The following is a 57,671-nucleotide window of genomic DNA, read 5'->3' as shown; positions in this document are numbered from 1 at the left end:
TTTATTTAGCTAAACAGCAATTAGAATGGCAACTACAAAAATTGCAAGAATCTCAGGAGGGACGTCGGGAACAGTTAGTGACTTTGCGGACTCAGTTAGAAGAACAAAAGGCAGAGTTACCGGAGCAAGTGCCAGAAGTGCCGGAAAATATTAAAATAGGAGAATTAGATAAGGAGGTGCGATCGCTACAGAAACAACTTCAGGCCTTAGAACCTGTAAATATGTTGGCCTTGGAAGAATATGACCAAACCCAAAAACGTTTGGAAGAGCTAACTCAAAAATTAGCCACTCTGGAAGGAGAGCGGACGGAGTTGTTGTTAAGAATAGAAAACTTTACTACTTTGAGACAACGTTCATTTTTTGAGGCTTTCAATGCTGTGAATCAAAATTTTCAGACCATTTTTGCCCAACTTTCTGAAGGAGATGGTTATCTACAGTTAGATGATACAGAAGACCCATTCAACAGTGGGTTAAATTTAGTAGCCCACCCCAAAGGAAAACCAGTCCAGAGATTGGCCTCTATGTCTGGGGGAGAAAAATCTTTGACAGCTTTAAGCTTTATATTTGCCTTACAGCGTTACCGCCCATCTCCTTTTTACGCCTTTGATGAAGTGGATATGTTTCTGGATGGGGCAAATGTGGAGCGATTAGCTAAAATGATAAAACAACAGGCACAACAAGCTCAATTTATTGTTGTCAGTCTACGGAGGCCAATGATGGAATCATCCCAGCATACTATCGGTGTGACTCAAGCTAGGGGCGCTCATACCCAAGTTTTAGGGATTAAAATGACTAGAGATTAAATCTATTTGGAGAAGGAGACAGAAGTCAGAATAAAGGAGTCAGGAGTGAGAATAAGCTTCTGTGGATTCAAGACCGATAAATTACAATATAGAGATATAGAGATTAGTAATTTATTTTAACTTTTGACTTATTATAATACTGCCTCAGTCTGACTAAATTCTTTATTGATAAATTACAATGTAAAAATTATTAATTTCTCTTAACTTTTAACTTTTAAATTTTGACTTTTGACTTGTTATTTGACTTTTGACTTTTAAATTTTGACTTATTATAAGAATCAGGATTAAACAATAATGACATTTGAACAAATTTGGCAACGCTCCGATCTGTTAGGAACTCAAATAATCACTCGTGATAAAGGTAAGCGCTTAGGAGTAGTAAGCCAGTTATGGGTAGACGTCGATCGGCGGGAGGTAGTAGCTATTGGACTACGAGACAATATATTAGCCGTAGCTGGAATACCTAAGTTTATGTTTCTCAATAATATCTGCGAAATAGGTGATGTCATCTTAGTAGATAACGAAGAAGTAGTAGAAGAAGATATTGATGCTGAAGCCTATAGTAGCCTAATAAATAGTGAAGTCCTGACAGAAAATGGTGAACTTTTAGGTAGAGTTAGAGGTTTCAAGTTTGATACTACAGATGGCAAAGTTTTGTCATTGATTATTGCTTCTATTGGTATACCCCAAATTCCAGATCAAGTTATTAGTACTTATGAACTCTCAATTGATGAAATTGTTAGCAGTGGGCCAAATCGCCTGATTGTGTTTGAAGGATCTGAAGAAAAACTCAAACAGTTAACAGTAGGAGTATTAGAACGTTTAGGTTTAGGAGAAGCACCTTGGCAAAAAGAGGAAGATGGATTATATTATCCTCCCACTGTGAAACCTGATAATCAATTAAGTCCAGGGCAACCAGCTACTCGGGAACCCATTCGCAGAGAAACACCCTCAACTCAAGAAGCATGGGATGAAGACTGGGCAGAGCCAGAACCTAGAAGACCTAGAGTAGTTGAACCTGAACCTATTTATGATGACTACTATGAACAAGAAGTTGCTCCCCCTCCACGGCAGCTAGAGCGAGAAGCAGTTTATGAAGACTATTATGAAACAGAAGCAGTTGTTGCACCACCAGTCGCCCGTCAGGTAAGACAAAATCCTACTTATGATGAGTATGAAGAAGATAATTGGGGAGAGTCAGGCGGATATGAGTATGAAGATGAGAAATATGAAGAGAAAAAATATAAACCTGCTACAGAATATGAATATGACGAAGACATAGAAAAAGATGCCTGGGCTGATGATGAGGTTCCAAAACCCTATCAAGCACCTCGTGTAAATATTCCTCAGAAAACTAAGATGCCAGAATATGAAGAAGAACCTGGTGGTTATTGACATACTCCCGACGTTGTGCTTATGCGACAACGCGGGATTATTCAGCCTGGAAATGCCGGGTTGCTGTTTCGTTTGAGGTGATGTCCTCCCCCTGTGTTGATAATAATCCTATCCTGTTGATATAGCAGAAGTAATAACTCTATTAGCTGAAGATACTGAAAGGTCTAGGTATTCTATATGCTCACAATTAGTACAAGATGGTGTATGGGTTGAAATTGAAAGGCGTGAAAAGTATTATGATTATAAAGAGAGGGTTGATAAGTTCAAAATAAAAAGCAAAAAATAACTCTTGAGAACTAGAACTTTCCAAGAAACATTTTTACTGTCTAGTGTGGTGGTAGACAGTTCACTAGACAGTAATTTTCTGGACTATTGACCAAGTAAATGCGACAATGATAGTAATCAAGTTGATAAAGAATGCCAAAATCAATTATATCATGTCCGGTTGAATAATTAGACTTTGGTGGAAGGAAGGCAGAAGGCAGCTATGCTGGAGGCAGAAGGTTTTCTCCTATTATCACCTTAATTTTATACACGCTCCAATGCTACCGGACATGATATTATATCAAATCCGTTTAATTGGACATAAAAAAAATCTTCAATCGCCATAACTACGTTTATCTTTGTAATTCTTTCTCCTCCTGACTCGGTCCTCCTGACTTCCCCTCCACGGTCGGGGGAGGGGCGAGGGGTGGGTTGACTCCTCCTAACTTAACCATTCTATGGCTGTTTAACCGGATTCGATATTATGAGTCACTGCTTCGTTCAATTACTGAATGCTTTGCCATACGATAATCAAAACCGTTTAATTAGATCGTAATGAACTGGAAATTATTTTGGCGTAAAGTTTTGGGTTTGCCACAGACCTATTTTCTAATTGTAGGGACAGGATTAGGATATGTGAGCTTGATTATCTGGTTGGGAAATCGCCCCCTTACCTTAATTGTCGGGGGAGCAATTGCCCTTGTCATGGTGGCAGTTTGGTTTGGGAAACTCAGACAATTCTATGGGTGCAGTAGCCCTAATCTACTCGATGCAGCAATATTTCTCAATGAATTGGCAAGTATTGAAGGGAAACTTGAAGGACGTAAAGATGCCGATTGGGAACAAACCCTCATTTTGGTCAAACAAATCCAAATTTTTGCCCAACGCATAGCTAACCGAGAATCAAGTTTAATGCCGGAATTATTGGAGACTCTCTACACGGTTTTATCTCTTTGTGAGCAAGTAGCATTTGCCTTACTAACCTTGGACAAAATGCAAACTGAAACCTACAGAAGTCTGACCCGACAGCATTTAGAAACTACTTGTGAGCGAGTGCAAGAAACTCATCGTTTGCTACAAGAGTTACAAGATCGGGTGCTTTTGTCTTCTTTAGAAGCATCTACTGAACAAGCCAGTTTACCCCGCAGTCTCCGAGTAATCATTGCTGAAAATCAAACTGTCTTAGATAAGATCGGAACAAAATCATCGTCAATCCATGGAGGTTAGTTATGCTCAAAAAAGGACGTTTCTGGTTTCTCATCGGAGTTTGCCTTGCTTTATTCTGGGGATGTGTAGTCGAGCAAAAGGTAGATTCCTTTGCCAGTGCAGAGAGATATCTTCAGGAAAAGTTACTTCCTAAGATTTCCGTTGCCACATCCCTAATTCCCGATCGAGTAGCTTCGCGCTACACTATCGATGGGATTCAAGAACCTCTTCCTCCTATTGAACAGTTTCCTCTTTATGCTGCTCAACCCTCTACAAACCCCAAGGTAGTTTATCTCGAAATATTCAGTTCTTCAGAAAAAGCCAATATCAAAAAGCAAAATGAAGGTTGGTTGGTAGAAGTTGCTCAAGCTTTTAACCGAGAAAGAAAAACCATTAGTTCCGGTCAAGTTATTCAGGTCGGGGTGAGAAAAATTCCTTCGGGAACTGCCGCCAAGTTATTGGCTGCTGGCAAAGTGACACCGACAGGGTATTCTCCCTCTAATGATTTGTGGGTGGCAATGCTGTCAAGTCAAGGAATTAAAACCATCTCTATCCTTCCCCGTTTAGTGCCGAACGTTGGCGGTTTTGTCCTTCAAGATTCTGTTTATCGGGAATTAGCTGCAAATGGCGAAGTGAATTTTGACAAGTTGCTGAATGCCATCGCCTCTGGTAAACTTTCTGTTGGCTATCCCAATCCCTACAGTAGTTCTACAGCTCTGAATCTGCTCTACTCGATCTTTTGGCGAGCAGCAGGACACCAACAAGATGGAGAACCCCTAACAATTGCTGACTTAGAATCTCCTCAAGTCAAGTCAGTATTTCAAAGCTTTCAGAAACAGGTATTGATTACCACAACCACGACTCTAGACTTGCAAGAAATTTTTATCCGCGACAAGGAGAAGTTACAAGCATTTCCCTTGGAATATCAAAATTATCAGCAACTCAAAAAAGTACCTGGATTTGAGAAAACCGTTTTTATCCCCTTTGGCATTCCTCATAATAATCCTCTGGTCGGATTTTCCTGGAATACAGCTAAACAACAAGAAGCCTTGCAAAAATTTGCATCATTTGCTGCTTCTGATGCCATGAAAAAACTAGCCGAGCAACAAGGGTTTGTCGAGACAGATTATCTTTTAGCTCCCAATCTTCCCCCCATTCCAGAAGGAGAAGTTTTAACCACTGCTCAATCATTTTGGAAGCGTCAGAAAGATGCAGGACGTACAGTTTATTTAATGACGGTAATCGATACCAGTGGTTCGATGGAAGGACAACCTCTAGGGATGGTAAAAGAGGGTCTGCGCATTGCTACTCAAGAAATTAATCCAGGTAATTATGTAGGTTTAATTAGTTATAACGAAGGCCCAAGGGAAATGGTGGAATTAGCCCCTTTTGATGAAATGCAGCACAAACGGTTTCTAGCTGCTATTGATAATTTGCGTGCCGATGGCGGAACGGCAATGTATGATGCAATGATGGTGGCGTTAGGGAAATTGCTCGAACAAAAGAAAGTTAATCCTAATGGTCTTTTTTATATATTAGTCTTAACTGATGGTCAAACCAATGAAGGTTTTGTCTTCGGAAAAGTCAAAGAGGTTCTCCAATACAGTGGGGTGCGGGTTTATCCTATTGCTTATGGGGATGTGAATCAACAAGAATTAGAAGCGATCGCTGCTCTACGGGAATCTACCGTTAAAACTGGTACTCCAGAAACCGTCAAAGAACTCCTAAAAGGTTTATTCCAGACTAATTTATAGGGCTAACTACTGAAGTAAAAAAATTGGACAAAGTTTGACAAATATTAAGAAATATTGAAAATAAATTGATGTTCTGCTGATGTTCTGCTACTATTAATTTTGAAGATGACAGAGACTTGTTTGCGAAGCATTCCGCAGGAAACGCTGCGGTCAATTTGGAAAACTATGTGCATCAGTAGGTGGAGTTCCCGCCAATTTTAAGCCTGTGGAGAAGATAAGTTGCAGACTGCGGTCAGTGGTCTTCAGTGTTTGCGCAGCATTCCGTAGGAAAACAGAAAGCTAGCTCCAGAGATGCATGCAGTCATGCATGGGTAAGTTTGGGTAAGTTTAGTAGAACGGAAATGAAACAACTAAATCGTTACCTGTTAACCATTCTTGGACTCGGTTGGTTGAGCTTTATGGTCGCAGGTTTGGTGCTCAATCAGGTTTTGCCTGTGCCTAATTTTGTTCTTCTCATAGAGCGGAGTTATTGTCCGCCCCAACAATGGCAACAAGTAGTAGAAGAATATATCGATTTATATCGGCAACATCAACAACATCTTGTCAAGATTGAATCTGTAGTTTTGTTTAACGATCTAGGAGAAGAAGTTTTGACGACTGTCCCGACTCCAGAAGAATTACGAGGTCAAGGCACCTACGGACGCTCTAGTCCCCAACGTGAGGCTGAATTAAGGAAAGCTTATGACCAAGTCAAGGTTATTCGCTGCTTGTGAAGAATTCAGAGGTCGTATCCCACATTCCGCACCACAAAATGTAGTATAGAACAAGGAGACAGGAGACAGGAGACAACTCACCCCTAACCCCTCCCAGGATGGGAATACAGGAGACAACCCACCCCTCGCCCCTCCCCCTCCCAGGAGGGGAGAAATGGGAATGAGCGAGGAGGTAGAAGTCAGAATTGTCCCTCAAGTTTTCTGCCATAATCATCCCAAAATACTAGCTTTTTGAGCTTTTTCCACCAAAAAGCTGGTACTTTTTCCAGACCTAAAATTGCTCAAACCAATATCAGTCAAGACTTTCAGATTTAATCAGCAAACCCTAGTTATATCATGTTCCCCTCCGGGGGAGCTACGAATTGCGGATAATCAGTTATAAAAAACCTTCTGCCTTCTAACCTTGCTCTTTCCCTTCTGCCTTCTGCCTTTTTTCCTCCAAAGTGTAACTATTCAACCGGACATGATATTATTTGCTCTTACTTGCATCAATTTATTGAAATTCTCTGCTGAAATTCAAGAAAATTTCTTCACTTGAAGAAGGAGACAGGAGACAGGAGACAGGAGACAGGAGACAGGAGGAAAATTACTTGGGGTTAGAATCCCCATGTAATTTTGAACACCCCCGTTGACGGTGGGGTATTAAACCCACAAAGAAAATGATAAAATGGCCGAAACCTTTGCCTGTTTTCCCCATCTCCGCGTCTCCGTGTCTCCGTGTCCCCGTGTCTTACCCCCACCAACCAATTTTTTCAGCAAACCCTAATTACTTCAATATCCCCCACTCCTCTACTCCCTCACTCCCTTAAGAAAATAAGTAGTCATATCTCCTTTCCCTTTGATTGAAACTTTACCCCGCTGTTCAAATACAAATTTTTTCTGGAGTCGCTGATATACAAGACTGGTAACTTGAATTTTACGAGAAATACCAGTAGACTCCATCCGAGACGCAATATTGACAGTATCGCCTCATAAATCATAGATAAATTTAGTTTGACCAATAACTCCAGCAATCACAGGTCTCACATGGATACCAACTCGCAAATTCAAAGGTTTTTCTAACCGATCACATAGATTGGCAAAACTAACCTGCATATCTAGTCCCATATTAGCGATCGCCTCCAAATGCTTATCTAGCTGAATTAGCAAACCCCCAACTACCATATAAGCATCCCCAATAGTTTTGATTTTCTCTAAATGATGTTTTTGAGTCAGTTGGTCAAACTTAGAAAAAATCAAATTCAGAAAATTTACAAGTTCAATGGGAGAAACATTGGAGCAAAACTCAGTAAACCCCACCAAGTCAGCAAATAACACACTCACATCATCAAAACTATCAGCGATCGCCCTTTGTTCTTCTTGTAGACGTTGAGCAATTTGAACTGGCAAAATGTTTAGCAGCAACTGTTCCATTTGTTTTCGCTGAAACTTTAAAGCTTCCTGCACCATTTTCCGCTCAGTAATATCAGAAACAGTACCCTCGTAATACAACAATTTGCCCTGAGAGTCATGTACAGCACGAGCATTTTCAGAAACCCAAATTGTCTGACCATCTTTGCGATATGCTAAGGACTCAAAATTATATACAGCATTATCTACTCTCATTGCTGCTACAAATTTTTGCCTGCGGTTAGGATCGTAATCAAGCTGTCGAGAAATATCTTTAATATTTTTGAGTAACTCTTCTGGTGAATGATAACCATAAATTCTTGCTAGTGCCATATTTGCACTAATAATATCAAATTTCATATAAGCATGATGAAGTGTTATACGATTTTTAAAAGCAATGATGAAGTGTTATACGATTTTTAAAAGAGAATACAGCAAATTTCAGGATAGTGAGGTACAGTTGAAAATTAATCTATAATTTTGATTCATTCCTTGTCCTCAGATACCGTGTTCCCTAAAAGCATAAAATTTTGTACCTGATCAACTTGAAAACTGCTGTATTACAAACTGTGTAGGTAAGGAAGAAGGAAAGACTGACGTTGGATAAAGTAAGAAAAAAAAGCAATAAAATGATATGTTTTATTGCTTAATTATATCGATAAGTTTTGACAGCAATATATAAATTATTATCAATAATCTCTATGATAACATGATATACATGATATAATAATTGCTGATCAATAAAATTATACCAAATTCAAAAAAGGTAGTTACACGATTAATCTCTATATTTCCACCAACAGACCAAACTACTGTAGCAATATTTTATGAAACTGGTATTATACTAATTGACACTACGAAAAAAAACACGCTCATTATATATTCTCTCTCCTCTCCTCATCTCTATTATTTTTAGCAAACATTTATCAAACTGGTATTATATTCTTTGGAGTACAATAGAGTACAACTAGTAAATAAAGTGTCACAAAAAAAAGACGATAATGAAATTATCGCCATGATTAAAAATGAAAGTAGAGAAAAAAATGTCTTCAACGAGTGGTTTTATCCCTTTGTTGACGTCTACGATCGCGCCACTCAGCCGCCGTTAAATATATCACACCTCCAGTAACAATTAACATTAGTCCTGATGCTACTATCGCCATAATATTTACGACTGTTAATTCCACAACTCCTCCTCAAATTTTAGATTTTTTCTTTTAGATTTTATCAAAAAAAAATGCTTTAGAGTAACTAAACTATATTTAGGCGTTGGTGAATCAAGCTATGAAAGCTAAATTTATAAAGTATAAAATGCTTTTTAATTAGTATTTAGGCGATCACCATTTAAAAAAATCATAGCCAAAATCACCAACGCCTATATTTACATAAAAACATTCTCCAAAATAATTATTTCCATATACAGAATGTAATAAATAATTGTTCTTTCTCTTCTTCCTTATTCCCTCTCATATCATGTCCGGATAATTAGTGATCAAAACACTTTCTGCTTTTCCTCTTTTTTCTTCCCTCCTGACTCGGTCTTCCTGACTACTCGATCATTATTTATAAGTATTCAAACGGACATGATATTACTTCTTCCTTCTGCAACTACAACCCAGGTCGCTCTTCTAAAATTGTAAACCTAACATGATTAATTGCCAAATTACCAATTGAAATTTTTTCCTTATTAACAGGTATCCCCTTACTTTTCAGAGTTTCAAACTTAATTCCTTTACCAATTTCCACATGATACCAAGCTAAACCCATAAAAAACCTTAACGGATAAGGGCCTCCTTCTTGTAAATCATCAGGGTTTGATTCCATAGGAACCCAACCAAAACCAGGTAGATAAAATTCTAACCAAACATGATTAAATTCTGGCTCTAAAGGCACACTTTTTCTATCAGCAAAAGCTGGACATTTATAGCGACCCACTGTACGACAAGCAATATTATTTAATCGTGCCAAAGCTAACAATAACCCTACATATTCTCCACAAGAACCAACACCTCTTTCTAATACAATATCTGGAGTATCAATCTTAGTTGTTACTCCATAAGAAAGTCGATCGTAGACATAATTCCGAATATTGAGAAGTTGACGCAATAGATTTTTTTCTTGTAAAATAGCATCTTTTGCTGCCTGGATAACTATCTCTTTATCCATCGCCAAATTATCATTATCTACCAGATATTTTTCCTGAAAACCTTCTGGCAATTCCGGAATATTTTCTACATTAAAAGGTTGAATTTGGTACTTAATTGCCCTGACTTCTAATAACGCCTTCCAACCAAATATACGCCTTTCACTTTGACGCAATGGTTTAAACCGAAAAACAGCAACTTTTTCACCATTTTGAATTTCTTCAGTAAAAGGTATTCCTATAGGAGAAATTTCCCTAACTTTTTGGCGATGAGTTTCTGATGGTAAAGCAATACGCCATTCTAAATCTTCTAAAAAAACTTCATCTAATGGTTCTAATTCCTCAACATAAGACATCTCTATTAAAAAAACATTAGAAACAGCATACTTTTCCTGTTCATTGTAATAAAAATAAAGAGGATGTATAAAAGAGCGATCGCGCTTACTCAGTTCATACTGTTTTTCTGAGTTTGGATCATCCCTAATATAAAGTTCGTCTCCAGCATAAGCGACATAAAGCTGTCTTTCCCCGGTATTTATATCCAGATAAAATGCTAACCCCGTAGGACTTTCAAAAGGAGTCAGTACGCTAAACTTAACTTTACCCGTTGCTCTTTCTAAACAATAAACCGTTTGCTCCTCGCGGTCGCAAAGCCACAATTCTTCATCTTGTACTGTAATATTTTCAAACCCTATTCCTGGAGCATAAAACCCAGTAATTTGTTGTCTAGTATTTTTATCTAATACAAAAATCTTACCTAGTTTTTGACAAGTGACATAAACTGTTGATTCCCAAACAGCAATTCCATCAGCAGGATAAGGTAAAGTGAAAAAATGTTGCCATTTTCGGCGTCCCTCTGATGAATTACCAATTGCATTGAGACAGAAATAAACTTCATTTTCCCTTGTCAACCAAAGAGTATCTTTCCAAAGCGCGAGACCTGTAACATCAATAAATTCATTAGTTTGAAAGGGATTTATAACTGTTGTATTATCTGTTTTTGGGTCAATTTCTAGCAGAAAACCACGGTTTTTGTCAATGGCATAGAGAATCTCTCTAGAAAAAGCAATACTATGTAGTGAGGCAACTCCAATTGGTCTAATAGTGCGTGGTCCAGAATATTGTTTTTGCATACTTTTAGGTGATTCAAAATTCGTGTTAAATTCAGAATAAATATTTTCGCAGTAGGTTTTGAGTATTCGTTTACTAAGCTACTTAGTATTGAAACTATATAATTTATTTGTCAAAAGTCACCCTGAATAGAGAAAATAAAATCTAAATGCGTCTGATGTTTACTATACAATTATTGACAAAATTCAATTGTTTATGCTAATGCTTCACAAAAAACTTATATTTTATAGAATAAATACCCTATTAAAGAAATATAGCAAAACTTAATACCAATACTTTCTTCGGCAATTAGGCGCATTTTATCTCTCAATAAATAATTATTTTTTAGCTGTTATTAGGTAAGCATTCAGCTATTATAAATCTCCAGAAAAGAGAGAACAGGGAACAGGGGAAAATAATTGATAATTTATGAATAATAATTGATTTTATTTTTGATTTTCGCCAGATTTCTATTAGCAGTCAGCTAGCTAATAGCTAACAACTGTTTGCGCAGCATTCCGCAGGAAATGCTGACGTTATTAGATCAATATAGGAACCAGAATGCACCTTTTTTTTTGGTAAGTCAAATTACACCTAGAGCATAACTATTGCAATGTTTCAATTTATCACATTAATTCCTACTACATTTATAATTATTTGCCTATTAGCTAATCAAGCTGTATCCAAAACTGCAGATGTGGATAAATTATGGGATAAAACTTCAGTGAAAACCAAAAAAGGGCATTGTTTGTCATGCAAAAACTTTAAACTAATATCAAAATCAACTCCAAAACTAATTTATAAATATCAACATAAAAACCTGAAACGAAAAATTTTAAGCTCTAAATTACTAAAAAATCAAGGATTAAAATTAATAGCCAACTCCAAAACTTCTCCTCAACAAAAAAACATTATACAAATACAAACTCAAATTCAAAACCTATCCAATACTCAGCAAAGACTCACTCACCCTCAAATTATTGATACCTTAACTCCAAAACAACCAAGTTATGCCCAAAATACTCCAACAAATCAAGACATACGACAAAATTTACCAGATAACCCCCGACCAGATCCAAATCGCGATCGCTTTCTCCAACCCCTTCCCCAACCAACTCAACCAGAAGAGCCAAAAGAAGAAGAACTCAAAAAATCACCACCACCTCAACCTCTGCCAGATGAGCCTACTCAAAAAATTCCCGTGCAGAGAATTTTAGTATTAGGAAGTACAATCTTAACCCCAGAAGAAATTAATTCCCTCATTGGGCCATTAGAAGGACGTTTAGTTACCCTATTAGAACTTCGGCAAATAGCAGATAAAATTACCGAAATTTATCTAGAACGTGGCTATATCACCTCAAGAGCAATTTTACCACCCCAAACTATTACCGAGGACACAGTTAGGATTCAAGTTGTAGAAGGAATTTTGGGAGAAGTCCAAATAGAAGGTACAAAAAGATTGCAAAAATCTTATATTGAAAATCGGATACGACTTGGAGCAGGTCAGCCATTGGACACTGCTCAACTAGAAAATCAACTACGATTACTTCGGGGTAATCCTTTATTTGAAAATATTGAAGCTAGTTTGCGAGCTAGCGAAAATCCAGGAGAGAGTATTCTGATTGTTCGTGTCACAGAAGCAAACCCTCTTGAGTTTAGTATAAATACTGATAATTACTCACCTCCCACAGTCGGCTCTGAAAGAATAGGTTCGACTTTACTACATCGCAACTTGACAGGGCGGGGTGATTTTTTTGTGGCATCCTACAACACCACCAGACTTTTTAGCGATGAATCAGATGTTTTTGACTTTATCTACAATTTGCCCATCAACTCTATGAATGGCACTTTACAGTTTAGAGCAGCACCCAACAGTAATAGAATTGGTCAAGATTTTGAAGGTATAGAGATTAGTGGCACAACGGATGTATATGAGTTTAGTTACCGTCAGCCTTTTCTACAAACTCCTAGAGAAGAGTTAGCTTTTTCTGTAGGCTTGAGTTATCAGCGTACAGAGACTTTTTTGGACGATCAACTTTTTGATGACCCTCAAACTCCAGAAGAAGATGGTGTTAACAGTACTACTGTGATTAGGTTGGGACAAGACTACATTCGCCGAGACTCTCAAGGAGCTTGGGCTTTGCGATCGCAATTTAATATTGGCACTAATTTATTTGACGCGACAGAGAGGGAAGATCCTCAACCCGATGGACATTTCTTCAGTTGGCTAGGCCAAGTGCAAAGGGTACAAAGATTAAGTGCTAATCATTTATTGATTGTCCAGGGAGATTTGCAGTTATCCTCAATTCCTCTATTGCCATACCAACAATTTATTATTGGCGGTGGTTTGTCGTTACGGGGCTATCGCCAGAATATACGTTCCGGGGATAATGGTTTTCGGTTTTCTATAGAAGACCGGATTACCGTCTATCGGGATGAGTCTGGTTTACCATCAATACAACTTACTCCTTTTATAGATATTGGAGCTGTTTGGAATGATGGTAGTAACCCTAATAATGAATTTTTACCAGACCAAAGATTTTTAGCAGGGGCAGGCATAGGCTTGATTTGGCAACCACTGCCACAGTTTGATTTGCGTTTAGACTATGGCATCCCTTTAGTAGACCTGGACGATCGTGGCAATAATGCTCAAGACTCTGGATTTTATTTCAGCGTAATTTTCCGGCCATTCTAGCTGTTAGAAATCAAATGGTGCACCCATTGCTGATTTGCTTTTACCTACCTCTGTGCGGAATGATTTATGCCAGGTTTGTCTTTACTTCCCTACCTTCGCCCTCTCCCTGCTCTTCCCTATCCTGCACTTGAATTCAATAGATATGGGTAAAGCATAGCCTTAAAGACGGGGTTTAAATTGAAGTGCTACCTAAATTAAGCATTAATGCATAGTAATTGGTATTATGCAATGCTTGAAAAAAGAATGTTACGAATAATAAGACACCTACAGGAGATGTTCCTGTGACAAAAAAGAGAATTTCCGACCTAAAAATTGGTATTGAAGCCATTAATTCTGACCAATAGGTTTAGTATCTATCTTCTGTCCTTTGCTTTCTGCCCAATTTCCTATAGAAATCTATTTGGACTAATCAAATTTTTTGTTATAAAAATTAACCTTGGGCAATTGTCTTCCTAAATAATTGAATTTACTATTGGGCAATGGTCTCATTATCAGAGCAAACCAGAGAACCCTTCTTATATCAAAGTCTGCGATCGCCTTGATTTGAGCCATCAAATTTGTCTTAAAATTCTTCAAGGTCTAATTTTTTTAATATTGTTACTTTTTATAATAAATAAATTACACAAATAATTTATAAGATGATTAAATTAGATTAAAAGCGATTAATTAAAATAAAAAATCAAATTTATAAAATACTAAATCTCAATAATTCTTTTTACAGCATCTAATAAATCTTGCCCCTCTTTTTTTTGTAGTGAAGTTAGACAATAATTCTTTTCAGAAGCCCAAAAAAATAGGTTGACAAACCTTTAATAAATCTGGACTTTATCTCCATAACCAGCAGTTTGCGTATCAAATAAGTACATTGGCCAGTTTTTCATTCTCCCCACAAGAGAAACAAAAAAGCTGACAGCTCACTGCAATCAAACACAAGCTGAAAAATAGACAAAATTTGAGCTTAGTATTAAAAATTCTTCAGCCTCATCTAAATTAAAAAATTATCAAGGAGAAAAAAAAGTGAAACTCTCAGTATATGGAAAAGGCGGCATCGGTAAATCTACAACAAGCTGCAATATCTCAGTTGCCTTAGCCAAACGTGGTAAAAAAGTCCTACAAATCGGTTGCGACCCAAAACACGACAGCACATTTACCCTTACAGGATTTCTCATCCCCACAATTATTGACACATTACAAGCAAAAGACTATCATTACGAAGATATCTGGCCAGAAGATGTCATTTATAAAGGTTACGGTGGTGTAGACTGTGTAGAAGCAGGTGGACCACCAGCTGGAGCAGGTTGTGGTGGCTACGTTGTCGGCGAAACAGTCAAACTACTCAAAGAATTAAATGCCTTTGACGAATACGACGTCATTCTATTCGATGTACTCGGTGACGTAGTTTGTGGTGGTTTTGCAGCTCCACTAAACTATTCAGACTACTGCATGATTGTCACAGATAATGGCTTCGATGCCCTCTTTGCAGCTAATCGCATTGCCGCCTCTGTCCGTGAAAAAGCTCGCACCCATCCTCTACGTTTGGCAGGCCTAATAGGCAATCGTACATCCAAGCGCGATCTAATTAATAAATATATAGAAGCCGTACCAATGCCAGTGTTAGAAGTCCTACCACTAATTGAAGATATTCGAGTTTCTCGTGTCAAAGGCAAAACATTGTTCGAGATGGCCGAAAACGATCCTTCACTCCAATACGTTTGTAACTATTACCTGAACATTGCCGACCAAATTTTGGCATTGCCAGAAGGAGTAGTGCCCAACGAATCTCAAGACCGCGATTTATTCTCCTTACTCTCTGATTTCTACTTAAATCCCAGTAAACCTGAAGTTGTATCAGAGGATGAAAAGCTTGACCTGATGATGGTTTAATAGACTTAGCTCTTCTCAGGATAAGGAATATATAAGTCATGGTTTTCTTTGAACAATTATCAACGTCCCTCAAACAAAAATGGCTGCAGTACTACCAAAAAAATCGCTCATGGTTGGTACTGCACATGACAGATGAAAATACGGTCCAGACTCCTGATGGAGGAAGGAGACCTGTGTCATACCTTATCTTGGGAATTCTTAATGCCCTGGAACCAGAGTTAGAGGCATTAATGTTGCCTTTCTCTAAACTCAAGGCAGATGCAGATAGTTTAATAGAAGTTTTAGGGTTAAATTTTGACCCAGACATTGCCATAGGTAAAAAACAAGATTCTTCCATAGACAAATCAACATCAATATTGTCTGACGATCCTCAACAGTCACCAGGATCTTATTCCCCAATTATGCCAGACCAGAATGAAGATTCTAATAATTGGGGTACTGCTGCAGTAGTAGGTGGAGCTGCCGCTGTTGGTGGAGCTGCTATTATGGCTTCAGGATTGGATCTGGAATCTGATGCTGATGATCTGCTTGATGATGACCAGAGTGAGTTAGACCTGGAGTCACAAGTGGATGAGTTAGATATGGATATGGATTCTGACTCGGAAGTGGATGATGATTTGGACTTGGGAATAGAATCAGAAGTGGATGAGTTGGATATGGATATGGATTCTGACTCGGAAGTGGATGATGATTTGGACTTGGGAATAGAATCAGAAGTGGATGAGTTAGATATGGGACTGGATTCTGACTCGGAAGTGGATGATGATTTGGACTTGGGAATAGAATCAGAAGTGGATGAGTTAGATATGGGACTGGATTCTGACTCGGAAGTGGATGATGATTTGGACTTGGGAATAGAATCAGAAGTGGATGAGTTAGATATGGGACTGGATTCTGACTCGGAAGTGGATGATGATTTGGACTTGGGAATGGAGTCCGCAGCAGAAGCAGCAGATGACTTGGTTAGCCTTGACCTCAGCGATCTAGATGGAGATGGTTCTGACGATCTAAATCTTGGAGAAGATAGCTCCGACTTTGTGGCAGAAGATATTCCCGATCCATTTGAAGATACATCGGCAAAGTTGGATGAGTCTGGACTGGATGAGCTGGGTGATATGGATCTTAGCGATTTGGGAGATGATAATCAATTTGATGATTTGTCTTCTGATGATTTGGGAGATTTGGACCTCGATCTCGATGGAGATGAACTAGATTTGGATGAGGCCGATCTAGATTCTTTAGCAGGTGATAAAAAGTCTTCTAATGATGACGATCTTGAAGGGTTGTTGGGATAAACGTAAGCATTTCCTTCGGAATGCTGCGCAAACAGCCCTCAGCTCTCAGTTCTCAGCTCTCACCTTTCCTAGCTTATTGGATTTGGAGGAGGAATTAGGATTGAGCTTGAGCAAGAATTAAAAGTCTGGGAAAAACCAAAGGCATCAGCTAAGTTGAGCTATTTAGGTTCATTTTCATTGCTGTTTGCGTAGTATCCCGTAGGGAAGCGCTGACCGCTAATAGCTGAATGCTTACGGTTAAACAATAGGAAAATTGATATTGACTGGTTTGTTTTATTTGCGATGTTTTGATTTTTAGCAGATATAAAAGTTACATTAACTATTGATTTATATGGCTGTGCTGGTTGAAATAGTATTAGCATCAAGGATGATTTCTTTTACTCAAAAAAAACACAGTTCAAAAAAATGTAATTTATCAATGCTATGGTAGGAAATAGGCAACAGGCAACAGTGGGAAAAGTATTTCTCTGTCTTACGGTTCATCATTAATTTATGTCAAACACCAACTCGTTCCTTGCTATATTTCAATAGACATCTCCAGAAAATAAACTTGCCCTTTATTTGCTATAAACTAGAGTTTAATAACTCAAAAAATCATTTTCCGTGTTTTTTTGCTAAAAACATCTTCCCTATTCCCTACTTTTACAAAAAGTCTATATCTTTTTCACGCCTATGTCTAATACATAGCGATGAGAAATCAGTTATCTACTTAACTCAAAACTATTACCTATTACCTGTCAACTTATAGATTTTTCAACGATCCTCACACTTTTTTGTCGTGCTATAAAAGTAAGCATTCAGCTATTAGCTGTCAGCTCTCAGCAATTAATAATGAATAATTATTTCTAAGGTTGGGCAAAGAGAGTTTGGCAATAATTTTTTATTATTTTTCAATTTATCGATTACTATGATCTTTCCCAAGATTAATAGCTGATAGCTAATAACTGACGGCTGTTTGCGTAGGATTCTGTAGAAAATGCTTACATAAAAGTAGACTTTTTACTAGCATTAGCATTGATTTTTCCCCAAAAAAATTATTGATAAATAGGAGTATTTTTTTATGACTAATACTGTTGCACCTGAAGCTTTAACTTTTGAATGTGAAACTGGTAATTATCATACTTTTTGTCCGATTAGTTGTGTATCTTGGCTTTATCAAAAAATTGAAGATAGTTTCTTCTTAGTAATTGGTACTAAGACTTGTGGTTATTTCTTACAAAATGCCATGGGAGTAATGATTTTTGCTGAACCTCGTTACGCCATGGCTGAGTTAGAAGAAGGCGATATTTCAGCTAAGTTAAATGATTATGATGAATTGAAACGTTTATGTTTACAAATTAAGCGTGATAGGAACCCCAGTGTGATAGTTTGGATTGGTACTTGTACCACTGAAATTATCAAAATGGATTTGGAAGGTTTGGCTCCTAAATTAGAGTCAGAAATTGGTATTCCAATTGTGGTTGCTCGTGCTAATGGTTTGGATTATGCCTTTACTCAAGGGGAAGATACTGTCTTAGCAGCTATGGCAGCTCGTTGTCCTAATCAAGCTCCTGAAGCGGAAAAAGAAGAACGAAGTGGCATACAAAAACTCTTAAGTTTTGGTAAGAAAAAAGAGGAGGTTGCTGCGGAAGAATCTGAGTATGTTGAGCATCCACCTTTAGTTTTATTTGGCTCTTTACCAGACCCAGTTGTAACTCAATTAACTTTGGAATTGAAGAAGCAAGGGATTAAAGTTTCTGGTTGGTTGCCTGCTAAACGTTACACAGAATTACCAGTAATTGAAGAGGGATATTATGTGGCAGGTTTAAATCCTTTCTTGAGTCGGACTGCTACTACTTTAATGCGTCGTCGGAAGTGTAAATTAATTGGTGCGCCATTCCCTATCGGACCGGATGGAAGTAGGGCTTGGATTGAGAAGATTTGTTCTGTTTTTGGCATTGAACCTCAAGGATTAGCAGAACGAGAAAAGCAAATTTGGGAAAATTTGGAAGACTATATTCAGTTAATTCGTGGTAAATCTGTCTTCTTTATGGGTGATAATTTGCTGGAGATTTCTTTGGCTCGTTTTTTGATTCGTTGTGGTATGACTTGTTCAGAAATTGGTATTCCTTATATGGATAAAAGATATCAAAAAGCTGAGTTGGAAATGTTGGAAAAAACTTGTAACGAAATGGGTACGCTTTTGCCTAAGATTATTGAGAAACCTGATAATTATAATCAGATTCAAAGGATTTATGAATTGAAGCCAGATTTGGTAATTACTGGTATGGCTCATGCTAATCCTTTGGAAGCGAGAGGAATTAATACTAAGTGGTCTGTTGAGTTTACTTTTGCTCAAATTCATGGGTTTACAAATGCTCGTGATATTTTGGAATTAGTAACTCGTCCGTTGCGTCGAAATCATGCTTTGAAGGATTTAGGTTGGGATAAGTTGGTTAAGGAAGAAGCTAAGGTTTAATCGACAGATTTTTCGGCAATAAAAATTCCTAAATTGTAGACTTTAGTTGTAGAAATAGTAGGGTAAGTTTGACTCGCTCTACTAATTTTTTCTGACAAGAGGGAGTCAGAGAAAATTCTGATTTCATTCACAAATTTTGTCACAGAAAAAATCCCGATAACTTTGGCAAAATTTACCGACTCCTCAGAAAAATATTTGCAGATAGTTTGATGAATTTACTAATTTTCTGAGACTGGCAACTCAGGAGATAATTTGGCAACTCCAGTAATTTTGATTGAGGGGAGAAATAGAAGATAATTCTGATTTCATTCACAAATTTTGTCACAGAAAAAATCCCGATAACTTTGGCAAAATTTACCGACTCCTCAGAAAAATATTTGCAGATAGTTTGATGAATTTACTAATTTTCTGAGACTGGCAACTCAGGAGATAATTTGGCAACTCCAGTAATTTTGATTGAGGGGAGAAATAGAAGATAATTCTCATTTCATCCACAAATTTTGTCAGAGAAATAATTCCGAAAACTTTGCCAAAATTTACCGACTCCTCAGAAAAATATTTGCAGATAGTTTGATGAATTTACTAATTTTCTGAGACTGGCAACTCAGGAGATAATTTTACAACTCCAGTAATTTTAGTTGAAGGAATAAATAGGAGGTAATTCTCATTTAATCCACAAATTTTGTCAGAGAAATAATTCCGATCCAGTAATTTTAGTTGAAGGAATAAATAGGAGGTAATTCTCATTTAATCCACAAATTTTGCCAGAGAAATAATTCCGAAAACTTTGCCAAAATTTACCGACTCCTCAGAAAAATATTTGCAGATAGTTTGATGAATTTACTAATTTTCTGAGACTGGCAACTCAGGAGATAATTTGGCAACTCCAGTAATTTTAGTTGAAGGAATAAATAGGAGGTAATTCTCATTTAATCCACAAATTTTGCCAGAGAAATAATTCCGAAAACTTTGCCAAAATTTACCGACTCCTCAGAAAAATATTTGCAGATAGTTTGATGAATTTACTAATTTTCTGAGACTGGCAACTCAGGAGATAATTTGGCAACTCCAGTAATTTTGATTGAGGGGAGAAATAGAAGATAATTCTCATTTCATCCACAAATTTTGTCAGAGAAATAATTCCGAAAACTTTGCCAAAATTTACCGACTCCTCAGAAAAATATTTGCGGATAGTTTGGTGAATTTACTAATTTTCTGAGACTGGGAACTCAGGAGATAATTTGGCAACTCAGGAGAAATTTGGCAACTCCAGTAATTTTGATTGAGGGGAGAAATAGAAGATAATTCTCATTTCATCCACAAATTTTGTCACAGATAATTTGGGCAAAATTTACTACATCATAAAAATAATTGCTGATAGTTTAGTGAATTTACTAATTTTCTGAGACTGGCAGCTAAGGAGATAATTTGGCAACTCCAGTAATTTTGGTTGAGGGAAGAAATAGGAAGTAATTCTCATTTTATCGAGAAATTTTGCCAGAAAAAAATGCCGATAATTTTGACAAAATTGATTACTTCCTTGGGTATAATATATCTCGGTAAATCTTTGAGTTATTAATTATTAAAAGGAAAAGTTATGGAAGGATTGAGAAGAATTGTTACAGGACATAATGCTGATGGTAAATCAATCATAATGATTGACGGACCCCCAGCAAAATCGATAGGCGAGGAAGTTGGAGGACTATTTGAAATATGGAACACTGATGGAAATCAAATAGATACTTTTGATGAAATTGATAGAGCTGATACTGATATACTTTTGTCTCCTTCAAAAGGAGGAAGCAAATTTAGGTATTTTGCGATAAATCCTATTCCAGAAGGAGTGCCAAAGGAAAAGCTTGAGGAGTTAGTAGCTGAAGGTTTTGCCAAAATAGGTGCATCTCAAGACAGAGTTGATACAACTCGACATCCTACAATGCATAAAACAAAAACAATAGATTATATTATTTTACTAAAAGGAGATGTGACTCTATTACTAGATGATGATGAAGTTCGGTTAAAACCATTTGATGTTGTTGTTCAACGAGGCACTAATCACGCATGGATAAATAATGGTAAAGAACCTGCACTCTTTATTGCAGTTCTCATTGATAGTGATTTAAAAGATTAACTTATTTAATAGTCTTTTTCTCTTGTCAAAATTTACCACTGACTGACAAAAATCCTCTGTGGAGGTTTTCTGAATTTACCGATTTTATTTGACTTAGATATGAGGTAATAATTTTCTATAGTCACTAATTCTTGCTGATGACTTAAGTCAGAGACAATTTTCATCTCATTCACAGATTTTAAACTAGAAAAAATATGGAAAAATGTCAAAGAAGAAATTGAAACTACTAGGGATGGATATTTGATTTTTGACGATACAGTAATGAATAAAAAACATTTCCATGCTAGATATTGTAGCGTTAGCGGAGCTTTGCGTCAGCAATCGCATAGATTAGCATATGCTACATATAGTGTATTTGCGTAAGTCCTGACAATCTATCAATTTTTTCTTACTTTAAGCGATCGCAAACTACCTTTAAATCAAAACTTGAGGCCAAGAGAATATAGATAACTTTTACTAATCTAAATAAGCTTTAAGATTGTTTGTGCAAATCAAAAAAATCCCTTTTTTTCTCAATTATTACAAAATATTTCACGAGCTTGCGTTGTTTCAGGGATTTGTATCATACTCTGAACATTAAGGTATGATGCTAATTTTATATCTAAAACAAAAATAACCTCCTTTCAACAAAGCTACAACCCAGTATTTACGTTAAAAATATCCTAGATATTGCGATTTGCAGCAAGCTAAAATAAGCTCAAAAAAACAAATTTTGCATAAGTAAAAGTACCTAAGTAATTATAGACATTGACAAAACGCCACAAATAGTATCAAAATTTGCTCTATCCAAAATATAATTATTCCCATCTCAGTTTCCTATTTCTGATTTTCTCAAAGCTAAAACCTAGATGATTGATGAAACTGAATAATTCCTAACTTTAACAGAGATAAAAGCTTTTACTTCTCTAGCCTTAAGTCTACCTTTTAATAAATCATAAATTTCTACTCCTAAATATTATGGTTGCTGTGCTTGTAGCTCTATGTATGGCTGGATTGACGGGAAAAGCTGCTCATCTTCAATTACAGAAATAATATAATCAGTACTTGAGAAAAAAATTCTTTTTAATTGTTTCAATATTTTCCAGAGGATAACTTGTTTGAAATTCTTTGGTTTGAAAAATCCTGAAAAATTCAGGTTGAGTTTCATCTCTTGAACTAGAAAGTCTGAAAGTTATCAGAGGTATTTTGTACTCTAAATCAAAATTTATGGCTACTTTAGCGAAAAATCCAGTAACTATAAACTCATGCCATCTGCGTTTTGAATTATTCAGCGCTCCAGTAGTTAATTGGGCTATTTTAGTATTATGTTGTCTTTGATAATTTTCATAAGCAACTACTACCGTATTCACCATCCACTCTAATACTTGAACTACTGAAATATCTAGTTATAGTCTTTGTTTAATTTCTAAATACAAACTTTGATAAATCTCTGTACTATTAATTTGGATTTTATTTTTACCTTGTCTGTTAACTGTCAAAAACCAAGAATCATTCATTACACAAATTAATTTACTATAGTGATCTGCACAAATTTGAAATGATGAATATATTTTTGTAATTTTAGATTTTGGGTAATGCTTTTTTTGATTTGCTAGTACTCACAACTATCTTGACAGACCACTAGATCATAATTACTCAAAAGATGAGATATATAACTTTTCCAAGCTCTTAGTTGTCTGATAGCTTTTTCAGACAGATATCTCCTGATTTTGGATTCTTGAATTTTTTCCGACTCAGCATAATCAAATACTGTAGATTAATCTTAATTACTGAAAAGATTAGATACAGTAGTCTGCAACTTTCCAGAAGTACAAAATTATGGACAATTAGGTAACATATCCAGAAGAAAACAGAGAAAAGAGAATATATTTTAATGTAAAGTAAAAATGTATCTCACCTCCTCACCAAAACTGCTGTATACAACTCAAGCTCTTAGTTGCCTCATAGCTTTTCCAGAAAGATATCTAAATATAACAATCAGGAATGATTTATGAGATATTTAAGAACAATTAAGATCGATCAAATAAGATCGGTCAAAATCCTTTTATATTCTGACTTCTGAGGACTGACTCCTAATTACCACTAAAATCTTACAAGTGAAATATGATTGCTATAAATTATTTGATTTTTTCCCCTCAACCACGATCAAATACTGTAGATTATTAGTAGGCATCAAAATTTTACGGTCGAAGACTATGCTTAACACTTATTTGTAAAGACTTTCATCAACTATTGTACTTTTTTTATTTTCTCCTCGCCTTGTATTCCAACTGTTGAAAATCAGGAATTATTCATCACACTCTAGAGCGTAATTACTCAATCATACTAGACTGATAAATCTTCAAAATCTTGTTGCCGGATAGCTTTTTCAGACAGGTATCTCATCTCAAATTATTTAACTTTATTCCTCCTAAACATAATCAAATCTGCAAACTTTCTCCCTAAATACAAAGTTTCTTTTTCAAGAGAACCATAATTTATATTTATATGAATCCAAATTCCTATCTATAAAACTCACAATCTAAGTAACTTAATAAGTGTGAATTTTCACCTAACTCCTATATCCCTAAGCAAGAGTAGAAAACATACTGTTTGAAATCTTACGGTAAACTATTTAAATAAAGGATAACTATGTGTTGAAAAATCTATAGGACTCAAACAAACTATGACATCTTATGCTACTGCCACTGCCAGAGCCGAAATGAGTGAAATTAGGCGTCTAAAAGGCTTACTACCACCAGAATTACAAAGTTGGGTCATGGTAGAAAAGTCCATTGAAGTTAATCCTCCACTCATTCGCAGCGAAGAAATAGGCAAAGACCAAATAGAAATATCCATCGACCTAACACTTTGGGAGCAATTAGCATTAGACCAACGTAACCTGTTATTCTGGCATGAAGTGGCCAGAATTCAAAACGATACAATTCCCAGGGATGGTTGGGAAATGGCTGCCCTTGCTATTGGTTTAGGGGGTGCTGTGGGTGAGCTATGGGTACAGGATGGTCTACTTTTAGTTCTAGCTTTAGCTTTGTGTGGTGTATCTGGGTATAGACTCTATCAGAAGAATAATGGAGAACGTAATCTCAAAGAGGCAATAGAAGCAGACGATAAGGCGATCGCCTTAGCAACTCGTTTTGGTTACTCTCTTCCCAATGCTTATAAAAGTCTGGGCAGCGCTCTGAAAACTTTAATTGAACAAACTCCCAAAAAACGACAAAGGGCAAAATATGAAGCACGGCTTCAAGCTCTCAAACGCGGTGCAGCTAAAGCGAAGGCCAGGGTTAAAGGAAGTCGTGAAACTTCACGCTCTGAAAATATCTATAACTAGACAGGAAGTCTTGGGTGGGTAGTAGTAAAATAGTCAAAACTAGACTCGCCCCTGAGTAAAAACCCACTCAAATTGCTCCTAGTTATTTTGGTGTTATGATGGCGATATAACTAGATTAACAGATTAACGGAAAAAGCAGTTTGGTTTCTGCTGATACCATCTGAATATTTTCTATTCTTGAAGGTAGTTGACAGAGATTAATATACTTAAGTTCATACATTAGTATTGAACAATTGCTAATCATTAATCTAGAGGGTGGTCAACCATTAAGGTGATTTCTATATGATCGTTTGAGCATAATTCTTAAACTGATTATGCCAAGAAAACCTCAGAAAAAACTCTTGTAGAAGCAAAACTATAATCATAAAAAATAGGAACCAAGATTTCATGGTCAGCCAAACCTCAGAAACAGATATTCAAGTCACTTTTAGGGATAAAACTCCTGTCATTCATTTGCCTCTTCGTTTTACTGTCTCAGAGGCAGAATTATTTAAATCAACTTGCCAAAAACTTTTCCAATCAGAAAATACTATAGGCAAAATTATTATTGATTTTAGTCACACTAATTTTATCGATAGTTGTGGAATTGGTTCTCTAGTAACAAATTTAAAAATAGCAAGGGAAAAAAATATAGAGTTTCTGTTATCTGGTGTTAATTCTCTAGTTATGGGGGTATTTTATTTAACTGGACTAGACAAAATTTTAATCATCGAACAATGCCCAGATTCAGAATTTAAAAGCAAAAGCAATAGTAAATTAGAAGAAAATCAACTTCCTGTTACTCATCCTTCTATCAAATCTTGGGTAAAACGTCTGATTGATATTGTCGGTGCTTTAGTAGGATTATTTATTACAGGTATTTTGTTTATTCCCATCGCTATTTTTATTAAGCTTGATAGTCCTGGTCCGATATTTTTTGGTCAAATACGATGTGGTTGGATGGGAAAAAATTTCCGAATGTGGAAATTTCGCTCTATGTGTGTAAATGCAGAACAACTTAAGAGTAAAATCAAAAATCAAGCTCAAGGTGCAATTTTTAAGAATGAAAATGATCCACGAATTACTAAAGTTGGTAGCTTTTTGAGGCGAAAGAGTTTGGATGAGTTACCTCAGTTTTGGAATGTACTGAAGGGAGATATGAGTTTAGTTGGAACTAGACCCCCAACTCCTGATGAAGTGGAACGTTATGAAGTACCTCAATGGCAGCGTTTAGATGTTAAACCTGGTATGACAGGAGAATGGCAAGTTAATGGTCGTTCTCAAGTGAAAAATTTTGAAGATATTATTAGGTTGGACTTAAAGTATCAACAAAATTGGAGTTTAATGTACGATATAAAGTTAATTATTAAGACTGTGGGAATCTTATTTGACAAAAGTGGTGGAGCTTATTAGAAGAATTAAAATACTATACTTTTTCCTGATCCTTCTTAACCTATAACTTTTTTCCACTAATATATATATTAGCTTTAAATCTCAATATGTTTAAATGATTATAGATTTAAGTTTTATCTGTATTACCCTTAAATATTCTGAAAATAGTTATAATGTTGAGTCATCTCTTGATAAATCTGATGATTCTAACTTTAATCATAAACTCAACTAGCCTCAAGTATATTTATCATTTTCTTTGTGGGTTTAATACCCCACCGTCTACACGGTGTTCAAAATTACTTGGGGGAGGGAATCCCCATGTAATTTTCCTCCTGTCTCCTGTCTCCTGTCTCTTGTCTCCTGTCTCCTTCTTCAATATCAATAAACAGAGAGAATTAACTATTAGTTAGATTAGATATTTTTGCTTTTATCGACAACAGGAGCTTAACACCTACTTATCCTAAATAAGTTTTGTTAAATACCTAAAGACGAGAAAATAAAGAAACTAAAAATCAAGTTTTTTGATTGAAACATATACAAACCTATCCCACTATTTTTAACAGCCTTATTTGTTTAAGTAAAATATGTTTGAAAAACTTAATTTTTAGTTTTTAACTCTCAAAATATTTAGAGTTTTTAGTGAAAATCTTATGACTGAGATAGGTTCACAGTCAACCTCTTTTGATATAGTTAATTATCAAATATAGTAGAAGGAAGAAGAAAGATTTTGATATAGTTAATTCCCAAATATAGTCAGAAGGAAGAAGGCTTTAGTTATCTAGGAGAGAAGAAAGAAAGAAAAATCTTGCGTTGTCTGAGTTTTAAGCTTTTAATATGTTCTCACCTTTCCTTCGACTGCTATAGCAATTCATCAGGCTTTTATCTTCCATTAGTTATACTCGAAATGTTAACTTAATTAGTTAAACTATGCGTATTCTTATTTATTCCTATAATTATTACCCAGAACCAATTGGTATTGCTCCCTTAATGACGGAACTGGCAGAAGGTTTTGTGAAACGTGGTCATCAAGTTCGTGTGGTGACTGGTATGCCAAATTATCCTGAACGTAAAATTTATGATGAATACAAAGGTAAGTTTTTTTTAACTGAGGAACTAAATGGTGTGACAGTCCAACGTAGTTATATCCATATTAAAGGTTCTAAACCAGGGGTTTTAGATCGATTATTGCTAGATGGTAGTTTTATTGTTTCTAGTCTTTGGCAAGCTTTTAATGGTTGGAAACCTGATGTGATTTTTGCAACGACTCCTCCTATACTAATTTCTTTACCAGTTAGTTTTTACGGATTATTTTCTAATTCTTCTGTGGTCTTAAATATTCAGGATATTGTTTCTGAAGCTGCTGTAAGAGTTGGGTTAGTTAAAAAAGATAGTTGGATAATACGTATAGCTCAAGCTGTAGAAAAATTAGCTTATCTAAAAGCTGCTAAAATTAGCGTTATTGCTGAAGATTTTGTCACTAACTTAGTTGAACAAGGGGTTTCTCAAGACCGACTTGTTTGTATTCCTAATTGGGTAGACCTGAATTTTATTAAACCTCTAAATAAAAATAATCAATTTAGAGAGGAACATAATCTTCAAGATAAATTTGTCGTTGTTTATTCTGGGAATATTGCTCTAACTCAAGGATTAGAAACTGTAGTTAAAGCTGCTGTTAGTCTCAAGGAAAAATCGGAAATTTGTTTCGTAATTTTGGGGGAAGAAAAAGCGCGTCAACAATTACAAGAGTGTTGTGATAAATATCAAGCAGATAATGTACTTTTGCTCCCTTTAGTACCACGAGAAAAATTACCAGAAATGTTATCTGCTGCTGATGTTGGGTTAGTAATACAGAAAAAGACTGTTACTGCTTTTAATTTACCTTCAAAAATTCCTGTTATTCTTGCTAGTGGTCGTCCAATAGTAGCTTCTGTTCCAGATACAGGTACGGCAATCAGAGTTGTTAATGAAAGTGGTGGTGGAATAGTAGTTACTCCAGAAGATTCTCAAGCTTTGGCACAAGCAATTGTAGAGTTATATGAAAATCCAGAAAAACTTCAGCAACTTGGTCAGCAAGGAAGAAAATATGCAGAAGAAAATTTTGGGTCTAAAAATGCTTTGAATAGTTATGAAGCTTTATTTTCTGAAATTTTAGAGTCGAGGGAGTAGGGAGTAGGGAGTAGGGAGTAGGGAGTAGGGGAAAATAATTGATGATTTATATTCGATAATTGATTTTACTTTTTATTATTGGATATATCTAATAGTTTTTTGTTTTAGTTATTAGGGAGTAGGGAATAGGGAATAGGGAAGATGGATCGAAGGATGGCAACAAGCAAAAAAAATATTTACTTCATCAGTTTTAAAGATGCTTTCCATACAAAAAAAGTTTTTGTTTATTCACATTCCTAAAACAGCAGGTAATTCAATTCAGAGTGTTCTAAAGCATTACTCTGAAGACGAAATTCTGTGCCTTAACCCTTTGCAAGATGGTGTAGAGAGATTTGAAGTAAGAAATAAAAATTTTCCTAACATACATAAACACTCGTCTTTACTTGACTACTATCAAGTTTTGTCACCTGATTTTTTTCATTCTCGTTATAAGTTTGCCGTTATAAGAAACCCTTGGGAAAGAATGATTTCTTTCTTTTTTTCGCCACATCGTCAAACTCAAAAGTGGAATAGAGATTAGTTTATTAGTAAGCATTCAGCTATTAGCGGTCAGCTATCAACTTTTTAATAGACATCTCCAGAAAAGAGGAAGTAGGGGTAGGGATTAAGGGGAAATAATTGATAACTGCTGTACGATAATTGATTTTATTTTTGATGATTGGAGATGTCTAATGAATAATAAAGCAAGCATTAATTTAATTTATACTACATTCTCAACCAGAGATTCGTACTCTAAAGCTTTGATAAAATTGCTTTTTTATCCTTTAAAGGTAATAAAGCTGATAGCTGATAGCTGACTGCTGAATGCTTACGTTTATTGATTTATTGCGAAAAGTCCCAACAATGTTTTACTATCTAAATACTCATGGTTTACAGTCAAGCAAGCCTGAAGTTAATTTTGTTATGGGTTTTGAATCTCTTGAGAACGACTTTAGAAAAGTATCCCAAATATTAGAATTAGAAAACTTTCAGCTCCCTGTCCGTAATAAATCAAATCGAGAAGATTATTGGAAATATTATGATTCTGAATTAGTTGATATGGTGGCACATAAGTATGCAGCAGAGATTGAGTATGCTGGGTATTCTTTGTTGTAAACCAACAAATAAATTTATTTGACTACTCTAGAAAATTTAGAAAAATTGAAATAGAACTAACTAATTTTTAGTAAACTCAAATTTATGATTTTAATACCTTGTAGCAGAACGCACTTGTGCTGAGGACAGAAGGTTTTTCTATTTTTATAGCACTATGTTAATTAGTTAGGATATTGGTAAATCCTGTTTGTGGAGCATTGACCTAGAAAAAACTCACTCATATCGTGTCCTTGCAGAGCGTGTAAACAAGAGCATTAATGTCTATAGGAAATTTAAGCCTTCTCTCATAGATAACTAAAGCCTTCTTTTTTTCCTACTTCTTCCTTCTTACTTCTTCCTTCTTCCTTTGCCATAAGTTCAGGATTTTTAAAAAGTTAACAGGTCTTTTTAAAAAATAGAGGTAGGTTTTCATTTGAGTAAAATCTCTAGAAAACCTACCGCTAAATTTTCTGTAATTCCAAAAAATACTGGAATAAATATTATTTGCTTGCCGCTTTAACGAATTTTTCTACTAATGGCATTACATGCTCAACATCTTTCCAACCAAGTATTTCTGTCACCTTTTTTTGTAAATTTTTGTAGGTTCTAAAAAATTCTGCTATTTCTTCTAATCGATGAGGTGCTACATCTTGGAGAGATTTAACCTCAGTGTAGCGTGGGTCTTTGTCTGGTACACAGAGGATTTTTTCATCTCTGTCCCCTCCATCAATCATCTCTAACATTCCGATGGGTCTTGCTGCAATAACGCATCCTGGAAATGTTGGCTCATCCATAATTACCATTCCATCAAGGGGGTCTCCATCATCTGCTAGGGTGTTAGGGACAAAACCATAATCGTAAGGATATTGTACGGAAGAATAAAGTACTCGGTCAAGGGCAAAGGCTTGTAAATCTTTATCAAACTCGTATTTATTTTTACTTCCTGCGGGAATTTCTATCAGGACATTTATTAGTCCTGGTTCTGGTTGGGCTGGAATTAGCGATAAATCCACGACATTTCTCCATCTTAACTAAAAAAGAGTATATCAAGAGTCTTAACCAAAAGGAAGTAGGAAAGTCAAGCTATCGCCTTAGCTGATCGAAGTTTTAATTTAGATAGAGTCCAGAGGTTCTGCTTCTAAGGCACAAGGCACTTATTCTCAGGGAGACTTTCCCTCTTTATTTATTTCCAAATTAAATGAAATACAAATTTGGTCACTATCTTCAGTAAATGGAATAGTAGAGTGCCAGAAATAACAAGGAAAAATTACTGATTATCCTACTTCTAGTCTGCACTGATATTTCTGTTGATTTTTCATGTCTTACTCTCAGGAAAAAGAAGTAGGAAAATTTCAGTAACCTACTCCAGAATTATGTTGTTAGAGAGGATAAGGAAAAATTGATTTCTTAAACTCGCCCCTACTTAATAGATGATTAGTATTTTGCCAAATATTGAGATTTTTCCATCTCAAGGAATTCAACTAAATGAAATATAAATTCGGTCTCTATCTCTAGTAAATGGAATAGTAGAGCGCCAAAAATAACCAGGAAAAATTACTAATAATCCTGCTTCTGACTGAATCAGATATTTCTGTTGATTTTTCATGTCTTACTCTGAGGGAAAGGAAGTAGGAAAATTTCAATAACCAGACCCATAATTATTTTATTTGAGACATGAGGAAAATTGATTTATATTTAAACTCGCCTCTACCTAAAAGATGAAGTGTTTTCCCAAACCTCATATTTTTCTTGATCTACCTATCTAGAGGAATCAAATTAAATGAAATACAAATTCGTTCCCTATCTCCAGTAAATGGAATAGTAGAGTGCCAAAAATAACAAGGAAAAATTACTAATAATCCTGCTTCTGCTTGAATCGTATATTTCTCTTTTTTTGCCATATCCAATTCTCAGGGAAAAGAAGTACCAAAATTTAAGTAACCAGAGCCATGATGATTTTCTTTTATACTATTCGGAACTTGAATATAATAAACGCCACTACAATAACTTTCAGGATGAATATGAGAGTTTTGAAATCCTTCTGACTCTAAAATAACCGCCCAATCACTGAGCTTCCAGTCTGAGGGTAAATTATGGAAAAATTGATCATTAGAGTTAGCAGTGAAACGACTAAAATAATTAAAGAGGTAATGATTAATTTTTTGCTTCAGTTCTGCCATTACGGAAGTATTATCTGTAAAAATTTCGTAAGTTTGACTACCTCTATTTATTGGTTTACCTGGTCGGTCTTTTAAAAGAGTAGGATGTCGAACAATGTAATTTTTCAAGTCACTATTATAAGCTGCAAAATTCTCCCATCCTTCTACATTGGCAAACTGGTATTTAGCTACTAATTCTGAGCAGTCAAAAATAGACTCAGCTTCAGACTTTTTACCTACATCTTGCAAAGCTAAACCCAGATGAGCATAAGCTTCAATATGTCTATGATTAATATTTATAGCTTTTTGAAATTGAGCGATCGCTTCTTCAGATTTACCTATTTCTCGTAAAGCTATTCCTAGTTGCGCATAAGTATCAGCAGAATTAGAATTATGTTTAAGAATTTTCTGATATAGCTTTATTGCTGCTTCCCACTCAGATTTTTTCCCTAAAATTTATGCTAAACCTGCCATAGCATTAACAGAATTTTTATCCTGCTTTAATGCAGCGTTATAACATTCAATTACTTCCTCATGTTTTTCCTGTTGACTTAACAGAAAACCCAAATTTATATCAGGATCAGCAGAAGTAGGAATTAAATCAACAACAGCTTGATAACAAGCTTCAGCTACATCGACTTTTCCCTGCTCATAAAAAATAGCAGCAATATTAGTCAAATTTCTGTAGTCTACTTTTGTGAAAACTGCTATAAATAGAATAATTAATTTTACTGCTTCCGCACAACTTATTGAAAAAAGACAGAGCTAATTAATTGTTGCCAGATACTATATTATAACCCTATACTTTTTGTTAACTAACTTTAGCAATATGGATAAGATTTCTGATGATACAACTTTTATCATTTTCTTTGTGGGTTTAATACCCCACCGTCTACACGGTGTTCAAAATTACTTGGGGTGAGAATCCCCATGTAATTTTCCTCCTGTCTCCTGTCTCCTGTCTCCTGTCTCCTTCTTCAACTAGTGATAATCAAATCAACACTTCCCCATAAAAGGGAGAATATCTGTAGTAAATCTTCTAGTAAATATTCCGGTATTAGGAATTACCAATTATTTATCATCCCATAAATATCAAATGCCAGTTATTTGTTCATTTTTTCCTTAATTACCTCAGCTTGATAAGCACGAGTTTCAAAAGTATCAGCTAATTCCCAAATAGAAGGATAGACTTGACTCATAATAATACCAATCATTTCTTTTTCTGGATCGGCAAAATAATTAGTCCCAAATAAACCTCCCCCTCTAAAACTACCGACAGAACTAAGTGTAGTAGAAAGTTCAGGGTTATCCTTAACTTCAAACCCATTAGTATATTTATAACCCACACTTATAGGACGATCTTTAAATCGATCTGCAGGACGAATAGAGAGAAATGTTTCAATGGTTTCTTGATTAGCTATTTTTACCATTTGCTGCCCATCTTTACTCTTTAAATTTCCCCCATTAAGTAGCATTTGCAAAAAACGAGCAAAGTCATTAGGAGTAGAAACTAAACCAGCACCTCCTGAAAAATAAGTATCTCCTGTAAGATAAGGATAAGCTTCATCAATAAATAAACCAGGTTTTAATTCTCTAGTTTTCTCACCTATAGACTCTAAATTTCCATTGGCATTTGGAGTATAAGTAACTGCCAAACGATTTAATTTATTTTTAGTCACAAAAAACCCAGTATCATCCATTTCTAAAGGAGTAAAAATTCGCTCTGCCAAAAACTGATCAAAAGGTTTTTGGGAAACAACTTCTATTAGATAACCCAAAACATCTGAGTTAAGACCATAAAGATAATCTGTACCTGGTTCAAAAGCTAGAGGAACTTTGCTTAAACGATTTACCATTTCGCCAATAGTTCCTGAAGTGGTTGAAAGACCATCAGAAATATTAGCAGCTTGTAATAAGGGAAATAAAATTGGTTGATTCTGGAAATTATAGGATATTCCCGAAGTATGATTGAGTAATTGCTCAATGGTAATCTGATTTTTTGCAGGGGTGGTAGTATAATCATTTCCACTTCCCGAATTACCTCGTACTAGAACTTCCATATTAGCGAAAGAGGGAATATATTTAGAAACCGGATCAGTTAATTTTATAGACCCATCTTCAGCCAATAAATAAGTAGCAAAACCAGTGACAATTTTAGTTTGAGAAGCCATCCGAAAAATATTATTTTCTACCATTGGAATTTTTTTTTCCAGATTGCTAAACCCAAAAGTTTGACGATAAGCTATCTTGCCATCTTTGACAATTAAACCTACTGCACCAGCAATTTTTCCAGTGTCTACAAAGTTTTGAATATCTTCTGTTAAAGCATTGAGTTTGACTGCAGAAAGTCCTACTAACTCTGGGTTATCTACTGTAGTAAAACCCTGAACTTTTACTACCAGCGGCAGATTAATCAAAGCTGATATTATTACGATTAATAAGAATATTTTGAGCTTGTTCATATTTTAAAGGAAGAAAAATACGTTCCTGTCAAGTAAGCATTTCCTGAGGAATGCTGCGCAAACAGCCGTCAACTATGAGTTATTAACTCGTTATCTTGGAAGGAGGAATTACTATCCAAGCAGAATTAAAACTTATAAAAAAAAGGTGTCAGCTAACCTTACAGGAAAAGCTGAATGCTGAATGCTAATAGCTGAATACTTACCCTGTAAAAACTGAGAAAATATTTTCTATATACTACTACAATTAATAATTATATCTTCATCTCAGCATTAAGCTATAAATATGATCTAAATATCCCATGATTTGATATTTTAAATAACATTAACAATAAGAGTAAAGCAAAATTACCTAATCTGTTGAATATTAAAAAAAGACAAAGAGATAGGGAAAGCCCCCCAAAAAAACTTATCTTAAACAAAACTAATTAAAAACAGTCCTGATCATGGCAAAAATTACTCACAAAGAAGTATTCGACCTCCTAATCAAAGAAGTTCTTGAAGCTTACCCACATGTGGAAAATAAGTTGGATTTTGTATCTAAAGATATTTTAGAGCATCTTCTCTCTAATAGCGATGGAGTGAGAGAAAGATTGCGTAAAGGTTCTTTTACAAAAGATGATGGTGAAATTAATGAAACCGAAGCTTTTTTACTCACCTGGGTGGATGAAATATGGGATGTAGAAAATGGTAACCAAGGGTTATATGAAAAATTTATCTCTGAATTAAATGGAACACCACAGGAGTTTGATTTATATGACAAAGAGGTACCTCAATAAGGTGATTTAAGTTGTGGCTAAACAAACAAATCTAGAAAGCATTTAGTCGTCAGCTATCAGCTATAGAAATCCTAAATGATTTGTGCAAAAAAATGGTCTCCAAATCCAAGGGAAAATCGGATTTGGAGAGCAAACCGCTACGATAAAATGTTACAACCTATTCAGGATTGCTATATCAAACAAAGGAATTTATTGTTCAAGAATATTCGAGTGGAAATATTGTCTGGGTTTAACAAAAACTTAATTTTACCAATAAGAACAATATCTAAATAAGTATTAAAATAGAGCGATAATTACTAGATATTTTAAAGTGTAGGAATATGACAAATAATTCTTTTTTTTGATGAATCTAGAGAAACATCTTTAGTTAAAGCTGAAATTGTAGCTAAATATTTTTGGGCTTGGGCAAAAGTCATAATACCACAAGCTAAAAAATGGGGCAAAGATATTGCATATATCGATCTATTTTCTGGGCCTGGTCGTTATCAAGATGGTTCTAAATCTACACCATTACTAATTTTAGAACGTGCTATTGCTGATGAAGATATGCGAGAGAGATTAATTACTATTTTTAACGATAAAAACTCTGATAATACAGATTCACTTCAGCAAGCAATAAACTCTCTCGAAAATATAGAAACATTAAAATATCAACCACGAATTTTCAATACGGAAGTAGGAGAAGAAGTTGTTCAAGCATTTCAACAAATTAGTTTAGTACCTACACTATTTTTTATCGATCCGTGGGGTTATAAAGGTATATCTCGTGAACTAATAGGTTCAGTAATTAAAGATTGGGGTTGTGATTGTATATTCTTCTTTAATTACAACAGAATAAATATGGGATTAGGAAATCAGGCAGTAGAAAAACACATGAAAGCCTTGTTTAGTGAACAGAGATTTAATCAGCTTAAAAAAGAACTTAAAGAAATGCAGCCATACGAAAGAGAATTAAATATCATTGAAAATATATCTCAAGAACTGAAAAATATTGGTAGCGGATATGTCTTACCTTTTTGCTTTAAAAATGTTGAAGGAACTAGAACTAGCCATCATCTTATTTTCATATCAAAGCATATTCGAGGATACTCAATTATGAAAGAAATTATGGCTAAGGAAAGTTCATCTTCTGAACAAGGTGTACCAATTTTTGAGTATAATCCTGCAACAAAATATCAACCTTTACTTTTTGAACTATCCCGACCACTTGATGAGTTGGAAAATATGCTTTTAAATGAATTTTCGGGTCAGACAATTACAATGATAGATATCTATAATCAACATCATGTAGGCAAACGATATATCAAAAAAAATTACAAAGATGCTCTAATAAAATTAGAAACTAAAAGTCAGATTATTGCAGAACCATCTAAGCGTAAAAAAAATACATTTGGAGATAAAGTAAAAGTTATATTCCCATCGAAACATTAATCTTTTATTTTCTGGATTTACGCTTAGATTCTACCTTGTATATTCTCCATTTTTTTTGATGCTTATTCCACAGTTCCGGCATTTCATCCCAAACTTTTCCATCTAAAATTCTGCCTGAAGCTTTAGGAGTTCTACCTCCCCATTGTTTAAAGAAAAAAGCTACATTAGCAGCCTGACATTGTTCATAAATATTTTTTACCCATTCCTCTTTCATCGGACGATATTTATTGCCAGATTCACCACCTACAATTACCCAATCAATACCTGTTAAATTAAGTTCTAAATCACCTAAAAGTGGTTCACAAGAAAGGAATTTTACATTAGCAGGTACTTGTCGTAAATAATCTACACGATGAACATAATTTTGACTTTCCACTGACACACCCATCCAAATATTTTCATGCCATTCTAATTGAGGTGCTACATCAACTAAACGTTCATGTCTTTTCGTCAAAATTTGATAAATGTGCCTGGGTGTTTTGCTAATTATTTCAAAGACTTGTTTTATGAAAGAAATAGGCACATCTTCGTGGAAAATATCGCTCATTGAATTAACAAAAATCCGGCTAGGAGTACGCCAACTTAAAGGTTGTTTCAAACGCTCAGGATGAAGTTTCAAAGCAAACCCTTCAGGAAAATTATTAGTAAAACGTTTTGTAATTGTTTCTGCATAACAATGAGTGCAACCAGGACTAACCTTATCACAACCTGTGGCAGGATTCCAAGTCCTGTCCGTCCATTCAATGCCAGTTTTATTGCTAGCCATAGTTAAATTTACCTTCTCAAAAAAGAATAATTATTAAGGTCTAAGTTATTGACTTAAATATTTTTTTATTACTTACTAAAGTATACCTTTCCTTGAAGGATAAATCAACCTATTTATCTAGCAATATGAAAACTGAAAATTATCTCAATAAAAAATATAATACTTACTGAATATAAATAATAAAATAGTTGGTATTGCCAAGAATAATCAAAACAAGGTAGTATAATTTCCTACTATAAAAACCGAAATAAAAAATGCGCCTAAAATCTCTAGATGTATTTCGTGGCATTACAATTGCCAGTATGATTATTGTTAATAATCCTGGTAGTTGGAATTATGTTTATTCACCCTTACTTCACGCAAAATGGCATGGCTGTACACCCACCGATTTAGTATTTCCCTTCTTCTTATTTATCGTAGGTGTAGCAATGACTTTTTCTCTGTCAAAATACACCGATAAAAACCAAACAACTACACAAATTTATCGGCGAATTTTGCAGCGATGCCTCATACTTTTCCTCTTAGGTTTACTACTAAACGGCTTTCCTAATTACGACTTAGCTAATATTAGAATTATGGGAGTATTGCAACGTATTAGTTTAGCCTACCTTCTTGCAGCGATCGCCATCCTTAACCTTTCGAGAAAACAACTTTATGGACTTGCCGCCGTATTACTAATTGGATATTGGATAGCCATGCAATTAATATCCGTTCCCGGTTATGGCGCTGGCGACCTTTCCCCAGAAGGAAATCTTGCTGCTTATATCGATCGCCTTATTCTTACCCAACAACATTTGTGGGCCGGAAAACCATACGACCCAGAAGGTCTATTTAGCACTTTAGCTGCTATAGTAACCGTTTTGATTGGTTACTTTGCAGGGGAATGGCTCAACCATCAACCAATCAAAAGTCGCACTAGCTTAAATCTGGTCATTTTCGGTCTTAGCTGTTTAGTAGTGGGGTATATCTGGGGACTATTTTTTCCCATCAATAAAGCTTTATGGACAAGTTCTTATGTAATATTTACCTGCGGATGGGCTTTAATTTTACTGGCCGCTTGTTATGAAGCGATCGAAGTCCAAGGTTGGCAAAAATGGGGACGGCCATTTGAGGTGATGGGATTAAATGCCATTTTTATATTTGTAGCCTCTGGATTTTTGGCAAGAATGATGATTTATCACAATATTAGTAGTGGGGAAAATTCTCCTACCATCAAAACTTGGATATATGAACATTTTTTTCAATCCTGGGCAGGGTCATTAAATGGTTCTTTGATTTTTGCTATTGTGAATGTATTATTTTGGTGGGGAATTTCTGAATTTATGTATCGTCGAGGTTGGTTTCTTAAGGTTTAACTAAATGCAGCATTCCGTCTCCAAAAATTTAGGATTCAAATAGAGTATAAAAGTTTTTGATAAATGGTATTAGTCAGGTATTCAATATGATTGAATGCTCTAACTGTAGCTTATTTAAAAAAGTTTAAATTGAGATATTTTAGGTAAATTTGAAAATGAGTATTAACCAAGATAATTTTATAGTTCGTCCAATGACTCTAGCTGACTTAAAATTAGCTATAAGTTGGGCAGATAATGAAGGATGGAATCCTGGAATTGATGATGTTAATAATTTTTATGTGGCTGACCCTCAAGGTTTTTTAATTGGAGAATTAAACGGGGAACCAATAAGTTGTATTTCTGTAGTTAGATATAGTCAAAACTTTAATTTTATCATTTTCTTTGTGGGTTTAATACCCCACCGTCTACACGGTGTTCAAAATTACTTGGGGTGAGAATCCCCATGTAATTTTCCTCCTGTCTCCTGTCTCCTGTCTCCTGTCTCCTTCTTCAATGGTATTTATATTGTCAAACCTGAATGGAGAAAAAAAGGATTTGGCTTAAAAACTTGGCAGGAAGCTTTCAAGTTAATTAATCATCAATCTGCTGCTTTAGATGGTGTTTTGGAACAAGTTAATACTTACCGTAAATCTGGCTTTAAAACTTCTCATAGTCATCTGCGTTATCAGGGAATAATTCCTGGTGAAATATCTCAAGATGTCAAAGACTTAAAGACTATTAATTTTGAGAAACTTTGTAGTTATGATCGCCTTTATTTTCCTGCCGACCGTCCTAATTTTCTCAAAGCATGGATTAATCAATCAAATGGTAAAGGTTATGGAATAATTAATGATGGAAATTTAGTTGGTTATGGTGTTATTAGAAAAGCCAAAGAAGGATTTAAGATAGGTCCTATATTTGCCGAAAACCAAGAAATAGCAGAAAAGTTATTTTTAGCTTTGTGTAGTTATTCGGATAATCAAAATGTTTATATTGATGTTCCTAATATTAATCAACAAGCTATTAATTTAGTTGAAAATTATCAAATGCAATCTGTTTTTGAATGTGTCAGAATGTATTCCGGTCGAGAACCAAATATTGATTGGACAAATATTTTTGGTGTGACTAGCTTAGAGTTAGGATAAACTTTCAAAATGATTTGATAGGGTCATTTCAGTTATCAGTTAGCCTCCTCCGGAGGTACTGCGTTAACAGTACCTCTGGAATAAGGAGGCTTGATCTCAGGAATATTCTCTTTTTTTATCCCCTTAAAAGGCGATGCTTTATAAACATCTTTCTTCACATAAAACGTAGACATTATAGACAAATTATGTACAAGTCTTTCAAAAGTTTTTGTGAGAGAAAAAGTGTATGAAAAAGTACATTTTTTTTGATAACTTAAGTAGTTTTTCCTATCTACTATGATTCTTTCTCCCTTCTCCCCTGCTCCCTGCTCCCCTGCTCCCCACAAGGTTTTCAGGAGTTCCTGATCAGGGATAGCTTAAAAGGGGAGGCTTTAAACCACAATTTTTCGGTAATGAAGCTGATAGTTGAAAGGTTAACACTAAATGTGTACCTTTTTTTTCTCACAAAAAGCTACAAATATCGGTAGTAGATTGAAGAAGGAGACAGGAGACAGGAGACAGGAGACAGGAGGAAAATTACATGGGGATTCGCTCCCCCAAGTAATTTTGAACACTCCAGTTGACGGTGGGGTATTAAACCCACAAAGAAAATGATAAATTTTTCACATGAGATAGTTAAACAATTAGATAATCAAACTATTTACACTACCTCTGAAAATTCCTATTATTGGATATCAAAACATTTACATTTCAGTGAGATTCCTGAAAAAATAGAGCTATTTAAGAATAAGTATAAATTCCGGAAACTAACAAAATCAATCTTTCCCAACTTCTACTTCAGAGAGATACCTACAAAAGACCTCAAAAGAATTGAATTTGATAAAATTCCACTACCATTTATACTCAAACCAATAACTGGCTTTTTTAGCATGGGAGTTTATAAAGTTTCCAGTTATACCAGTTTTATAAATGTTTGCTACAAATAGCTAGGATATTTCTTATAGCAATGAGCGCTGGTATATTTACAAATTGCAGGAAAGGCCAAATAGCTAAAAGTCTTATATTATCAGCAATTTATTCCCCCAGATGAGCTGTTGCCTGTTGCCTGTTGCCTGCGCACAGCGCTATAGAAGTCAGTCCTCAGGAGTGAGGAGTCAGAATGAATGCCTTTAATAGAAGTTTTTAGGTCTGAATTTATCTTTTTAGTCCAAGAGACATCTCCTATAAAGTATTTTAATTGCCCCTATTATCCGTAACATTCTTTTTTCAAATTGGTATTACTCAGAATGGGTGAAAACCATCGATTTAATCACAGAGGAAATAGCTCCAACTAGAAACTTATATCCTGAATGTGTATTAAATACTAATTCATTTATCATTGAAGAGTATATTGATGGTGAATAATTTGCTGTAGATGCTTATTATAATTCCATTGGCAAACCAGTTATCCTAGGAATTTTTCAGCATATATTTTCTTCAGATAATAGTGTCAGTCAAAGAGTTTATTATTTATCCAAATAAATTATTGAAAGTAACCTTGAGGAATTGACAAATTTTCTCGAAAAAATTGGTAATTTAGCTAAAATAAAAAACTTTCCAGTACATATTGAGCTGAGAAGAAATAGTAATGGTATTTTATTACCTATTGAAGTAAATCCAATTCGATTTGGTGGTTGGTGTACTACCGCAGATTTATCTTTCTTAGCTTATGGTTTTAACCCCTACTTATATTTTTACTATCAAAAAAAAACCAGATTGGTGCAAAGTTATTCAAGAAAAAGAGGAAAAATTATTTAGTATAATTGAGTTAGATAATTCGAGTGATAAAAATGTCAGTGATATTACATCATTTAATTATGATAAATTGCTAGCAAATTTTGAAAAACTCATAGATTTAAGAAAGATAGATTACAAAGAATATCCTATCTTTGGCATCTTGTTTATAGAAACTAGAGAGGAGAATTTTCTGGAAATTAAAAACATCATAGATTCAGACCTAAGTGAATTTATCACAGTCAGTAAATAGGTTGATATATTCATAAGTTACACCAAATTTTTAACCTAGTCGATCTAGTAATATAAAAGCGGTACAAATATAATTACTGAAGAGCGAGGCATTGAGATAGTTAAACAATTAGATAATCCGAGTCTTTACCGAAAAATTGTGGTCTAAAGCCTCCCCTTTTTAAAGGGATAAAAAAAACGATAATATTCCTGATGTCAAGCCTCCTTATTGCAGGAGGTAGTGATACCGATAACTGAAATTACACTACCTCTGAAAGTTCCTATCATTTGGATGTAAAAACATTTTAAATTCACCGATATACCTGAAAAAATATAGCTATTTAAGAACAAGTATAAATTGAGGAAACTCGCAAAGTAAATCTTTCCCAACTTCTACCTTAAAGAGTTTTTTCAAGTAGAACTAAAAAGTCTTAAGCTTGACAACATTTCATATCATGTCCGCACATTATCGTTTGTGTAAACCCCAGGGTGAACATCTACAGGAAATTTAAGTTTTTTTCAGCCTTTTAAGTCTTCTTCCATCTTCCATCTTCCTTATTCCTTACCCTTACTTTACAATACTGATGCTACCGGACTTAATAGCATGAAAGTCTATAAAGTTTCCAATTATGAGGAATGGGTTAAAACCATAAATTTAATCACAGAAAAAATAACTCAAACTATCAACTTATATCCTGACTGTCTATGGAATACTAATTAATTTAGTTGTATTTCTAGCATTGATGCACTATTTTAGCTTTGTCATTGTATTATAATCTGCTGCCTAAATACTAATAAACTTGGTAGTCGTGCATTGTAATTATTTTGCTCAAGGGGAAGAACAGTAGAAGCAAGATGCTCCTATGAAGCGCCATTTTTCATCTACATATACCAATACAGTTTCCTACGGAATGCTGCGCAAACAGATAAGATAAAAATTCATAAGCTATGGAACCATTAGAGTAACTTTTGAGATTAAATAACTGCCAAAAAAATCCTTAACTTAACTATATTGCTACATATACCATCACTATGCATAACTACCATAAACTTTACCTTAATCCCCAATAAATTAGCTAAAACTTAACCATAATTGCCCTTAATATATTAATGTAAAAAAAATAATTTCAAACAAAAAAATATCTATAAATATTGTCAAAATAAGAATGAAAAGTAAAAAAAATATCCACTATTTTATCTTTGCAATTGTCTGGTTAAATTCTGCCTAAATACTAATAAACCCTACCTGACTTCCTAATAAATTTGCTAAACTTCAACCAGAATCGCTAAGATATACAAATGTCAAAAATTTTGACACTTAACTTTTGACTTAAAAAATATGATTCCAACCGTTATTGAACAATCTGGCCGTGGCGAAAGAGCCTTCGATATTTATTCTAGACTTCTACGCGATCGCATAATATATCTAGGAGAAGCCATAGATTCCGATCTGGCCAATCTAATTGTCGGCCAATTATTATATTTAGATTCAGAAGACCCAGAAAAAGATATTTATCTCTATATCAACTCCCCTGGTGGATCGGTCAGTGCAGGGATGGGTATTTATGACACCATGAGACACGTTCGCCCCGATGTCTGTACTATTTGTATGGGAATAGCCGCCAGTATGGGAGCATTTCTTCTCAGTGGAGGAACAAAAGGCAAAAGAATGAGTCTACCCCACGCTCGAATTATGATTCACCAACCATTAGGTGGAGCACAAGGTCAGGCCACAGACATTGAAATTCAAGCTAGGGAGATTTTATACCTCAAAAAATACCTGAATGACTGTTTAGCAGACCACACAGGTCAACCCATAGAAAAAATTGCAGAAGATACAGAAAGAGACTTTTTTATGTCAGCTACAGAAGCAATGGAGTACGGCTTAATTGACCAAGTTTATAACCGTAACCCCTCTAATTATTAACCAATTTTTTCTTGATTCCCACTAAATTTTTGTCTTTTTCTTTTGGGTTGAATACCCCGCCGTCTACAGGATTTTTACAACTGGTTGGGGTTTGAGTCCCCATCCATTTTTTCCTTCTTCCTTCTTCCTTCTTTCTTCTTCAAGGCATATCTAACTTTTCTAAATGTTGTAAGAAATCTTGCAATTTTTCAAAGGAAAGACGTGTACGCCCTTCCTCTCCATAGTTTTTTTTGAGATAAGTTTTTCCTTTTGTTGAATTCCAACCTAAACGTTTAATTTCATTGGTAGTTTTACCAAAAACTTCTAAATACTCCAAAAAGCTTTGTAACTCATCTACACTTAACTGTTCCAAAGATTCTTTATTATGACTATATTCTAAATAATCTTTTTGTTGTTTAAGCTTCCATCCTTGGCTTTTACTTTCCTTTGTAACCTTAAGCAAAATATCTAAATATTGATGGAAATTAAATAATTCTTCTGGTGTTAAGAATTGGCGTTTTTCTTGATGATAATTTTGTTCGAGAAAATCTCGCTCCTGTTCTTTCGTCCAGCCTAAACTATCAATCAAAATGTCTATATTAACATTTTCATTAGATACATCGTATGATGAACTTAGTGAAGAATTTTCATCATTATTATCAATTGATTGAGCTATTTCTACTGATGAATCTATAGATTCTGATGTAGTTATTTCACTATCTATATCATTATCATTTCCAGAACTTATTAATGTTTCTGTCGCCTCATCAATCTTTTCCTCCTCCTGTTCCGTACCATATTTAGTATTTAACCAACTATTATCAAAGCCACTCGAATTTTGAGTAGAATCAGGAATATCATCATAGTTAATACTAGACTCTACTATTGGTAATTCCTCTTTTTCCACCGGGGTATAAATATCTGATTCTTCCAACTCAGACGAAATAGTTGAACTATCAGGAACCTCATTAACATCTAAAGACAAAACAGTTGAACTATCAGGAATTTCATTAGTATCTAAATTCGATATTGCTGGTGGTACTTCCTCTATTTCTTTTTCTAAAGAAGTGTTTATATAAGTATTAGTCTGTGGTGTTGGAGGACTGACAGATGGAGGAGGACTAACAGATTGAGTAGGATAAAATTGAACAGAAGTTTGAGGTGTAGAAATAGATTTATCAAGTGGAAGAATAGCAAGCGATCGCTTTCTAGCTTGGTCTTCTGCCAACTCCACAGTATCAGCCGCCCCTAACCCACTGGCCAAAGTTTGACCATTGACCTGCACTAGGACACGAACCACATACTTACCATTATGGATAGTAATTAACTCAGAGATTAAGCAACCTGTGGGGTAACAAGCTCGAAAACGTTCTAACATAATTGTCTACTTAGTGAAACCTAGATCGAGTTAAAAGTCCAGTTTAGTACATTTGCCCAAAACTTCAGAGCTATTTCATTGACCAAAAAAAGCTGGTCTCAAGCCCTGTCCTAGAAGGACGGTGAACCTCAACCGGCGTTGGAGAAATCTAGCTGAATGTGTTAAAATATCAATATACCCCTCCCAAAACTAGCCTCATATATTATGATAGTCTACGAGTTTAAAGTCAAAGGAAAACTGAATCAATACCAAGGTATTGATGAGGCAATCCGGACGGGGCAATTTGTCAGAAATTCATGCTTGAGGTTCTGGATGGATAATCCAGGAGCGGGCAGGAAAGAGCTATATCGGTACAATACCGAATTGCGTGCAATGTATCCCTTCGTCAAAGATTTAAACTCCCATGCTTGTCAGGCATCTGTAAAAAGGTGCTGGTCAGCCATTGCTCAATTCTTTGAGAACTCCAACAGAAACATCCCAGGAAAGAAAGGATATCCACAGTTCAAGAAAAATACTCGCTCTGTCGAATACAAAACATCCGGTTGGAAGTTGCAAGACCCTAAACACATAGAGTTCACCGACAGAAAAGGGATTGGCAAGCTTAAACTGATGGGGACGTGGGATTTAGCATTCTATCCAGTTGAGAAGATTAAGCGGGTGCGACTGGTCAGACGAGCTGATGGCTATTATTGTCAGTTTTGTATTAGTGTAGATATCAAAGTTGAGAGTGAACAGACATTGCATAACGTCGGTTTAGATGTTGGACTCAAAGAGTTCTACACCGATTCAGAAGACAATAGAGAGCCTAACCCAAGATTCTACAGAAAAAGCGAGAAGCGAATGAAGTTCTATCAGCGTCGCGTTTCTCGTAAGCAGAAAGGCAGTACCAACCGCCAGAAAGCTATTAATAAACTGGGACGAGTACACCTCAAAATAAGTAGGCAACGTGAAGAATATGCCAAGAGACTGGCACGTTGCGTCATCCGATCTAACGATGTGGTAGCCTATGAAGACTTGAGGATTAAGAACTTGGTGAAAAACCACTGTCTCGCCAAGTGTATTAATGATGCAGGTTGGTATCAATTCAGAAAAGCGATGCAGCGCGGTCTTAGGGGTGTCCCCCATGAGCGACTGCATCAAGAATGGTTAGAGTATTTTGGGCCAAAGTTTGGCAAAGTAACGGTTGCGGTTAATCCTGCATACAGGACCCAAAAATGCTCAAATTGTGGCACCACAGTCAAAAAGTCATTATCCACTCGAACCCATATTTGTCGATGTGGATGTATTCTAGACCGCGACCACAATGCGGCCATCAATATCCTGAATTCGGCCTTAAGTACGATGGGGCACATCGGAACTTGGCTCAATGAGTAAAACGCTTTGGGAGATTCAGGCACTACTGAGGTAGGAAAAATCCTGCCTCAGCAACTTGGGTCGTAGAACAAAGAATCCCCCGCGCTATGCCTAACGGCAGGCTACGCCAACAGCCGGGGGAGTGTCAAAAACAATACAGTCCAAAGTTGGTCACCTTTTCTTATAGAATAAACAAACGATTAAATTAGTCGCACGTCCATAGACCTGAATCACCAAAAAAGAATAAGTTTCCCATAAACTATGGTGAAGACAAAAAAGTACAAGCCATTTATCCTAATACATTCACAAAAAGTAGCAAAGATAGTGGTAAATACTAGATAGCTGGGCAGTTTTGTCTACGATGAAATAACTCTACTCAGTAAATGTCTTGCCAAAATTAGCTTAAGAGGGCCATTAAGCATTGAACTAGGGAAAGCTGATTAAGACGACTATCTAGGTGAGACAGTCAAGGCAGACTAATTTATGGGATAACTGAACCGATAACAAAAAGGATAAAACGCTGCATGAAATTTTCCATCGCTACACTCCTAGCAAACTTTAGTGAAGACAAATTAGTCGCTCCTAAAGCAGTGGAGAAAAAACTAGATTGTCAAGACGATCTAAGTATCCATAAATTACAAATTGTTTTGGATGCTCTAGAAAAAATAGGAGTTTTAGCCAAAGATAAAGGTCGTTATCGACGACTATTTGAAGAGGCAATTGTAGAAGCAAAACTTCGCTGTTCCAGTAAAGGATTTTGCTTCGCAATACAAGACTCAGAAGGAACTGAAGATATTTATATTCGAGAAAGTCATCTGAGTAACGCCTGGAATAGCGATCGCGTCTTAGTCAAAATCATCAAAGAAGGCAGTCGTCGTCGGAGTCCAGAAGGAGAAGTAAAATTAATCTTAGAACGTGCTAACCCCTCCTTGTTAGCCAGAATCAAACAGATAAATGGACATAATGGAGAACCCTATTATCGGGCAGTTCCCCTAGACGATCGCTTACTATTTGAACTAGACCTAGTACCAGAAAGTCCTGACCTAGCGAATGCCATCGATCACCTTGTCCATGTCGAAGTATTGCGCTATCCCCTGGGAGAAAAACGTCCAATAGGAAAAGTAGTTCAAATTCTAGGTTCAGATGCAGAAGCAGCAGACGATATGGATATAGTATGTTGCAAACATGACTTGCCCCGGTCTTTTTCTGATGCTGTTCTCAAAGAAGCTGAGTCCTTGGTTAAGCACTCGACAAAGGCTGATCAAAAAAATAGATTAGATTTGCGCGAACTGCTGACAGTTTCCTTTGGAAATGCCAATAAGAAAGACATTAACCATGGTCTGAGCATAGAAACAACTTCCTCCGGTTATTGGCGAATAGGAATTCATATTGCTGATGTAGCATACTTTATTAAACCAGATTCACAACTAGACAAAGAAGCTCGTAAGCGAAGTATTAGTATATACCTGCGGGATACAGTAATTCCGATAATGCCAAAGATAATATCAAGTGATTACTGTTCTTTACTACCAGAAAAAGATAGACTCGCGATATCAATCCTAGTTACGGTCAATAAAAATGGTCAAATAGTTGAGTTTGAAATTGAACCTAGTGTCATCAAGGTAGACGATCATCTTAGCTATGAACAGACCAAAGAAATTATCAATGGAAATACAGAGGAATTAGCTAATCTGGCCTCAGATCAAATTGATAATACAATTAATAAACTCAATCATGTCAGTCAAGCAGTCCGCAATGCAAGATTACGAAGAGGTGGTTTCGATCTAAATTTACCAGATGAAAAAAGCTATTACAATGATGAGGGAGAATTGGGAGCAATGATAGTTCCCGAACTATTTCCGGCTCGATCTATGGTAGCAGAATTAATCGTCCTAGCGAACCAAGCAATAGCAAGTCACTTACTCGCACTGGGAGTACCAGCAATTTATCGAGTCCAAAATACTCCAGATCCAGGAGACATCCAAGAATTTATTAAATTAGCTAGTAATCTTGGAGCTGAGTTATATCTAGAAGATGAAGAAGACGTGCAACCTGCTGACTATCAAGCATTTATTGAAGAATTTACTGCAAAGAAATCAGAAAGAGTGCTGGCATACTTGCTTGAAGATACTTTAAAACCAGCTATTTATAGTACCATAGCTCAACCCCATTTTGGACTAGCATTGCAACATGGTTATGTTCATTGTATCTCGCCAGTTTCCAGATATTCTGACCTGCTGATTTCACGAGTATTACATACCATCTTTAATGAAGGACGCGATCGCCGTTCGAGTCGCTCCAAAGAAGGTGTAGAACTCAGTCATTCTTCCTGTCATGGCAAAATCACCTGGAATGTTCTACCTCCAGAAATACAGCAAGAGTTGGAAGCACAACTAACATCAGTAGTTGTACATTTAACAGAACGAGAAAATGTAGCACAGGATGCTCAAGAAGACCTGGAGGGATTAATTAAAACTGGATTGATGAAGGAACGCACAGGGCAAACGTTCCAAGGTTTGATTACAGGGGTGCAGTCTTACGGTTTCTTTGTAGAAATTGAGATTTCCTCTGAGTCAGTAGAAACTTTCAGAGTAGAAGGTTTAGTTCATGTATCCTCTCTCAAAGATGATTGGTATGAATATCGTTCTCGACAACAAACCCTTGTGGGACGCAAAAATCGTAATCAGTATCGACTAGGGGATATGGTGGAAGTACAGGTCAAGAGTGTTGATTATTATCGCCAGCAAATTGACTTAGTTGCAGTGGGTGGTGGTAGCGTTGCTTTTGATGATGATGAGTTTTCACCCCCTAGTCATCGTTATAGATATTAATTATCTTTTTCGGTGTTGCTGAAGGGCGGGATGAATATAAGTGGGGTGGGTATCCTGCCTACCCGAAAATATAAGGTGTTGCTGAATGATTGTGTGATTTTTTAGTAGTCAGTAGCTAGCAGCTAGTAGTTAAAAGAAGCTATTTTTACTTACTATTAATACCTACTCACTCACCAGTTTCATTCCTTATTTCAGCAACACCTCTTTTTCCGGTGTTGCTGAAATGTAATAGTAAGTAGCTGAAGGTAAAATTGAAAAACTTATGTTTTGCGTTGATACTTAATCTAAAAATCATTACCATTCAGCAACGCCAGATTTTAAGTTCCATTAAGGTCACTTCTGACTTCTGAATTTTGACTTCTGACTTTAGTGAAACGGTATAACTATCACCTACTATAAATTATTTATTGAAAATGAATGATTCTGTTTCTACTCCGCAACTACCGATAACGATCGGAGTTACAGGAGCATCAGGACTAATTTATGCTGTCAGAACTATTAAATTTTTGTTAGCATCCAATTACACTATTGATTTAGTAGCGTCAAAAGCTACCTACTCAGTCTGGCAAGCAGAGCAAAATATTAAAATGCCTGCTGAAGCAGCTAGACAAGAAAAATTCTGGCGAGAGCAAGCAGGAGAAGAAAGTAACGGTAAACTGTGTTGTCATGCTTGGCAAGATATAGGGGCTAATATTGCTAGTGGTTCCTACAGAACTAAGGGGATGATTATCATTCCTTGCAGCATGGGAACAGTGGGTAAGTTGGCTGCTGGATTCAGCTCAGATTTACTGGAGCGTGCAGCAGACGTACAGTTAAAAGAAGGTGGTAAACTAATATTGGTGCCTCGGGAAACACCTTTTAGCTTGATTCATTTACGAAATTTGACTACTCTAGCAGAAGCAGGAGCAAGAATTGTCCCAGCAATCCCAGCTTGGTATCATAATCCCCAAACTATAGAGGATTTGGTAGACTTTGTTGTAGCTCGTGCCCTAGACCAATTTGGTTTAGATTGTGTTCCTATAAAACGGTGGATAGGCCATGAATAGATCTCGGAATTTACTATTGTTAGTAGTTTTAATCTTGATAATCGTTGGGTTGGCCTTATTTTCTTGGCAAAATTGGTCCCCTAATTTGTCTTTAACTTTTTTGGGGTTACGATCTATACCTCTACCTTTGTCTATATGGATTTTAGGTGCTTTTCTTGCAGGTGTGATTACTTACCTGTTGATTTATGGTATTTTCGGACTTTCAAATTACTTGTTAAAAAAGAATTTACAACCTGCTAGACCTCGTTCTAGAAAGTCTCATCATCAAGATCGAACTGAGGAAGTTTGGGATGCTTCACAACCTCAAGTAACTTTAGATTCTCAAAGCTCTTTTAACTTGAATAAAGATTCAGAACCAGCTAAGAAAAATGAAAATTATGATGATTGGCAACCAAGACCTCCCAGGGTGAATCGTTCTTGGGATGGCACCACAGAGGAGCAAGGTTCAGAAAAAATACAGGAATCTGTGAATGAAAGTGCTACTAAAAATCATGAAACAGAACAACAGCCAAAAACAGGTTCTTGGTCTGGTTCTGTATATTCTTATGGTTATCGTGATAGTAGCAGTTCAGGTGTTGGTCAAACTGAATCTGTTTATGATGCAGATTATCGGATAATTACTCCTCCTCCTGCAAATACATCTATGCCTACTCAAGAGGAAGAAGATGATCAAGTTTCTGACAAAGATCATCAGTCAGAAGATCCAAAATAAGTTTGGCTTTTGTTTAATCGTTTTTTTTCATACAGTAATTTATGAATGTTAGTAATAAGAAATTCTTACAAGGAGTAAATCTTTATCTAGTTGGGATGATGGGGGCAGGTAAAACAACCGTGGGAGAGCTGCTATCCCAAAACTTAGGATATCGTTTTCTAGATACGGATAATTTGATTTCTCAAGTTGCTGGCAAGTCTATCAATGAAATTTTTGCTGATGATGGTGAAGCAGCGTTTCGGCAGTTGGAAACAAATGTATTGGCACAAGTATCTAGTTATAAAAATTTGACTATTGCAACAGGTGGTGGTATTGTATTGAACCATTTTAACTGGAGCTACTTACAGCATGGTATTGTCGTCTGGTTAGATGCGCCTATAGAGGTATTGCATAGTCGTTTACAGGGTGATCAAACTAGACCTCTGCTTCAGGATAGAGACCCTCTGGGTAAACTTCAGGCTCTTTTAGAGGAACGACGGCCACTTTATGCTAATGCAGATGTTCATATTCATGTAGAGCCTAAATCTACTCCGGAACAGTTAACAATGTTAGTCTTGGCAGAAGTTAAAAAAGTGGTAAAATCATCGGTACTAAATTAGTTATTGAAAGGTTCATCCCAAGATTTTAGTATGAAAATAATCTCAATAGATGTTTTTTGTCCAAAAAAGGTGTTATAGTTTTATGCGGCTATAAGATATTTGGTAGAAACTAAATAATATCTGGGATGAATATATGAAAATTTTGTAGATTTTAATAAAAAAAACCCCACCATAAATTAGGTAGGGAGCAAGGAAAATTAAACGCTTATTCTATTATAATCTCAGAAATCAATTATTATTGGTTATTGTGTATGTGACAATTTCTTAAACCTCCATAGGGCCGATTGCGTTCATAGAACCTATAAGATTAATATTTAAATTTGAACCTACTCTTGAAGTAAAGGTGACAGATGATAGTGCTTAACGACATAGTTCTGAAGTTGCCCATGGCACGACAAATCAGGATTTTTAAGCCTTACGACACCTTGTTTCCTGTTTTATAGCACCAGTATAGGTGAGATTTAAGGTCTTTCGAGTTTAATTGATTATGCTAAAATTTAAGTCTATAAAGTAGAATTCCTAGCCCTAAACTTGCTTGAGAAATAATTACTAGAATAATAAAAGACTGCCAATTTTTTAAGCCACAAACTTGAGTATCCAGTCTTACCAATATTCCCGCAGATATTAACACTAAAGCATCGACAGAAAGACTAACCCACCTAATGATAACTACAAATAAAAAAGCAGAAATAATCACAGAAATAAAAGTCGTAATATCAGATTGAAACCAAGGTGTAATTATTTCTTTAAAATTAGGCAGAGGAACAGTTAAAATAATATCTAATAAAAAAATAGCAGCTATAATAGCTAGATATAATAACTGAGAAGCTTGAGTACTAGCTAGTCTCCAGCCTAAAATAGTGTAAGTAATTAAAAGTAGGATTAAAGAAAGTAAAGGTATTAGTTTCACATTAAATTTATAAGTTAGTAGAAATTGCTTGCACTGGACAGGTAGGAATACATTGTTCGCATACGATACAACGAGACCTAATAAAATTTAGACGAAAGGTCTCAGGTTGTAAAGTCAAAGCTTCTGTAGGACAAACACCAGTACATAAACCACAGTCTATACAACTATCTTCATCGATTAAAATTTCCCTACTAGCTAAACATACATCTATATTTTTTAGTCTCATCCATTCGACAGCAGCATCTAATTCATCAATATCTCCCGATAATTCCAGCACTAATTTACCAACTTGATTTGGTGCTACTTGAGCACGAATAATATTAGCAGCAACATTAAAATCTTTTGCCAACCTATAGGTAATTGGCATATGAATTGAACGTTGTGGAAATGTTAGAGTTACTCGTTTTTTCATAGTTCTGTCCCCCAATTAGAATAATTAGACTGTTTCTAAAAGTCAAAATCCAGTATTTTTTCCTTCGTGATTTTTGATGTTTTTATTTATTCTTAATTATGGAATTAATTTTTATGCTCTTTGTTTTAAGATGGCAATTGCTAAACTAATAGCTATAGTTTTTAATTGTAATAATTCTTTAATTTTTTGACAATGAGCGTAAACCCATCTGATTCTACAAATACTTCCCCTTTCACAACGCGCCTGAGAAATTTCATTGTGGCGTTGGTAGCGATCGCTTTATCAGTGACCATTTTTATCGGATTACGAACGGAGACTGCTTCGGTCTCTTTGGGTGAAATGGCTGAAGCTGCAACACCTCTGAATGTGGCCTTAAGTAATGGTAAGCCAAGTCTAGTTGAATTTTATGCTAATTGGTGTACTACTTGTCAAGCTATGGCTTCTGAATTGGAGGAAATTAAACAACAGTATGGTGAAAATGCCAACTTTGTGATGCTGAATGTTGATAATAGTAAGTGGTTACCAGAGTTGGCTAAATATCGAGTAGACGGTATTCCTCACTTTGTATTTTTGGATCGAGATGGATCTGAGGTTGGCCAGACTATCGGAGAGATGCCAAAATCTGTGATGGCAGCAAATATAGAGGCTTTAATTGCTGGGGACTTACTACCATACGATGGTACTGTTGGTCAAGGGTCTAAATTTAACACATCAGTGGCACCAATTAAAGCAAGTCAAGCAGATCCAAGAGTTCACGGTAGTCAAGTGCAATAGTGGTCGATTAAGCTTGTGTATATATAGAATTACAGCATTGGTGATGTGTGGCTATGATTGTGCTTTAATGGCAATTGCCTAACTATTAACTGAAAAGCATTTTATATTTGGCTAAATTTAGGTTTCATAGCTTGATTCACCAATGCTGAATTAGTTGCTTTTTTTAGTTACTTAGCAATTAACGGTATAGCGATTCTATTTTAATACTGATGAGGTACAAAGTTCTAGGTTTTAAGGAATAGGTAATAGAAAATAATACCATTTCACAGAAGTCAATTTAGTTATCAGTTATCAGCTAGCCTTTTTACAGAGGAACTGGGTTAGCCTCTTACAGAGAAGTTACACTATCAGTACCTCATCACAACTGTACCTCACTCACCTGAGAAATGCTATAGTTGATTGATTAGGAAATATAAATTGGTCATTTTTGTTTGATAAGTTGCCTTTTTTTTATATAAGTAACAGAGGTATAATGTTAATTTAATCTGATAATTTACTCATCAATACTGTCAAGATTAACTGCAAATAATGCACATTGAATCAGTTACAGAAGATTGCAAGTAAATTAGGTAAACTTATTAATTTCATCGACTCCCAGCATTTTTAAAACTGCTTTATAAATTATGGTTACTGTATCTCATAAACCAGAAATACGCTGTATAGTAGAAGGAAAAAGGCTTTAGTTATCTAGTAGAGAAGGAAGAAGGAAAAATCTTGCGTTATCCGAGTTTTAAGCTTTTGATATGTCCTAACCTTTCCTTCAAATGCTGTATCAGTTATCAGGTTTATGATGAGAGATACTGAATGTTGTCGCTCCACGTCTACAGAACCGTTATCAAAACCCACAACTAATTCTTCAAATAAGCGTGGGGGTCTTAAACTCTATGTTAAAAATATAGATAAATAAATTCTGAATTAGATAGCTATCGAGAATGCAAAAAAGCAGATTATATCACATAAAATACAATTTCAGGAAATAGGTAAACTTGTGGATCTGCTATAGCAATCTTCAATAATTTATTGAAAATAAAAAAATCGATAAAAACTATGAAAAATTTTGTAAATCTTTCTAGTTTTATCATATATTTTTGCACAACTAAAATATGATTTATATACATGATAAAACTCACCTAATCTGTCAAATAAATTATCTATGAATAAATCATCTATCAATTCTAAACAATTACAAATACTTTTAATATTTTATTCTGCGGCAGGAATATTTACTATTAGTGTTCTGGTTGCAATAGTCAGTATATTTCCTCTATATAAGCAACTCAAAAGAAACGAAGAAAGCAATTTACAGTCAGCTTTAAGAACTCGAACTTTGGCAGTAGAAGAATTTATTTCAAAAGTCAAAAGTATTGCAGTACAAATTGCTAGTCGTACCCAAGCAAGACTAGAATTAGAAGCTTATAACCGAAGTTTAAATAATCGTGCTTCTGCTGTTTCTAATATTACACACTATCTGAGCGATGCTCTAAATCGGAGCCAAGATGTAGTTGGCATTACTCGCTTTGATCAAAATAATCAATTGATAGTTCAACGGAGAATAGCAGCACTTTCCATAGAAATTCCATAAAGTATAATTGGCTGATTTGGATTAATTTGTCGTACAAAAGTCATTGCTGAAGCTACATCTTTCGCTTCTTTTGCTCCAATTGTTGTTTTACTTCCGCTCGACCCTCCAACTCCTTGATAATCGACTAATACTGTATCGTAATTCAAAGAATGAAAGATTTTTATAGGGGCGAGAAGTTGCTTATCTTTAACAGCCCCTTGTGCCGGAAAAAGGATTACCGTTCCTTTAGAAGAAGCTGCTGGAATTAACGATAAAAATAATCAGTGCAATAAAGTCTGAGCAAAAATTATTAAGTGCGTCACAAAGAAATGGTATAAGAGATGCTCCTAAATAGGGTTTGCTGAAAAAGTATTTGTGTAGGAGTCAGTCTTCAGGAGTCAGGAGGAATAATTATCTAAGATTTTTCCCTCTAGGTTTGCTGAAAATCCTCACATTTTCAGCTTTTTGGAGCGAAAAGCTTGCACTTTTTTCTCATCAAAAAGATTAAAGGATTTACAGATAAAGGCTTTTAGAGTTAATCAGCAAGGCCTAAATATGTAATACCATTTTCGGATGATTAAGTATAATAAAAATTTTATCCCTGAGATATAGAAAGAATATCCCAAATTTTTGCCACCTCCAGTGTTCCCTTTTGAATTTACACCTACCACCTACAACCTACAACCTAAGAACTTTATTATCGTTGTATTAAGCGGACATTATATAAGTACATTGGTTGTGATATCCCTTTGATTATCAAGAGGTAAAATGCCAAAATTATTACTTATTTAGAACTACCGTATAAGATTCCGTCAATAATTTTTTTTCGATACTTTTGAGATTGCGGTCTAAGGTAAAAGATTGAGGTGGATAAATTGAAATTCTCTCAAAATCAGGATGTAAAGGGTTAATCAAATAATTATATTCTTGAGGAATAATAGCAGAAGGAACCTTTAAAACTGCTGTTGTTTTAGCAGTTAACCATTTATCTCCAATCGATGCTAAAACGGCAGGTGGAGAAGTATCACGCCAGTTATGGGGCAATAAATTTTCATCTACTTGTTTAATCGGAAAATTATCAGGAATTTTTACACCAATAGATACAAATATATTGCCAAAATTTTCTATTTCCATACTGACTAAAGTTTCTAATGTCGCTAGAGATAATGTGGCTGAAGTATAAATCAAGGATGTACCTTTAGAATTCCAACGCCCTCTGCTATAACTAGAAGCTTCAGCTTTAAAAACACTATTAATATGTTTTTTATGAGATATTCGCCATACTATTAAACTCATAATTATTATCTTGTAAACTACTAAAATTGAAGAAAAATTTAGGGTTCGGAATAAATGATTGAAAGACTCAGACTAGCTACTAATTAATTTTTTTCCTGACTCCTTATTCAAGATTCATATAAGCTCGGTTGATGATCAGAAGTATTCAATTCTTTGATTCATTTTGACAGTGCCACAGAATCAATAGAATAAAAATGCTGATAATATCTATCTATTTTTCGGCTTGTAAATCCTGAATTATTTTCTTAAAAAAACACCTGTGGGCAGGTTTTCAACCTGCCTTTATATATTTTTTTATTCACGACTAAAAGAAATGAACGATTAATAATGAATAATTAGCTATATACTCCATACTCTATTTTATTCAAAAGTTCATCTACTTGTTGTGTACCTGCATCCGTATCTAATAGTTCTAAAGGAGTTTTGCCACCCAAGGCACGATTTGATTTTTTCAGCCAATCTCTTGCTATTTCTAAATTTTCAAATATATCTAAGGTTTGTGCAAAAATTCTAGCAACACGATACAGTCTATCTGATTCTGAAAGATCTAGAGGTTTCTGATCTTTCTTGCGCCTAGATATAGTACGTTCAGAAGTTGCTAATAAAGCAGCCATTTGTGACTCAGAAATTCCACAATATTCAGCTACTTTAATCACAGAAATTATGGAAAATCCCTGACGAATTATACTGACTATTTGTAGTTCTTGGGGCAATTCCAAAATATTTTGAGGTATTTGCTCAAATCCTAAAATTTGATAGATTCTGGGGATGGTTTCAGTTTCTGAGTTCTGAGAAACTTGATCTGGAGATAACATCTGGACATCCTTGAAGGTCATGTGTCTAATATTATAATGCCAGATGTCTAAAAAAGTGATTTAAATTTTATATTGATCAGATTTTATAACAAAGAACGGGATAGTTAGGACTTATGTTGATGATGAAGCTTAGATAGGAAAAAGTTTTTCTCACTGTTCCCTCACAGGAGTGGGATACCAGATGCGTCTACCACCGACGGGGGGTTGCACCGCTGTTCCCTGCAATACATATTAATTCAGTAGTTTAACCCGCCGTAAAAGCAAGATAACATTAGGGAAAAAAGTTTCCTGGATATAGCTGAGTGCTAGTTGCTATATCTGAAGCTAAATATCCAGAATATAATTAATTTATAACTATTATGACCATGATTTATACTATAAACCTCTAATTTTTTCTGATAAGCTCGATACTCTAGAGAGAAGATCCAAAAAACAGGAGGATCAGAAAGATGAGAAAAAGTATAAAGATGAGACCGTTAGAAACCATATTCCTTATTAGTGACTTGATCTGATGTCTAGAAAATTATAGACAACAATGTTACATAGTTTTTGTTAAAGTTGAATAAGAAACAAAAAAACCCATAAATAAATTTATGCAGTTTTGAATAGAGTATTTATTTCTCGCCCTTTGTTTCTAGTCTGCTCTACCTTCCAGTAGGGATTCGGGATTATTTTTTTATTCCCGTTGGGTGTAACTGTTATAGCTTTGATTTGACTCGATCTAAACTGTTTTTCTAGAAGGCGAGTGGACAAGAGAAATAATTGTGGCCAGACTTAATGATTTTAGGACACATTTTTACCCTAGCTTTCTATTTGTACGCGAGGATAAAAGGCCACATAGTTTTGAATGTTTTTGGCTTTTTCTTTGGGGTTGGGATAATA

At 35.4% G+C, this 57,671-nt stretch carries 48 protein-coding genes and 4 pseudogenes (1 of these 52 running past the window's edge); 31 read left to right on the top strand and 21 right to left on the bottom strand.

The window, feature by feature from the left end; translation table 11 throughout:
* From smc to F6K06_RS21460, 5 genes are all read left to right on the top strand, one after another.
* On the top strand, nt 1–803 hold the end of the coding sequence (gene smc / locus F6K06_RS21480) for a chromosome segregation protein SMC (protein ID WP_287243747.1). It extends 2,878 nt beyond the left edge of the window; the window shows 803 of its 3,681 coding nt (coding positions 2,879–3,681); its start codon lies beyond the left edge, outside the window; the stop codon is at nt 801–803.
* Between the two features lie 294 nt (nt 804–1,097).
* Nucleotides 1,098–2,198: a PRC-barrel domain-containing protein gene (locus F6K06_RS21475; protein ID WP_124144513.1), complete on the top strand. Its 1,101-nt coding sequence runs from the start codon at nt 1,098–1,100 to the stop codon at nt 2,196–2,198.
* Nucleotides 2,199–3,017: 819 nt separating this feature from the next.
* Nucleotides 3,018–3,689, top strand: coding sequence for a hypothetical protein (locus F6K06_RS21470; protein ID WP_124144514.1), 672 nt, complete (start codon nt 3,018–3,020; stop codon nt 3,687–3,689).
* A 2-nt stretch (nt 3,690–3,691) separates the two neighbouring features.
* Nucleotides 3,692–5,422: a VWA domain-containing protein gene (locus F6K06_RS21465; RefSeq protein WP_287243749.1), complete on the top strand. Its 1,731-nt coding sequence runs from the start codon at nt 3,692–3,694 to the stop codon at nt 5,420–5,422.
* Between the two features lie 341 nt (nt 5,423–5,763).
* On the top strand, nt 5,764–6,135 hold the full coding sequence (locus tag F6K06_RS21460) for a hypothetical protein (RefSeq protein ID WP_124144516.1): 372 nt from the start codon (nt 5,764–5,766) through the stop codon (nt 6,133–6,135).
* A 789-nt stretch (nt 6,136–6,924) separates the two neighbouring features.
* Here the strand turns inward: F6K06_RS21460 and F6K06_RS21455 are convergent.
* The 3 genes and pseudogenes from F6K06_RS21455 to F6K06_RS21445 all read right to left on the bottom strand — a co-directional run bounded on the left by F6K06_RS21455 (nt 6,925) and on the right by F6K06_RS21445 (nt 10,800).
* A pseudogene (locus F6K06_RS21455) lies at nt 6,925–7,884 on the bottom strand (adenylate/guanylate cyclase domain-containing protein).
* Between the two features lie 689 nt (nt 7,885–8,573).
* Nucleotides 8,574–8,711, bottom strand: a complete 138-nt coding sequence (locus tag F6K06_RS21450) for a hypothetical protein (protein WP_192901100.1) — start codon at nt 8,709–8,711, stop codon at nt 8,574–8,576.
* Nucleotides 8,712–9,132: 421 nt separating this feature from the next.
* Complete coding sequence (locus F6K06_RS21445) at nt 9,133–10,800, bottom strand: transglutaminase family protein (protein ID WP_124144517.1); 1,668 nt, start codon at nt 10,798–10,800, stop codon at nt 9,133–9,135.
* Between the two features lie 590 nt (nt 10,801–11,390).
* On the opposite strand from F6K06_RS21445, the gene F6K06_RS21440 reads away from it, so the two are divergent.
* Nucleotides 11,391–13,472 carry a ShlB/FhaC/HecB family hemolysin secretion/activation protein gene (locus F6K06_RS21440; protein WP_124144518.1) on the top strand — a complete coding sequence of 694 codons (2,082 nt, stop codon included), beginning with the start codon at nt 11,391–11,393 and terminating at the stop codon, nt 13,470–13,472.
* Nucleotides 13,473–13,877: 405 nt separating this feature from the next.
* On the opposite strand, the gene F6K06_RS21435 is transcribed toward F6K06_RS21440, so the two are convergent.
* Complete coding sequence (locus F6K06_RS21435) at nt 13,878–14,048, bottom strand: hypothetical protein (RefSeq protein WP_161564463.1); 171 nt, start codon at nt 14,046–14,048, stop codon at nt 13,878–13,880.
* A 441-nt stretch (nt 14,049–14,489) separates the two neighbouring features.
* Here F6K06_RS21435 and bchL point away from each other — a divergent pair, with 441 nt between their 5' ends.
* The 3 genes from bchL to F6K06_RS21420 all read left to right on the top strand — a co-directional run bounded on the left by bchL (nt 14,490) and on the right by F6K06_RS21420 (nt 19,109).
* Nucleotides 14,490–15,356, top strand: a complete 867-nt coding sequence (gene bchL, locus F6K06_RS21430; protein ID WP_287243752.1) for a ferredoxin:protochlorophyllide reductase (ATP-dependent) iron-sulfur ATP-binding protein — start codon at nt 14,490–14,492, stop codon at nt 15,354–15,356.
* A 38-nt stretch (nt 15,357–15,394) separates the two neighbouring features.
* A complete protein-coding gene (locus F6K06_RS21425; protein ID WP_287243754.1) occupies nt 15,395–16,651 on the top strand; it encodes a DUF5331 domain-containing protein in 1,257 nt (418 codons plus the stop codon).
* 1,060 nt (nt 16,652–17,711) lie between these two features.
* Nucleotides 17,712–19,109 (top strand): ferredoxin:protochlorophyllide reductase (ATP-dependent) subunit N, encoded by a 1,398-nt coding sequence (locus tag F6K06_RS21420; protein ID WP_124144521.1) that lies wholly within the window; start codon nt 17,712–17,714, stop codon nt 19,107–19,109.
* Here F6K06_RS21420 and F6K06_RS21415 read toward each other — a convergent pair.
* The gene (locus F6K06_RS21415; protein WP_275670338.1) at nt 19,106–19,240 is read right to left on the bottom strand and encodes a hypothetical protein; all 135 of its coding nucleotides are present in this window, start codon (nt 19,238–19,240) and stop codon (nt 19,106–19,108) included. The two genes, F6K06_RS21420 and F6K06_RS21415, sit on opposite strands and share 4 nt — an antisense overlap.
* 1,466 nt (nt 19,241–20,706) lie before the next feature.
* Here F6K06_RS21415 and F6K06_RS21410 point away from each other — a divergent pair.
* Nucleotides 20,707–21,240, top strand: coding sequence for a cupin domain-containing protein (locus tag F6K06_RS21410; protein WP_205127551.1), 534 nt, complete (start codon nt 20,707–20,709; stop codon nt 21,238–21,240).
* Between the two features lie 1,037 nt (nt 21,241–22,277).
* On the opposite strand, the gene F6K06_RS21405 is transcribed toward F6K06_RS21410, so the two are convergent.
* Nucleotides 22,278–22,592: a hypothetical protein gene (locus F6K06_RS21405; RefSeq protein WP_124147510.1), complete on the bottom strand. Its 315-nt coding sequence runs from the start codon at nt 22,590–22,592 to the stop codon at nt 22,278–22,280.
* Between the two features lie 1,313 nt (nt 22,593–23,905).
* On the opposite strand from F6K06_RS21405, the gene F6K06_RS21400 reads away from it, so the two are divergent.
* Together F6K06_RS21400 and F6K06_RS21395 are read left to right on the top strand one after the other, a co-directional pair.
* The gene (locus F6K06_RS21400) at nt 23,906–24,568 is read left to right on the top strand and encodes a DUF3318 domain-containing protein (RefSeq protein ID WP_124147509.1); all 663 of its coding nucleotides are present in this window, start codon (nt 23,906–23,908) and stop codon (nt 24,566–24,568) included.
* 387 nt (nt 24,569–24,955) lie between these two features.
* Nucleotides 24,956–25,960, top strand: coding sequence for a sugar transferase (locus F6K06_RS21395; protein ID WP_124147508.1), 1,005 nt, complete (start codon nt 24,956–24,958; stop codon nt 25,958–25,960).
* Between the two features lie 226 nt (nt 25,961–26,186).
* On the opposite strand, the gene F6K06_RS21390 is transcribed toward F6K06_RS21395, so the two are convergent.
* Entirely contained in the window at nt 26,187–26,315 is a 129-nt protein-coding gene (locus F6K06_RS21390; protein ID WP_287243759.1) for a hypothetical protein, read from the bottom strand.
* 551 nt (nt 26,316–26,866) lie between these two features.
* Between F6K06_RS21390 and F6K06_RS21385 the strand changes: the two genes are divergently transcribed.
* From F6K06_RS21385 to F6K06_RS21375, 3 genes are all read left to right on the top strand, one after another.
* The gene (locus F6K06_RS21385; RefSeq protein ID WP_124147301.1) at nt 26,867–28,105 is read left to right on the top strand and encodes a glycosyltransferase family 4 protein; all 1,239 of its coding nucleotides are present in this window, start codon (nt 26,867–26,869) and stop codon (nt 28,103–28,105) included.
* Nucleotides 28,106–28,301: 196 nt separating this feature from the next.
* Entirely contained in the window at nt 28,302–28,625 is a 324-nt protein-coding gene (locus F6K06_RS21380) for a sulfotransferase family 2 domain-containing protein (RefSeq protein WP_124147302.1), read from the top strand.
* Between the two features lie 323 nt (nt 28,626–28,948).
* The gene (locus tag F6K06_RS21375; RefSeq protein ID WP_124147303.1) at nt 28,949–29,200 is read left to right on the top strand and encodes a hypothetical protein; all 252 of its coding nucleotides are present in this window, start codon (nt 28,949–28,951) and stop codon (nt 29,198–29,200) included.
* 479 nt (nt 29,201–29,679) lie between these two features.
* On the opposite strand, the gene F6K06_RS21370 is transcribed toward F6K06_RS21375, so the two are convergent.
* The 5 genes and pseudogenes from F6K06_RS21370 to F6K06_RS21350 form a co-directional block, all read right to left on the bottom strand.
* Complete coding sequence (locus F6K06_RS21370) at nt 29,680–30,192, bottom strand: inorganic diphosphatase (RefSeq protein WP_124147304.1); 513 nt, start codon at nt 30,190–30,192, stop codon at nt 29,680–29,682.
* A gap of 464 nt (nt 30,193–30,656) precedes the next feature.
* Nucleotides 30,657–30,785 carry a putative 2OG-Fe(II) oxygenase gene (locus F6K06_RS21365; protein WP_124147305.1) on the bottom strand — a complete coding sequence of 43 codons (129 nt, stop codon included), beginning with the start codon at nt 30,783–30,785 and terminating at the stop codon, nt 30,657–30,659.
* 148 nt (nt 30,786–30,933) lie between these two features.
* Nucleotides 30,934–31,743: pseudogene (locus F6K06_RS21360) on the bottom strand (putative 2OG-Fe(II) oxygenase).
* A 51-nt stretch (nt 31,744–31,794) separates the two neighbouring features.
* Nucleotides 31,795–32,016 carry a tetratricopeptide repeat protein gene (locus F6K06_RS21355; protein WP_161564714.1) on the bottom strand — a complete coding sequence of 74 codons (222 nt, stop codon included), beginning with the start codon at nt 32,014–32,016 and terminating at the stop codon, nt 31,795–31,797.
* 425 nt (nt 32,017–32,441) lie between these two features.
* Nucleotides 32,442–33,755 carry a serine hydrolase gene (locus F6K06_RS21350; protein ID WP_161564715.1) on the bottom strand — a complete coding sequence of 438 codons (1,314 nt, stop codon included), beginning with the start codon at nt 33,753–33,755 and terminating at the stop codon, nt 32,442–32,444.
* Between the two features lie 488 nt (nt 33,756–34,243).
* Here F6K06_RS21350 and F6K06_RS21345 point away from each other — a divergent pair, with 488 nt between their 5' ends.
* A complete protein-coding gene (locus F6K06_RS21345) occupies nt 34,244–34,576 on the top strand; it encodes a hypothetical protein (RefSeq protein WP_124147309.1) in 333 nt (110 codons plus the stop codon).
* Between the two features lie 305 nt (nt 34,577–34,881).
* On the opposite strand, the gene F6K06_RS21340 is transcribed toward F6K06_RS21345, so the two are convergent.
* Nucleotides 34,882–35,019, bottom strand: a complete 138-nt coding sequence (locus tag F6K06_RS21340) for a hypothetical protein (RefSeq protein ID WP_240039176.1) — start codon at nt 35,017–35,019, stop codon at nt 34,882–34,884.
* On the opposite strand from F6K06_RS21340, the gene F6K06_RS21335 reads away from it, so the two are divergent.
* Nucleotides 34,955–36,007, top strand: a complete 1,053-nt coding sequence (locus F6K06_RS21335; protein WP_124155342.1) for a three-Cys-motif partner protein TcmP — start codon at nt 34,955–34,957, stop codon at nt 36,005–36,007. The genes F6K06_RS21340 and F6K06_RS21335 overlap by 65 nt on opposite strands.
* A gap of 4 nt (nt 36,008–36,011) precedes the next feature.
* Here F6K06_RS21335 and F6K06_RS21330 read toward each other — a convergent pair whose 3' ends face one another.
* Entirely contained in the window at nt 36,012–36,773 is a 762-nt protein-coding gene (locus tag F6K06_RS21330; protein WP_124147311.1) for a DUF5131 family protein, read from the bottom strand.
* A 254-nt stretch (nt 36,774–37,027) separates the two neighbouring features.
* Between F6K06_RS21330 and F6K06_RS21325 the strand changes: the two genes are divergently transcribed.
* The 3 genes from F6K06_RS21325 to F6K06_RS21315 all read left to right on the top strand — a co-directional run bounded on the left by F6K06_RS21325 (nt 37,028) and on the right by F6K06_RS21315 (nt 39,252).
* Entirely contained in the window at nt 37,028–38,128 is a 1,101-nt protein-coding gene (locus tag F6K06_RS21325; protein WP_124147312.1) for an acyltransferase family protein, read from the top strand.
* A 155-nt stretch (nt 38,129–38,283) separates the two neighbouring features.
* The gene (locus F6K06_RS21320; protein ID WP_287243435.1) at nt 38,284–38,562 is read left to right on the top strand and encodes a hypothetical protein; all 279 of its coding nucleotides are present in this window, start codon (nt 38,284–38,286) and stop codon (nt 38,560–38,562) included.
* A 168-nt stretch (nt 38,563–38,730) separates the two neighbouring features.
* Nucleotides 38,731–39,252, top strand: coding sequence for a hypothetical protein (locus F6K06_RS21315; RefSeq protein WP_287243433.1), 522 nt, complete (start codon nt 38,731–38,733; stop codon nt 39,250–39,252).
* Nucleotides 39,253–39,287: 35 nt separating this feature from the next.
* On the opposite strand, the gene F6K06_RS21310 is transcribed toward F6K06_RS21315, so the two are convergent.
* The gene (locus F6K06_RS21310; RefSeq protein WP_124147313.1) at nt 39,288–39,578 is read right to left on the bottom strand and encodes a hypothetical protein; all 291 of its coding nucleotides are present in this window, start codon (nt 39,576–39,578) and stop codon (nt 39,288–39,290) included.
* 97 nt (nt 39,579–39,675) lie between these two features.
* Here F6K06_RS21310 and F6K06_RS21305 point away from each other — a divergent pair, with 97 nt between their 5' ends.
* From F6K06_RS21305 to clpP, 4 genes and pseudogenes are all read left to right on the top strand, one after another.
* Nucleotides 39,676–39,846, top strand: a complete 171-nt coding sequence (locus tag F6K06_RS21305) for a hypothetical protein (protein ID WP_161564716.1) — start codon at nt 39,676–39,678, stop codon at nt 39,844–39,846.
* A gap of 636 nt (nt 39,847–40,482) precedes the next feature.
* A pseudogene (locus tag F6K06_RS21300) lies at nt 40,483–40,989 on the top strand (ATP-grasp domain-containing protein).
* Nucleotides 40,901–41,218: a hypothetical protein gene (locus tag F6K06_RS21295; RefSeq protein WP_205127540.1), complete on the top strand. Its 318-nt coding sequence runs from the start codon at nt 40,901–40,903 to the stop codon at nt 41,216–41,218. The pseudogene F6K06_RS21300 and the gene F6K06_RS21295 overlap by 89 nt, the downstream one beginning before the upstream one ends.
* 1,317 nt (nt 41,219–42,535) lie before the next feature.
* Entirely contained in the window at nt 42,536–43,123 is a 588-nt protein-coding gene (gene clpP, locus F6K06_RS21290; protein WP_124147314.1) for an ATP-dependent Clp endopeptidase proteolytic subunit ClpP, read from the top strand.
* A 139-nt stretch (nt 43,124–43,262) separates the two neighbouring features.
* Here the strand turns inward: clpP and F6K06_RS21285 are convergent, their stop codons facing one another.
* Nucleotides 43,263–44,480, bottom strand: coding sequence for a hypothetical protein (locus F6K06_RS21285; RefSeq protein WP_124147315.1), 1,218 nt, complete (start codon nt 44,478–44,480; stop codon nt 43,263–43,265).
* Between the two features lie 204 nt (nt 44,481–44,684).
* Here F6K06_RS21285 and F6K06_RS21280 point away from each other — a divergent pair.
* The 5 genes and pseudogenes from F6K06_RS21280 to F6K06_RS21260 all read left to right on the top strand — a co-directional run bounded on the left by F6K06_RS21280 (nt 44,685) and on the right by F6K06_RS21260 (nt 51,021).
* Nucleotides 44,685–45,920, top strand: a pseudogene (locus tag F6K06_RS21280) (RNA-guided endonuclease InsQ/TnpB family protein).
* Nucleotides 45,921–46,357: 437 nt separating this feature from the next.
* Nucleotides 46,358–48,664: a ribonuclease R family protein gene (locus F6K06_RS21275; protein WP_124147316.1), complete on the top strand. Its 2,307-nt coding sequence runs from the start codon at nt 46,358–46,360 to the stop codon at nt 48,662–48,664.
* 413 nt (nt 48,665–49,077) lie between these two features.
* Nucleotides 49,078–49,710 carry a flavin prenyltransferase UbiX gene (locus F6K06_RS21270; protein WP_124144869.1) on the top strand — a complete coding sequence of 211 codons (633 nt, stop codon included), beginning with the start codon at nt 49,078–49,080 and terminating at the stop codon, nt 49,708–49,710.
* The gene (locus F6K06_RS21265; RefSeq protein WP_287243430.1) at nt 49,703–50,422 is read left to right on the top strand and encodes a hypothetical protein; all 720 of its coding nucleotides are present in this window, start codon (nt 49,703–49,705) and stop codon (nt 50,420–50,422) included. Before F6K06_RS21270 ends, F6K06_RS21265 begins: the two co-directional genes overlap by 8 nt.
* A gap of 41 nt (nt 50,423–50,463) precedes the next feature.
* A complete protein-coding gene (locus F6K06_RS21260) occupies nt 50,464–51,021 on the top strand; it encodes a shikimate kinase (RefSeq protein WP_124144867.1) in 558 nt (185 codons plus the stop codon).
* Nucleotides 51,022–51,511: 490 nt separating this feature from the next.
* Here F6K06_RS21260 and F6K06_RS21255 read toward each other — a convergent pair whose 3' ends face one another.
* Both F6K06_RS21255 and F6K06_RS21250 read right to left on the bottom strand, forming a co-directional pair.
* A complete protein-coding gene (locus F6K06_RS21255) occupies nt 51,512–51,931 on the bottom strand; it encodes a hypothetical protein (RefSeq protein WP_124144866.1) in 420 nt (139 codons plus the stop codon).
* A 7-nt stretch (nt 51,932–51,938) separates the two neighbouring features.
* Nucleotides 51,939–52,343, bottom strand: coding sequence for an NIL domain-containing protein (locus F6K06_RS21250; protein WP_124144865.1), 405 nt, complete (start codon nt 52,341–52,343; stop codon nt 51,939–51,941).
* 192 nt (nt 52,344–52,535) lie between these two features.
* On the opposite strand from F6K06_RS21250, the gene F6K06_RS21245 reads away from it, so the two are divergent.
* Together F6K06_RS21245 and F6K06_RS21240 are read left to right on the top strand one after the other, a co-directional pair.
* Nucleotides 52,536–53,117: a thioredoxin family protein gene (locus F6K06_RS21245; protein WP_124144864.1), complete on the top strand. Its 582-nt coding sequence runs from the start codon at nt 52,536–52,538 to the stop codon at nt 53,115–53,117.
* 1,153 nt (nt 53,118–54,270) lie between these two features.
* Nucleotides 54,271–54,699, top strand: coding sequence for a hypothetical protein (locus F6K06_RS21240; protein WP_124144863.1), 429 nt, complete (start codon nt 54,271–54,273; stop codon nt 54,697–54,699).
* On the opposite strand, the gene F6K06_RS21235 is transcribed toward F6K06_RS21240, so the two are convergent.
* The 3 genes from F6K06_RS21235 to F6K06_RS21225 form a co-directional block, all read right to left on the bottom strand.
* The gene (locus F6K06_RS21235; RefSeq protein ID WP_124154826.1) at nt 54,660–54,845 is read right to left on the bottom strand and encodes a hypothetical protein; all 186 of its coding nucleotides are present in this window, start codon (nt 54,843–54,845) and stop codon (nt 54,660–54,662) included. The two genes, F6K06_RS21240 and F6K06_RS21235, sit on opposite strands and share 40 nt — an antisense overlap.
* A gap of 613 nt (nt 54,846–55,458) precedes the next feature.
* On the bottom strand, nt 55,459–55,974 hold the full coding sequence (locus F6K06_RS21230) for an RES family NAD+ phosphorylase (RefSeq protein ID WP_124144861.1): 516 nt from the start codon (nt 55,972–55,974) through the stop codon (nt 55,459–55,461).
* Between the two features lie 335 nt (nt 55,975–56,309).
* On the bottom strand, nt 56,310–56,789 hold the full coding sequence (locus F6K06_RS21225; protein WP_124144860.1) for an antitoxin Xre/MbcA/ParS toxin-binding domain-containing protein: 480 nt from the start codon (nt 56,787–56,789) through the stop codon (nt 56,310–56,312).
* Nucleotides 56,790–57,671: the final 882 nt, after the last annotated feature.

The organism is Okeania sp. SIO1H4 (assembly GCF_010672695.1).
Lineage (GTDB): Bacteria > Cyanobacteriota > Cyanobacteriia > Cyanobacteriales > Microcoleaceae > Okeania > Okeania hirsuta.
The sequence above is the reverse complement of the archived record's forward strand: the minus strand, read 5'-3'. Positions and strand labels throughout refer to the sequence as shown.

What these genes read in the sequence shown, in the direction of transcription:
- F6K06_RS21475 (WP_124144513.1), top strand. Translation starts at nt 1,098, where the DNA reads ATGACATTTGAACAAATTTGGCAACGCTCCGATCTGTTAGGAACTCAA.
- F6K06_RS21470 (WP_124144514.1), top strand. Translation starts at nt 3,018, where the DNA reads ATGAACTGGAAATTATTTTGGCGTAAAGTTTTGGGTTTGCCACAGACC.
- F6K06_RS21465 (WP_287243749.1), top strand. Translation starts at nt 3,692, where the DNA reads ATGCTCAAAAAAGGACGTTTCTGGTTTCTCATCGGAGTTTGCCTTGCT.
- F6K06_RS21460 (WP_124144516.1), top strand. Translation starts at nt 5,764, where the DNA reads ATGAAACAACTAAATCGTTACCTGTTAACCATTCTTGGACTCGGTTGG.
- F6K06_RS21445 (WP_124144517.1), bottom strand. Translation starts at nt 10,800, where the DNA reads ATGCAAAAACAATATTCTGGACCACGCACTATTAGACCAATTGGAGTT.
- F6K06_RS21440 (WP_124144518.1), top strand. Translation starts at nt 11,391, where the DNA reads ATGTTTCAATTTATCACATTAATTCCTACTACATTTATAATTATTTGC.
- F6K06_RS21425 (WP_287243754.1), top strand. Translation starts at nt 15,395, where the DNA reads ATGGTTTTCTTTGAACAATTATCAACGTCCCTCAAACAAAAATGGCTG.
- F6K06_RS21420 (WP_124144521.1), top strand. Translation starts at nt 17,712, where the DNA reads ATGACTAATACTGTTGCACCTGAAGCTTTAACTTTTGAATGTGAAACT.
- F6K06_RS21410 (WP_205127551.1), top strand. Translation starts at nt 20,707, where the DNA reads ATGGAAGGATTGAGAAGAATTGTTACAGGACATAATGCTGATGGTAAA.
- F6K06_RS21405 (WP_124147510.1), bottom strand. Translation starts at nt 22,592, where the DNA reads ATGGTGAATACGGTAGTAGTTGCTTATGAAAATTATCAAAGACAACAT.
- F6K06_RS21400 (WP_124147509.1), top strand. Translation starts at nt 23,906, where the DNA reads ATGACATCTTATGCTACTGCCACTGCCAGAGCCGAAATGAGTGAAATT.
- F6K06_RS21395 (WP_124147508.1), top strand. Translation starts at nt 24,956, where the DNA reads ATGGTCAGCCAAACCTCAGAAACAGATATTCAAGTCACTTTTAGGGAT.
- F6K06_RS21385 (WP_124147301.1), top strand. Translation starts at nt 26,867, where the DNA reads ATGCGTATTCTTATTTATTCCTATAATTATTACCCAGAACCAATTGGT.
- F6K06_RS21380 (WP_124147302.1), top strand. Translation starts at nt 28,302, where the DNA reads ATGCTTTCCATACAAAAAAAGTTTTTGTTTATTCACATTCCTAAAACA.
- F6K06_RS21375 (WP_124147303.1), top strand. Translation starts at nt 28,949, where the DNA reads ATGTTTTACTATCTAAATACTCATGGTTTACAGTCAAGCAAGCCTGAA.
- F6K06_RS21365 (WP_124147305.1), bottom strand. Translation starts at nt 30,785, where the DNA reads ATGAAAAATCAACAGAAATATCTGATTCAGTCAGAAGCAGGATTATTA.
- F6K06_RS21345 (WP_124147309.1), top strand. Translation starts at nt 34,244, where the DNA reads ATGGCAAAAATTACTCACAAAGAAGTATTCGACCTCCTAATCAAAGAA.
- F6K06_RS21330 (WP_124147311.1), bottom strand. Translation starts at nt 36,773, where the DNA reads ATGGCTAGCAATAAAACTGGCATTGAATGGACGGACAGGACTTGGAAT.
- F6K06_RS21325 (WP_124147312.1), top strand. Translation starts at nt 37,028, where the DNA reads ATGCGCCTAAAATCTCTAGATGTATTTCGTGGCATTACAATTGCCAGT.
- F6K06_RS21320 (WP_287243435.1), top strand. Translation starts at nt 38,284, where the DNA reads ATGAGTATTAACCAAGATAATTTTATAGTTCGTCCAATGACTCTAGCT.
- F6K06_RS21305 (WP_161564716.1), top strand. Translation starts at nt 39,676, where the DNA reads ATGTGTACCTTTTTTTTCTCACAAAAAGCTACAAATATCGGTAGTAGA.
- F6K06_RS21295 (WP_205127540.1), top strand. Translation starts at nt 40,901, where the DNA reads ATGGTTTTAACCCCTACTTATATTTTTACTATCAAAAAAAAACCAGAT.
- clpP (WP_124147314.1), top strand. Translation starts at nt 42,536, where the DNA reads ATGATTCCAACCGTTATTGAACAATCTGGCCGTGGCGAAAGAGCCTTC.
- F6K06_RS21285 (WP_124147315.1), bottom strand. Translation starts at nt 44,480, where the DNA reads ATGTTAGAACGTTTTCGAGCTTGTTACCCCACAGGTTGCTTAATCTCT.
- F6K06_RS21275 (WP_124147316.1), top strand. Translation starts at nt 46,358, where the DNA reads ATGAAATTTTCCATCGCTACACTCCTAGCAAACTTTAGTGAAGACAAA.
- F6K06_RS21270 (WP_124144869.1), top strand. Translation starts at nt 49,078, where the DNA reads ATGAATGATTCTGTTTCTACTCCGCAACTACCGATAACGATCGGAGTT.
- F6K06_RS21265 (WP_287243430.1), top strand. Translation starts at nt 49,703, where the DNA reads ATGAATAGATCTCGGAATTTACTATTGTTAGTAGTTTTAATCTTGATA.
- F6K06_RS21260 (WP_124144867.1), top strand. Translation starts at nt 50,464, where the DNA reads ATGAATGTTAGTAATAAGAAATTCTTACAAGGAGTAAATCTTTATCTA.
- F6K06_RS21250 (WP_124144865.1), bottom strand. Translation starts at nt 52,343, where the DNA reads ATGAAAAAACGAGTAACTCTAACATTTCCACAACGTTCAATTCATATG.
- F6K06_RS21245 (WP_124144864.1), top strand. Translation starts at nt 52,536, where the DNA reads ATGAGCGTAAACCCATCTGATTCTACAAATACTTCCCCTTTCACAACG.
- F6K06_RS21240 (WP_124144863.1), top strand. Translation starts at nt 54,271, where the DNA reads ATGAATAAATCATCTATCAATTCTAAACAATTACAAATACTTTTAATA.
- F6K06_RS21230 (WP_124144861.1), bottom strand. Translation starts at nt 55,974, where the DNA reads ATGAGTTTAATAGTATGGCGAATATCTCATAAAAAACATATTAATAGT.
- F6K06_RS21225 (WP_124144860.1), bottom strand. Translation starts at nt 56,789, where the DNA reads ATGTTATCTCCAGATCAAGTTTCTCAGAACTCAGAAACTGAAACCATC.